At 70.2% G+C, this 57,671-nt stretch carries 40 protein-coding genes (1 of these 40 only partly in view); 25 read left to right on the forward strand and 15 right to left on the reverse strand.

Translation table 11 applies throughout. The features are described 5' to 3' along the window. From ABT340_RS17520 to ABT340_RS17550, 7 genes are all read left to right on the forward strand, one after another. Positions 1–2,017: the 3' end of a hypothetical protein gene (locus ABT340_RS17520; protein ID WP_352011781.1), read on the forward strand. Its footprint begins 4,103 nt before the window's first position; the window shows 2,017 of its 6,120 coding nt (coding positions 4,104–6,120); its start codon lies off the left edge, out of view; the stop codon is at positions 2,015–2,017. Continuing rightward, positions 2,014–4,065 (forward strand): MBL fold metallo-hydrolase, encoded by a 2,052-nt coding sequence (locus ABT340_RS17525; protein ID WP_352011782.1) that lies wholly within the window; start codon positions 2,014–2,016, stop codon positions 4,063–4,065. Before ABT340_RS17520 ends, ABT340_RS17525 begins: the two co-directional genes overlap by 4 nt. 246 nt (positions 4,066–4,311) lie before the next feature. Then, positions 4,312–6,174, forward strand: a complete 1,863-nt coding sequence (locus tag ABT340_RS17530; protein WP_352011783.1) for an HsdM family class I SAM-dependent methyltransferase — start codon at positions 4,312–4,314, stop codon at positions 6,172–6,174. A gap of 129 nt (positions 6,175–6,303) precedes the next feature. Continuing rightward, positions 6,304–8,478 (forward strand): hypothetical protein, encoded by a 2,175-nt coding sequence (locus tag ABT340_RS17535; protein ID WP_352011784.1) that lies wholly within the window; start codon positions 6,304–6,306, stop codon positions 8,476–8,478. 271 nt (positions 8,479–8,749) lie between these two features. Next, entirely contained in the window at positions 8,750–10,768 is a 2,019-nt protein-coding gene (locus ABT340_RS17540) for a type I restriction-modification system subunit M (RefSeq protein WP_352011785.1), read from the forward strand. Further along, positions 10,765–12,060, forward strand: coding sequence for a restriction endonuclease subunit S (locus tag ABT340_RS17545; protein WP_352011786.1), 1,296 nt, complete (start codon positions 10,765–10,767; stop codon positions 12,058–12,060). The genes ABT340_RS17540 and ABT340_RS17545 overlap by 4 nt, the downstream gene beginning before the upstream one ends. A gap of 41 nt (positions 12,061–12,101) precedes the next feature. After that, positions 12,102–14,210, forward strand: a complete 2,109-nt coding sequence (locus tag ABT340_RS17550; protein ID WP_352011787.1) for an AIPR family protein — start codon at positions 12,102–12,104, stop codon at positions 14,208–14,210. 3 nt (positions 14,211–14,213) lie between these two features. Here ABT340_RS17550 and ABT340_RS17555 read toward each other — a convergent pair whose 3' ends face one another. Continuing rightward, positions 14,214–14,675 carry an ATP-binding protein gene (locus ABT340_RS17555; RefSeq protein ID WP_352011788.1) on the reverse strand — a complete coding sequence of 154 codons (462 nt, stop codon included), beginning with the start codon at positions 14,673–14,675 and terminating at the stop codon, positions 14,214–14,216. A gap of 133 nt (positions 14,676–14,808) precedes the next feature. Between ABT340_RS17555 and ABT340_RS17560 the strand changes: the two genes are divergently transcribed. From ABT340_RS17560 to ABT340_RS17580, 5 genes are all read left to right on the forward strand, one after another. Beyond that, complete coding sequence (locus tag ABT340_RS17560; protein ID WP_352011789.1) at positions 14,809–15,588, forward strand: helix-turn-helix domain-containing protein; 780 nt, start codon at positions 14,809–14,811, stop codon at positions 15,586–15,588. Further along, entirely contained in the window at positions 15,579–15,800 is a 222-nt protein-coding gene (locus tag ABT340_RS17565; protein WP_352011790.1) for a DUF397 domain-containing protein, read from the forward strand. The genes ABT340_RS17560 and ABT340_RS17565 overlap by 10 nt, the downstream gene beginning before the upstream one ends. A 254-nt stretch (positions 15,801–16,054) precedes the next feature. Beyond that, on the forward strand, positions 16,055–19,201 hold the full coding sequence (locus tag ABT340_RS17570; protein ID WP_352011791.1) for a type I restriction endonuclease subunit R: 3,147 nt from the start codon (positions 16,055–16,057) through the stop codon (positions 19,199–19,201). A 63-nt stretch (positions 19,202–19,264) separates the two neighbouring features. After that, positions 19,265–20,797 carry a serine/threonine-protein kinase gene (locus ABT340_RS17575; protein ID WP_352011792.1) on the forward strand — a complete coding sequence of 511 codons (1,533 nt, stop codon included), beginning with the start codon at positions 19,265–19,267 and terminating at the stop codon, positions 20,795–20,797. A 343-nt stretch (positions 20,798–21,140) separates the two neighbouring features. Next, a complete protein-coding gene (locus ABT340_RS17580; RefSeq protein ID WP_352011793.1) occupies positions 21,141–25,307 on the forward strand; it encodes an nSTAND1 domain-containing NTPase in 4,167 nt (1,388 codons plus the stop codon). Here ABT340_RS17580 and ABT340_RS17585 read toward each other — a convergent pair. Both ABT340_RS17585 and ABT340_RS17590 read right to left on the reverse strand, forming a co-directional pair. Further along, positions 25,304–25,774: a hypothetical protein gene (locus tag ABT340_RS17585; RefSeq protein ID WP_352011794.1), complete on the reverse strand. Its 471-nt coding sequence runs from the start codon at positions 25,772–25,774 to the stop codon at positions 25,304–25,306. The two genes, ABT340_RS17580 and ABT340_RS17585, sit on opposite strands and share 4 nt — an antisense overlap. A gap of 288 nt (positions 25,775–26,062) precedes the next feature. Further along, positions 26,063–26,497 (reverse strand): MarR family winged helix-turn-helix transcriptional regulator, encoded by a 435-nt coding sequence (locus tag ABT340_RS17590; protein ID WP_352011795.1) that lies wholly within the window; start codon positions 26,495–26,497, stop codon positions 26,063–26,065. Positions 26,498–26,559: 62 nt separating this feature from the next. On the opposite strand from ABT340_RS17590, the gene ABT340_RS17595 reads away from it, so the two are divergent. Next, a complete protein-coding gene (locus tag ABT340_RS17595) occupies positions 26,560–27,684 on the forward strand; it encodes an FAD-dependent oxidoreductase (protein ID WP_352011796.1) in 1,125 nt (374 codons plus the stop codon). A 72-nt stretch (positions 27,685–27,756) separates the two neighbouring features. Here the strand turns inward: ABT340_RS17595 and ABT340_RS17600 are convergent, their stop codons facing one another. Then, complete coding sequence (locus ABT340_RS17600) at positions 27,757–29,649, reverse strand: hypothetical protein (protein WP_352011797.1); 1,893 nt, start codon at positions 29,647–29,649, stop codon at positions 27,757–27,759. Between the two features lie 427 nt (positions 29,650–30,076). Between ABT340_RS17600 and ABT340_RS17605 the strand changes: the two genes are divergently transcribed. The 7 genes from ABT340_RS17605 to ABT340_RS17635 all read left to right on the forward strand — a co-directional run bounded on the left by ABT340_RS17605 (position 30,077) and on the right by ABT340_RS17635 (position 39,831). Next, positions 30,077–31,231: an LLM class flavin-dependent oxidoreductase gene (locus ABT340_RS17605; RefSeq protein WP_352011798.1), complete on the forward strand. Its 1,155-nt coding sequence runs from the start codon at positions 30,077–30,079 to the stop codon at positions 31,229–31,231. Positions 31,232–31,250: 19 nt separating this feature from the next. Continuing rightward, positions 31,251–32,822, forward strand: a complete 1,572-nt coding sequence (locus ABT340_RS17610; protein ID WP_352011799.1) for an ABC transporter substrate-binding protein — start codon at positions 31,251–31,253, stop codon at positions 32,820–32,822. A 1-nt stretch (position 32,823) separates the two neighbouring features. Further along, complete coding sequence (locus tag ABT340_RS17615; RefSeq protein ID WP_352011800.1) at positions 32,824–33,816, forward strand: ABC transporter permease; 993 nt, start codon at positions 32,824–32,826, stop codon at positions 33,814–33,816. After that, positions 33,813–34,700, forward strand: coding sequence for an ABC transporter permease (locus tag ABT340_RS17620; RefSeq protein WP_352011801.1), 888 nt, complete (start codon positions 33,813–33,815; stop codon positions 34,698–34,700). The genes ABT340_RS17615 and ABT340_RS17620 overlap by 4 nt, the downstream gene beginning before the upstream one ends. Continuing rightward, complete coding sequence (locus ABT340_RS17625; RefSeq protein WP_352011802.1) at positions 34,697–36,514, forward strand: dipeptide ABC transporter ATP-binding protein; 1,818 nt, start codon at positions 34,697–34,699, stop codon at positions 36,512–36,514. Before ABT340_RS17620 ends, ABT340_RS17625 begins: the two co-directional genes overlap by 4 nt. 169 nt (positions 36,515–36,683) lie before the next feature. Beyond that, a complete protein-coding gene (locus ABT340_RS17630) occupies positions 36,684–38,054 on the forward strand; it encodes a transaminase (RefSeq protein ID WP_352011803.1) in 1,371 nt (456 codons plus the stop codon). 568 nt (positions 38,055–38,622) lie between these two features. Next, positions 38,623–39,831, forward strand: coding sequence for a cytochrome P450 (locus ABT340_RS17635; RefSeq protein WP_352011804.1), 1,209 nt, complete (start codon positions 38,623–38,625; stop codon positions 39,829–39,831). On the opposite strand, the gene ABT340_RS17640 is transcribed toward ABT340_RS17635, so the two are convergent. Then, positions 39,821–40,852, reverse strand: a complete 1,032-nt coding sequence (locus ABT340_RS17640) for a PP2C family protein-serine/threonine phosphatase (RefSeq protein ID WP_352011805.1) — start codon at positions 40,850–40,852, stop codon at positions 39,821–39,823. The genes ABT340_RS17635 and ABT340_RS17640 overlap by 11 nt on opposite strands. A 387-nt stretch (positions 40,853–41,239) precedes the next feature. Here ABT340_RS17640 and ABT340_RS17645 point away from each other — a divergent pair, with 387 nt between their 5' ends. Together ABT340_RS17645 and ABT340_RS17650 are read left to right on the forward strand one after the other, a co-directional pair. After that, positions 41,240–41,683: a CBS domain-containing protein gene (locus tag ABT340_RS17645; protein ID WP_352011806.1), complete on the forward strand. Its 444-nt coding sequence runs from the start codon at positions 41,240–41,242 to the stop codon at positions 41,681–41,683. Further along, on the forward strand, positions 41,680–42,972 hold the full coding sequence (locus ABT340_RS17650; protein WP_352011807.1) for an ArsB/NhaD family transporter: 1,293 nt from the start codon (positions 41,680–41,682) through the stop codon (positions 42,970–42,972). The genes ABT340_RS17645 and ABT340_RS17650 overlap by 4 nt, the downstream gene beginning before the upstream one ends. On the opposite strand, the gene ABT340_RS17655 is transcribed toward ABT340_RS17650, so the two are convergent. The 6 genes from ABT340_RS17655 to ABT340_RS17680 all read right to left on the reverse strand — a co-directional run bounded on the left by ABT340_RS17655 (position 42,969) and on the right by ABT340_RS17680 (position 51,045). Beyond that, positions 42,969–43,979: a FecCD family ABC transporter permease gene (locus tag ABT340_RS17655; RefSeq protein ID WP_352011808.1), complete on the reverse strand. Its 1,011-nt coding sequence runs from the start codon at positions 43,977–43,979 to the stop codon at positions 42,969–42,971. The two genes, ABT340_RS17650 and ABT340_RS17655, sit on opposite strands and share 4 nt — an antisense overlap. Continuing rightward, on the reverse strand, positions 43,976–45,043 hold the full coding sequence (locus tag ABT340_RS17660; protein WP_352011809.1) for a FecCD family ABC transporter permease: 1,068 nt from the start codon (positions 45,041–45,043) through the stop codon (positions 43,976–43,978). Before ABT340_RS17660 ends, ABT340_RS17655 begins: the two co-directional genes overlap by 4 nt. Before the next feature lie 18 nt (positions 45,044–45,061). Next, positions 45,062–46,132 (reverse strand): iron-siderophore ABC transporter substrate-binding protein, encoded by a 1,071-nt coding sequence (locus ABT340_RS17665; protein ID WP_352011810.1) that lies wholly within the window; start codon positions 46,130–46,132, stop codon positions 45,062–45,064. Between the two features lie 98 nt (positions 46,133–46,230). Continuing rightward, complete coding sequence (locus ABT340_RS17670) at positions 46,231–48,021, reverse strand: ABC transporter ATP-binding protein (RefSeq protein WP_352011811.1); 1,791 nt, start codon at positions 48,019–48,021, stop codon at positions 46,231–46,233. After that, positions 48,018–49,712 (reverse strand): ABC transporter ATP-binding protein, encoded by a 1,695-nt coding sequence (locus tag ABT340_RS17675; RefSeq protein WP_352011812.1) that lies wholly within the window; start codon positions 49,710–49,712, stop codon positions 48,018–48,020. Before ABT340_RS17675 ends, ABT340_RS17670 begins: the two co-directional genes overlap by 4 nt. A gap of 64 nt (positions 49,713–49,776) precedes the next feature. After that, positions 49,777–51,045 (reverse strand): pyridoxal phosphate-dependent aminotransferase, encoded by a 1,269-nt coding sequence (locus tag ABT340_RS17680; RefSeq protein ID WP_352011813.1) that lies wholly within the window; start codon positions 51,043–51,045, stop codon positions 49,777–49,779. 373 nt (positions 51,046–51,418) lie between these two features. On the opposite strand from ABT340_RS17680, the gene ABT340_RS17685 reads away from it, so the two are divergent. Next, on the forward strand, positions 51,419–51,937 hold the full coding sequence (locus ABT340_RS17685; protein WP_352011814.1) for a RidA family protein: 519 nt from the start codon (positions 51,419–51,421) through the stop codon (positions 51,935–51,937). Positions 51,938–52,021: 84 nt separating this feature from the next. Beyond that, positions 52,022–52,933 carry a LysR family transcriptional regulator gene (locus ABT340_RS17690; protein ID WP_352011815.1) on the forward strand — a complete coding sequence of 304 codons (912 nt, stop codon included), beginning with the start codon at positions 52,022–52,024 and terminating at the stop codon, positions 52,931–52,933. A 12-nt stretch (positions 52,934–52,945) separates the two neighbouring features. On the opposite strand, the gene ABT340_RS17695 is transcribed toward ABT340_RS17690, so the two are convergent. The 4 genes from ABT340_RS17695 to ABT340_RS17710 all read right to left on the reverse strand — a co-directional run bounded on the left by ABT340_RS17695 (position 52,946) and on the right by ABT340_RS17710 (position 56,546). Continuing rightward, entirely contained in the window at positions 52,946–53,836 is an 891-nt protein-coding gene (locus ABT340_RS17695) for a D-alanyl-D-alanine carboxypeptidase family protein (protein WP_352011816.1), read from the reverse strand. An 81-nt stretch (positions 53,837–53,917) separates the two neighbouring features. Continuing rightward, the gene (locus ABT340_RS17700; protein ID WP_352011817.1) at positions 53,918–55,150 is read right to left on the reverse strand and encodes a sensor histidine kinase; all 1,233 of its coding nucleotides are present in this window, start codon (positions 55,148–55,150) and stop codon (positions 53,918–53,920) included. Beyond that, on the reverse strand, positions 55,147–55,812 hold the full coding sequence (gene cseB, locus ABT340_RS17705; protein WP_352011818.1) for a two-component system response regulator CseB: 666 nt from the start codon (positions 55,810–55,812) through the stop codon (positions 55,147–55,149). The genes ABT340_RS17700 and cseB overlap by 4 nt, the downstream gene beginning before the upstream one ends. A gap of 29 nt (positions 55,813–55,841) precedes the next feature. Further along, on the reverse strand, positions 55,842–56,546 hold the full coding sequence (locus ABT340_RS17710; RefSeq protein WP_352011819.1) for a DUF2306 domain-containing protein: 705 nt from the start codon (positions 56,544–56,546) through the stop codon (positions 55,842–55,844). A 315-nt stretch (positions 56,547–56,861) separates the two neighbouring features. Between ABT340_RS17710 and ABT340_RS17715 the strand changes: the two genes are divergently transcribed. Then, positions 56,862–57,641, forward strand: coding sequence for a TetR/AcrR family transcriptional regulator (locus ABT340_RS17715; RefSeq protein WP_352011820.1), 780 nt, complete (start codon positions 56,862–56,864; stop codon positions 57,639–57,641). Positions 57,642–57,671: the final 30 nt, after the last annotated feature.

Genomic DNA, 57,671 nt, shown 5'->3' on the forward strand with positions numbered 1-57,671 from the left:
GATCGTGTACGGCGGGCGTCAACTCGGCAAGTCGGCGCTGCTGCGGGAGGCCGAGCGGAGCCTCCGCAGAAGTGACCCCGACCGTGTTGTGATCCTGGAGACCATCCAGGAGATAGGGAAGATCTCTCAGGAGAGCGCGCTGTGGCCACGGCTGGCAGGCAGGCTCGCCGAGGCCGGAGTGCTTCCCCAGTCGGGGGCGGTGATGAAGGACCGGGGAGACATCTGCCAGGCGGTCAGGCGGTGGATCGAGCGCGATCTCACCAGGCAGGTGCTGATCCTGCTCGACGAGGCCGATGCCTTCCTCAACCAGGATGCCGCCAACGCGAAGTTCACCAACGTCGAGGCTCTGCGCGACCTCATGCAGAGTACCAACGGACGGGTCAAGGTGGTCTTCGCCGGACTCCATCAGACCGCCAGGTTCCAGAGCCTGTCCAACCAGCCGCTGCCGCACCTGGGCACGCCGATCCCCATCGGTCCGCTGGACCCGCAGGACGCCTTCGACCTGCTCACCCGACCCCTCATGGCGCTGGGTTTCCGCTTCCCGGACACCCTGGCGGCCCGTGTCATCGCCGAGGCGAACAACGCCCCCGCGCACATCCAGCTTTTCGCCGAGGCCCTGCTGCGGCGGCTGCGCCGGATGCCGGTCCACGGCGGGGGCCTGCCATACGAGATCACCTCCGAGGACGTGACCGCGGTCTGGCGCGACAAGGCGCTCACGGTCGGGTTCAAGGACCGGTTCGAGTGGACGCTGGACCTGGACAAGCGCTACAAGGTGATCGCCTACGCGGTCGCCTTCCACGCGCTGTCGAACGGCATGGACGCGACCATCGGGGTGCAGAAGCTGCAGGAGGACTGCCACACCTGGTGGTCCGAGGGCTTCGAGGGGTGCACGGGTGACGGCTTCCGCGGCCTGCTTGAGGAGTGCGTCAACCTCGGAGTGCTCTCCTCGGACGCCGGAGGGTACCGCCTGCGCACCCCTCACATCCTCACTCTGTTGGGCGGGGCGGAGGAGGTCTACGCCGTGCTTGACAAGGCCGAGGAGTTCGAGCGGCCGGACTCCTTCGACGCGCACTCCTACCGTGCCCCCTACCGCAACGGCCCGGACCGCTCCCCGCTCACCGGGGCCCAGGTGACCCGGCTGCTGAGCCACCGGGACAGTCTCCACCTCATCACCGGCTCCCCGGCACTCCACCTCGAACGTGTCGGCGCGGCGCTGGAGGAGGAGGCCGGACGGCAGCACGTCGCCCAGGTGTGGCGGGCGGGCAGGGAGTACACCTTCGAGGGTGCGGTCCAGCGGGCCAGGGACAGCGGCGGACACGGCGTCGTGGTCGTGGATCTGTCCGGGCGCTCGCGGGAGCAGGCATCCGGGGTCCTCAGGACGGCGGTGAACGCCCTGTCGCAGGGAGGCGGTGGGACGCTGGCGCTGGCGTTGCTGGCATCCCCCGAGCTGATTCCCCTCTGGCTCAGCACGGGTATGGACACGGACGACCTGTCACACCTTGTCTGGATCATGGAGCTACGGCGTTACGGAGAGGCGGACGTACGCCAGTGGATGAACGACGTCGATCTCGGTTATCGCAGTCCGGCCGGTCAGGAGGCGTTGCTGTGGTGTACCGGCGGATGGCCGATCCTGATCAGCAAGGTTATCGAGGGCGGACCTGTCGACCGTGACGACGCGCTCGAACGCTGCCGTGAGTGGACCCGAGCCAACGCCGAGGAGTTTGTCAGTTCGACCGGCGTGCTCAGGGACGCCACACTCGGCTGGGCCTGGCGGCAGGTGATCGACGTAGGACCTGCTCGGCCGGACGAACTGGCCGAGTATTTGGAGGAGATGGCCGGTGGCGAGACGGCGGGTACGGCGCGCCGGGACCGTCTTCGTGCTGACGGATATTCCTCCTGGGCCGCCACGGTCGAGGCGCTTCGCCTGCTTGGCGCACTGGAGCCCAGAGCCGACGGCACCTTCACCTGCGAGCCGGTCCTGGCTGAGGCGACCGGATGGCTGGATACCCGCTCGTGACAACCGATCTGCTCGCTTCGTTGCTGCACGCGGCGGCGGAGGCCGTTCTCAGCCGCCCCACGATGGCCGGGTACACGGGCGGAGCTGAGAGGTTCGCCGCCGACCACAGGGCCGCGCTACTCGACATGCTGGCCCAGTCGGACGATCTGCGGCGGCTCTGCCGTGAGCGACTGCGGATTCCGCGTTCGCGGCAGGCTGAGTGGGATTTCGCCGGACTTCTCCTCCACACCGACCCGGAGGTCCGGGCTGCAGCGGTCAGACTCGCGGAGATGGTGGGCGGTAGACAGGCCGATGCGACCGTCGACCGTAGGCTCCGCCGCCTGCACGACAGGAACAAGCAGCTACAGGAGAAGCTGCGGACGGCCACGGGGAAGCGGGACAACGCCCTGGCCGATGTGAAGGCACATCGGCAGACGGCGCGTGAGGCGGTGGAACGGGCCGAACGGCTCGACGCCGAGCTCTCCGCGACGCGGCGGCGCTTGCGTGACCCCGTGTCCACGGCGTCGGCGCTGCTGGCGCTGCTACAAGAGGAACCACCGGAGCCCGAGGGCGACTCGCAGAGCCGTGATCCGCGCCTGTGGCGGCAGCCGCCTCCGGCTCCCGCCCCCTCCCTGCTGGAGACGACGGCGCGGCTCGCCGGAATCACCCCCGAGTCGTTCGTCCGCGTACTTCGGGCGCTGATCGAACCTCCGAAGCCGCCTCCCACGGCCACGGTCGCCGTCTCCGGGGAACGTGACCTCAGGGTCGTGCCGCTCGGGGGAGGCACGGGCATCGGCGGCTCCTGCCTGCTGGTCGAGGCCGGAGGCACCCGCGTGCTCGTTGACGCCGGTCTCGTCCCAGGAGACCCGCCCAGGCCGCCCGCGGACATCGCACGTGCGCTGGACGGCCCCCTGCACGCCGTCGTGGTGACGCACGCCCACAACGACCACTGTGGATACGTCCCGGCGCTGGCCGACCGGCTGCCGGACCTGCGGATCATCGCCACGCCAGAGACCGTTCAGCTGATGCCCGCCATGTGGCTCGACTCGGTGAAGATCATGGATCAACGGCGGCGGTTGGCCGGCACCTGGGGCGGGGACACCGAGCCTCTCTACCCTCGTGAGGCGATCGACGAGGCGGCGCTGCGCTGTGAGGAGCTGGCCTTCGGCGTGCCGCGGCGGGTCGGGGACCTGACGGTCGAGCTGTTCCCCGCGGGCCACATCCTGGGAGCGGCGGGGGTCGTGGTGCGGGCAGGGGAGTCCCGTGTCGCCGTCACGGGCGACATCTCAGGTTTCCGGCAGAAGAGCGTCGACGGCTACGCCGTCCCCGAGTCGGCCCGCTACGCCGACCTGCTGGTCATGGAGTCCACCTGCTGTACGGAGGACCACCGCGACCGGGACGGCCTGGTCGGTGAGCTCGTCAGGGCCGTTGAGGGAATCTACGCTCAGGGGGGCCGGGTGCTCATCCCGGCGTTCGCGCTCGGCCGGGCGCAGGAGCTGGCCCTCGTCATGCGAAGCCACCTCCCGCATGTGCCGGTCCTGGTCGACGGTATGGCCGCCGACATCAGCAGGTCGTTTGAGGCCGTGACCGCGGACGGTCCCCACCCGCTGTCGATCTTCGGCGGCAACGTCGGCCGCGCCAGGCCCGGCGACATGGACAGGTTCACCCGCGGAGTGGTGATCAGCACCTCGGGAATGCTCTCCGGAGGGCCCGCCGTACGGTGGGCGGCGAAGATCCTCCCTGATCCGAGGAGCGCCCTGTTCCTGTCCGGCTACCAGGACGAGGAGTCGCCGGGCAGGAGACTCCTGGCCTCGGTTCAGAGTGTCTCCCCCCACCTGGTCGTCGACGACATGGGTGAGGAGCGGAGGATCCCGGTCAGGGCGCGGGTGGATCTGATGAGGCTGTCCGCGCACGCGGACAGGCGCGGGCTGCTGGAGATCGCCGACGAGGTGTCGGCACGCGAGGTGATGCTGGTCCACGGGGCGGCCAGGCGCCAGACGGAGTTCCGCGAGGTTCTGCGGCTTCGGCGGCACACTACGACGGCGACGAGAGACTGGAGAGTGAGCTGACGCCTTGTCTCCCGTCAGGCGGTTCGGGTGAGCCCGGCCGTTCCTCCGGAACGGGAGGGCCACTACGGGGCGTCACCGGGACCTGGCTTTCAGGGAGGGATTCCCCCAGGTCAGCGCATTATATGCGTGAATGATGTTCACGTGACGAACGCCGGTGGTCGACGCACAGTCAACGTCTGCGATATCTTGACGTCCACATATGTCCGTCCGAGGGGGCGGAAGGTCCATTCGGGGAGTGCGGGGCCGATGATGGCAGGAGACGAGGCGACCGTCACCGCGGCCGACATCGCGCGGATGGCGGGGGTCGGCCGCGCGGCGGTGAGCAACTGGCGCAAGCGGCACGAGGACTTCCCCGAGCCCGTCGGGGGTACGGCGACCAGCCCGGCGTTCTCCCTCCAGGCCGTTGAGACGTGGTTGCTTGAGCAGGGCAAGGTGGAGGAACTGCCGCTGCGGGAACGCGTCTGGCAACAGATCCGTGCCGTCTCCGACGATCTCCGGCTCGGTGAGAGCGTCGCCGAGGCCACCGAACTGCTGCACCATGGCGGAAAGCCCCACACGCTCCCCGCTTCCGTGTGGAGGCTCGTCCGAAAATACGCGCAGCAGGAGGGAGACGCCGAGGCCGTCCGCTTCCTGCTGGACCGCTATGCCGACGTCCACTCCCGCAGGTTGGCCGAAACCCCCGTCGAGGTCGCCGACCTCATGGCGCGATTGATCGGGCCGGACGTCCGATCGGTCTTCGACCCGGCCTGCGGGCTCGGGGTTCTCCTCGCCGCGGTGCGCGGCGTGGAACACGCCTACGGTCAGGAACAAGAAGACTCCCTCGCAAGGCTGGCCCAGTCACGCCTGACGTTGAGCGTGGTGGACAGCACCGTCAAAACGGGCGACTCTCTGCGTGAGGATGCCTGGCCCGGCCTAACCGTCGACGCGGTCGTGTGTCACCCACCCTTCAACGAGCGCAACTGGGGATACGACGACCTCACGAGTGACCCGCGTTGGGAGTACGGCCTGCCGCCCAAGACGGAGTCCGAGCTGGCCTGGGTCCAGCACGCACTCGCCCACCTGGAACCGGGCGGAATCGCGGTGCTGCTCATGCCCGCGACGGTGGCCAACCGCCGCTCTGGCCGTCGCATCCGCAGCAACCTCCTGCGCAGCGGGACGCTCCAGGCCGTCATCGGCCTCCCCCCGAAGGCGGCTTCGGGCACCGGGCTCCCCGTGCACGTCTGGGTGCTCCGCAAACCGTCGGGTGACGGCCGTACCCCGTCCCGGGTACTGATGGCCGAGACCGATCCCGGCGACGCCGACGCGACCGTCGAGCGCTGGCACGAGTTCCGGGCGGACCCGGAGCTTGACGTCGACCGGCCCGGCGAGAGCCGTACGGTTCCGATCATCGACCTGGTCGACGAGGACGTCGACGTGACCCCGGCCCGTCACCTGGGGACGCGGGCGGTTCCGGCCGACACCTATCCTCTCCTGCGTGAGCGCCTGGCCGGACGGCTCGGACGGCTCTCCACCCTGTTGCCCGAGGCCATGGCGGGGACGGGCAGGGAGTTGCCGACGGTCGGCCTGGCGGAGCTTGAGCGGGTCGGAGCGCTGACCGTCCAGCAGGCCGGGCGGTTCGAGATCGACGGGGTGGGCGACTCCGTGCTGACCGATCGGCACCTGTTCGACGGGGAACCGGCGGACGCCACCCGCACCCAGCCCGAGGGCCGGATCACCGTCAAACCCGGAGACGTGGTCGTCGCCGCCAGGGGGAACAGTCTGGCGACCCTGGTCGTCGAGACTCCGGGCCTGCTGCTCGGCCCCAGGCTCGTCCTGCTTAGGCCGGATCCGGACCGGCTCGACCCGTTCTTCCTCGCGGGGTTCGTCCGGACGCTGTCCTCCGCCGCGACGGTCGGCACACAGTCGGGCGCGACACGCTTCGACCCCCGCCGCGCCCAGGTGCCGCGCCTGTCGCCGGGGGAGCAGAGACGATATGGAGAGGTGTTCCGGCAGATCTTCGCCTTCGAGGCCGAGCTCAGGGAGCTGAGCGCGTCCGGCCGTTCGACGGTGGCCGCGCTGTTTCACGGCCTCACCCATGGAACACTCACCCCACCTGAACCGATCTCCTAGGGAAGAGCCGTCGTTTCCCTGTTCGGTCGCCTGTCACGGCGTTAGGATTCGGCGATCTGTCGCAAACTCCGGAGTTTGCGGAGTTTGCGGTATCACCTTCATCCCCGCACGTGGCTCCTGAGAGGTCCTGTGGCGTTGGACAACCGGAAGGTTCAAACGGCAGTTCTTGGTGACCCGGGATCAGGTCACCCTCTTTCCCTGCCTGAGGATCATCACTACGCCGAGCCGTATCTCAGGAAATACAAGGGGGAGACCTTCTGGTGCGGTGAATGGCTCGGTGGATGCGGCTGGCAACTTTCCGGCAAGATCTACAAGGACAGAGTGTGTCACTTCGCGCATTACCCGGACAAGGACGGCAGGGCTCCCACATGTGAACGCAGACATGTCGGCGTGGACAGCGCCGACCACCTATACATCCACCGGGGGCTGAGCGGTGCGTTCAGCGGCGCTCGGTCACAGCGGTTCCAGGGAAACATGTCCGACGGACAGTGCACGGACCTGACCGTGAGCGAGCCAAAGGGAAGATCTCTGATCCGGGTCCAACTCGCCAACCTGACGCCGGAAAGGTGGATCGAGGCGGATCGGGCGCTTCGCCGGGGTGTCCGTGATGTCGAGTGGATGTTCGGGCCGAGAGCGACCCGCACCGCCAGGAACCTTGTCGACCGGAACGGATACGCCCTCCGGGTCAGATGCGACACGGAAGACGGCGAGCGGATCGTCAAGGTGGGAACCGAGACGCGAGACGGCAACCTCGTCTGGAACGATCTAAGCGAGTGCGAGATCTCCGAACGAGGGATCGTCACCCCCGTTCTCCAGGACGCACGGCGCGTTCAACTCGTCGAACCCCGCAAGCGAACTTCCGGCCCGATGGGTCTGCCCCTGCTGGCCGAGGCGGTGACAATCGTTCCTGAGACGGCGGTCATGAAGCCCGTCGGGGGGCCCGGCATCCCAGCGGGATCCCACTCGGTGGCCGCGAAGGCCGTCTCGGAGCCGACCGGACAGACGATGGCGGCCCGCGTGGTGCTGCCCGACGCCATGGACCTGCTGGTCGGCGGTCTCTATGGGCTGGTCGGTCCGGCGGTGGCCAATGCGGCATGGTACGAAGGCGAATCCAGAATCGTCTGGACCATCTACGCGCAGGGTCTCACCTCGCTCGCCTCTGAGAAGCCCCAAGCGCCGACCGAACCCGCTTCCCCGTCCGCCGACGTGGTGACCACGGTTCGTACCGTCAGCAAGCGCACGATCTCGCGGGACGAAGAATGGGTCCGCGCCAGTCTCATACCGCCGATCAGGCAAATCCGCAAGGCACAGGCGGTCCAGGACGTTGAGGAGGTAGCGCGCTTGCTCAGGGAGGTGAACCGCCTTTTCACCGTGGATGACAGGGCCACGTTGTTGGCATTGCCGGCATTTCGCCTCAGACGGCAGGAACTCAACGAGGTGAAGCGATGGGTCGCCGCCCGGAGGAGCGCACAAGCGAAAGGCCTTCCGCCGGCCGCCAGCCAGATAGAGAGTGCGACCGCACGAACGGCGACACCGCCTCCTGAGAAGCGGGCTGCCGGTTCGCTCCGGCAGGCGCACCGGAACGAGCGAAGTACGATCAACACTCTGCTGAACCGGATGGGGAGAGCCAGAAAGGAAAGAGATTCTGTTGCGATGGCCAACTTGATCTTCGAAGCCAGGAAGACGACGGCTGTGGCTTCGGATCTCGAAGGCGTGCGCAAGCAGATCGAAAAATACGAGGAATGGCTGAAGAGGTTCTCGGCCTGGAACGCTGCCGCCGGCCGGTCCCCGGCAGTCAGCGCTGTGAAGCACGAATCCGACTCACGAAAAACCGACGTGTCTGGTGCCAAGGAACGGCGGACGCCCACACCGAGGTCGGAGGAGAACAGGGCGGTAGAACGTCGGGAAGATCTCCTCAGGCCGGCGAGCACGATTGATCTGGTAAATGGCATGCGGCACTTTCTGATCGGCGTCGCGTGGAAACAGACGACCATCGACTGGGTGCACATCTTGAAGCGGCTGGGCGGCCCTGTCTTCCGGAACCCCATTGACTGGACCGCCGTGCTCGTCGCCGTGGACACACCGGCCGCTGACGTCATCCCGATGTTGTCGGCGCTCATCACGCTGCCTGACGGAAGGGCGGATCCAGTGTTCCGTCAGGTACTGAAGGGGCTTGGCTTCCAGGTTCCACAGACCGAACAGGTGCTTCAGATGGTGTGGGAGAGGGAGGTGGAACGTGCGCACGCCCGCTATGCCAACCCGTCCCGGTCGATGCCTCCGCGTTTGGTGCCACGACAGGTCTGACGTTCGATGGGCGGGTCCAGGCCAAGGTTTGGCATCTGTGAATTGAAGCCACAAAGGAAATGATGGTTGCTGTTGTCTGCGTGCGGGATGCGGTAGTCTTGGGCGTACGGGCTTTCCAGGCGTTCGGCAGAGGCGTTCCCCTGTCCCAATGGGTGGGCGGTGCTGTGACCATATCCACTGTGGCCTGGGAAGTTTCTCTGTCTGTCGCGCCAGCCGGTCGCGGTTGGCGAAGATGGGGAGCGCGAGTTATTGGAAACACGGAGGGACGACGGTGAGCGGTAACCACCAGAAGTACGCGGACTTCATCTGGTCGGTGGCCGACCTGCTGCGCGGTGACTATCGGCAGTCGGAGTACGGCAAGGTCATCCTGCCCTTCACCGTGCTGCGCCGGATCGACTGTGTGTTGGAACCGACCAAGCAGGCCGTGCTCGCCGAGGCGGAGAAGCTCAAGAGCGGGTCTCTGCCGCCCAGGTTGGTCGAGATCAAGCTGAGGAACGCCTCGGAGGCGAGCTTCTACAACACCAGCCTCCTCGATCTGGGGAAGGTGAGCGCCGACTCCGAGAACGTGGCCAAGAACCTGCGCGCCTATATCGGGGGCTTCTCTCCGGGCGCCGTCGAGGTGCTGGACAAATATCGCTTCGACGAGCAGATCACCCGCCTGGACGAGGCCGGACTGCTCTACCTGGTGCTGTCGAAGTTCGCCGCCATCGACCTGCACCCGGATGTAGTCGACAACCACCAGATGGGCTACGTCTTCGAGGAGCTGATCCGGAAGTTCTCCGAGATCTCCAACGAGACGGCCGGTGAGCACTTCACCCCGCGCGAGGTCATCCAGCTGATGGTCAATCTGCTGATGTCTCCCGACGACCAGGACGTGATGACACCCGGCATCGTCCGGACCGTCTACGATCCGGCCTGCGGCACCGGTGGCATCCTCAGCGCGGCAGAGGAGTACATCAAGGGATACAACGCCAAGGCCACGGTCAAGGTCTCGGGCCAGGAGCTCAACCCGGAGTCGTGGGCGATCTGCCGCTCCGACATGATGCTCAAGGGCCAGGACCCTTCGAAGATCGCCTTCGGTAACTCCTTCACCCAGGACGGTCACCCCGATGGCAGGTTCGACTACCTGATGGCCAACCCGCCGTTCGGCGTGGAGTGGAAGAAGGTCCAGACGCAGATCGAGGACGAGCGCGACAACCTGGGCTGGGCGGGCCGGTTCGGCGCGGGCACTCCTCGCATCAACGACGGCTCGTTCCTCTTCCTCCAGCACATGATCTCCAAGATGAAGCCGGTCGAGCAGGGCGGCTCCCGCATCGCGATCGTCTTCAACGGCTCCCCGCTGTTCACCGGCGCGGCCGGATCGGGGGAGTCGGAGATCCGCCGCTGGATCCTGGAGAACGACTGGCTTGAGGCCGTCGTCGCCCTGCCCGACCAGCTCTTCTACAACACCGGCATCTCCACCTACTTCTGGATCCTGTCCAACCGCAAGGCCGCCGCCCTGAAGGACAGGGTGATCCTGCTCGACGCCCGCGCCTCCTGGACCAAGATGCGCAAATCTCTCGGCGACAAGCGCAAGCTCATCCCCGAGGACCAGATCACCGAGCTGACCGCGATCTACAAGAACGCGCTCGCCATCGCGGCGGACTCCGAGCACGAGCACCACGCCAAGGTGAAGGTCTTCCCCCGCCACGCCTTCGGCTACCAGCGCATCACCGTGGAACGCCCGCTCCGCCAGCGCTTCGAGGTCACGGACCTGACCGCCGAGGCGGTGGGGGAGGCCAAGGCGGTTGCCAAGTTCGCCCAGCGTGACGCGCTGCTCGCCGCTCTTGGCTCCCTGGTCGGTACGGCCTGCGGCACGAAGTTGGAGTTCGCCGGCAAGCTGGATGCGGCTTTGGCCGAGCACGGGCTGAGCAAGCTGCCCGCCCCGGTGGAGAAGGCCGTCTGGACGGAGGTCGCGGTCAGCGACCCCGAAGGACAACTCCAGACCGACCGGAAGAACAACCCGCTGCCGGACGCCGACCTTCGGGACAACGAGAACGTGCCGTTGACGTCGATGAACTCCACCCCTGCGGAGCGGGAGGCGGAGATCGAGGAGTACATGAGGCGCGAGGTCCTGCCGCACGTGCCGGACGCCTGGGTGGACCACTCCAAGACCAAACTCGGCTTTGAGATTCCGTTCACGAGGTACTTCTATGTGTACACGCCGCCTCGTCCGCTGGAGGAGATCGACGCTGAGCTCAAGGAGCTTGAGGCCGAGATTCAGAAGCTCCTGGGTGAGGTAACCAGGTGAGCTGGACACGTACTTCTCTCCGAGGGGTGGCCGAAGTCGCTCTGGGACGTCAGCGAGCCCCTCAACACGCTGATGGGCCGCACATGGTCCCTTATTTGAGGGCGGCTAATGTCAAGGATGGTGAGCTGGCGCTCGACGATGTGATGTCAATGAACTTCACTCCGCAGGAGCAGAAAACTTTCTCTCTGATTCCTGGGGACGTACTGGTAACTGAGGGAAGTGGCAGCCTGTCGTCAGTCGGTGCGGCCGCAGTTTGGGCTGGCGAGATAGGCGGAGCGGTCTGCTTTCAGAACACTCTTCTCAGGTTGCGGCCACGTCAAGGAGTGACCGATGGAAGATTCCTCGGATGGTGGGCGCGATCAGCGTTTGGGTCGGGCCTGTTTGCTTCTATTGCAACAGGCGCGAACATTTACCATGTAAGCGCCGAGCGAGTTAGGTCACTTCCTGTCGAATTGCCATCGCTGGAAGAGCAGCGGCGCATTGCTGATTTCCTTGATGACAAGGTAGCGCAGATCGAAAAAATCCAAAAAGTGCGAAGAGAGTCTCGTGCGCTTATTGTCGAGCGCCGCATCGTGCTTGTTGACGCGCTTGTCCGAGGCGCTTTGGATTCCGATAGAGTTAATGCGGATTTTTTTCCGCTTGGGGAGATCTCTAGCCGTTGGCGGCAAGGGCGTTTGCGTAACGTAGAGTGTGAGGTTCAGACCGGCCCATTCGGGAGTCAGCTACATGCTGAAGACTATGTTGACGACGGCTGGCCTGTGATCAATCCGGCAAACATCACGCCGGATGGCCTGATTTCCCTGCCAGGCATGGCGGTGGGAGAAAAAATCAGGATGCGTCTCTCGCGCCATATATTACGAGAGGACGATGTGGTTTTCGGCCGTAGGGGGGAACTTGGGCGAACAGGAATCGTCACATCGCGAGAAGCGGGATGGGTTTGCGGTACGGGATCACTTCGTGTTCGTTTCAAGAATGACGTCTTTGAAGCCGGTTACCTTAGCCGCTACTTGAGTATTCCTGCTATTCGTCATTACTTCGAGCTGCAATCAGTGGGAAGTACCATGGCAAATCTTAATACATCCATCCTGCTTTCCGTTCCCCTTCTGATGCCCGATCTCGATGAACAGCGGGAAATTGTAGAGAGGTGTCGGGCCGTGGAAGATGACTGTCGAAAGCTCGTGCAGGGAATTGAGCGCCAGCTTGAAATTCTTGTCGAACGAAAGCAGGCGCTTATCACGGCTGCAGTTACCGGGAATATTGATGTCACCACGGCGAGGGGAATGCGGGAGTGAGCCGTCCACCTGGTCAGCAGATGCCGAGGCAGGTGGCCCATGTGGCTGCCGCGATCAAGAGGGACTTCGCGGACCTGATCTCCATGGAGGATTTCCTCAAGAAAGACGCGGGAGAGAGGGAGTCGGCCTTTCTCTCTCGGGGACTCGCGGCGCTCTTCGCGCGGGACGTCACCGGCTGTGACAATGCGGCGGCGGCCGCCTGCGTCGTCGACGGCCGGGACGACTACGGTATCGACGCCGTCGCCATCATGGACGGAGCCCCGCAGATCTGGTTGATCCAGGCGAAGTGGAGCAACAAGGGCACTGCGGGCTTCGGTGTTGGAGAGGCGCTGAAGCTGGTCAACGGTCTCAAGCGGATCGACCAGCGGCAGTACGACCGGCTGAACGACCGTTTCTCCGCTCTCGCCGACCGCGTGAACGCCGTATTGGAAAACGCGCGCGCACGCATCACACTCCTCGTCGTGACGATGGGCCCCGGAGAGCTTTCCGCCGAGGCGGTCGAATGCTTCGAGGATGCCAAGAGTGAGTTCAACTCGCTCGGCGCCATGCTGGACTACGAGGTTCGCAACGCGGCGGACGCGTGGCAGATCGTTCGCAACGAACTGACCGACCAGGTCACGCTCCAGGCCAAGATGGCCAGCTGGCTCCGGGTCCAGGCTCCCTTCGAGGCATATCAGGGAAACGTTTCCGCCGATGAGGTCGCGCAGTGGTTCGGCGACCATCATGGAAGGCTGTTCGAGCAGAACATTCGCAAATCGCTGGGGCTCACCAAGGTCAACAACGAGATCGTCAGAACCCTCACGGAAAATCCCGACGCCTTCTGGTACTTCAACAACGGGATCACGGTCCTCTGCGACACGATCGAGGCCACGCCGTTCAGCAGGAGTGACCCTCGCGGGCCGGTGACTCTCAAACTGACCAACGCCAGCGTCGTCAACGGGGCACAGACCGTGGCCGCCGCCTATGAGGCGTCGAGAAAGAACCCCGACGCCTTGCTCGGCGCGCAGGTGAGCGTCAAGGTGATCTCCATCCAGGACTGCCCCGACGGGTTCGCCACGGACATCACGACCGCCACCAACACGCAGAACAGCGTGGAGCGTCGCGACTTCGTCACCTTGAAACCGGCTCAAGGGGAGATCCGGGACGACTTCCTGTTCCACCTACAGAAGACCTATGTTTTCAGGCGTGGTGAGTTGGACCCGCCCCCGGAGGCGGGATGCTCGATTGTGGAAGCCGCTTTCGCCCTCGCCTGCGCGCACAACGATTCCCGTCTGGCGGTCCGGATCAAGGTTGAGCCAGACGAGTTGTGGCAGGAGGGAACGCAGGGCATCTACACCCGGATCTTCCAGAAGCCCCCGCCTGTGCAGCAGATCTGGAGAGCGGTCCTCCTGCACCGGGTTATCAGGGAGGTGCTTCACAAGGCCGTCGCAGAGCGTCAGGGGCGTGCGGCCGGAGTCGCCGAGCACGGCGGCCTCCTCCTGGCGCACCTCGTCTTCCAGCACGTCGGCAAGAACCACTTCGACGACTCGGACGAGGAGTGGGCGGAGTTCGTCGCGGAGGCTCCTGGCATCGCGGTTGACCTCCTGAACCGGATGACTCACTACGTGGACGCGGAGTTCTCCACCACCTCCTTCATCAGAAGTACGTTCATGAACGAGGTCCGTTGTCGGGTCCTGGTCAAACGGGTGCTTGACGACATGGCGTCCAATACGCCGCTGCCAGTGGCTTCGAGGGAATATCTCCGACCGATCCCCAAAAAACCACGCAAGCCGAACGCGGTTTCTCTCCTTGTGGACGCCGCTCGCATCCCCGAAGGTGCCTCTCTCACATTCAAGACCGGCAGCGCCGTCGAGGCGGCCACTATGCAGGATTGGTTCGCGGAGAACCCCAGCCGTAAGCAGGCGACATGGGTCAACGAGAGGTCCAAGCCAATTCTTTGGGCGGCTGACGGCGAACGTTATTCGCCTTCCGGGCTCGTCACGCACATGTGGCGACTCGCGCAATGGGAGAACGCACCGGTTGCCGTTCAGGGCACACTCAGATGGGTGGTTCCAGGACAGGGCACCCTTGTGGAGCTGGCCGACGCCGTATGGAGGGAGCGAGAGGCCGACGATCAAGGAGAGCTGGAGTTGGAGAGCGAACCTCAATGACGTTCAGGGCCATGCGACGAGTTCGAACCAGACGGATTTGCCGTTGGGGTGGGGGAGCCAGCCCCAGTTGTGGGCGAGTTCCCTGACGACTGTGAGGCCCCTGCCGGAGATCTCCATGGGGGCCGCGTTCCTTGTTCGGGGGATCGCGCTTGAGGAGTCGCAGGTCTCGACCATCATCAGCTTTCCCTCCCTCATGACCGTGATGTGAACGGGAGGTGCGGTGGTGGGGCTCGTGGCGCCGTGCACGATGGTGTTGGTGACGATTTCCGAGGTGAGGAGTTCGGCGATTTCCGGAACGGCTTCCGCCGTGTTCCATTCAATGGCGATGCCTTGGACGAAGCGGCGAGCGGACGCCACGTTTCTCGCCTCGTGGGGAATACGCTTCTCGCCCAGCACGCAGAGGGCAGGGTCCACTATGTGGAGGCATCCGGTTTGTGCTGTGTACGCGTTGAGAATCTTTTCCATGGGGTTTCTCTTCCGCTCTCGATTTTGTATGTTCAGGATGCCGAGCGGCGACTACGATTGGTGATGAAACGATTACCAAGGTCGAGCTTTGGGATTCAAGGCGTCGTCGTTGAATTCCGGCAAGGGGGGCATCGTGGTCAACCTCTACACGCCTCAGGCGATATGGGGCAGGGAGTTGCGTCACTACCGGAAGGCGGCGGACCTTACTCAGGGGCAGCTGGCCGAGAAGGTCCACTTCAGCGAGTCCCTGATCAGTGGGGTCGAGACGGGGCAGCTCCCGGCCAGTCCGGAGTTCGCCGAGAAGTGTGACAGCGTCCTCGACACGGGTGGAGCGCTCCACCGCCTCCTCGACTGGAGGAAAGGACGGCAGATCCCTTCCTGGTTCGGGAGGTGGAGGGACAAGGAGCAAGAAGCGATCGCGCTACGTGCCTACGAGCCGCTGGTTTTCCCTGGTCTGCTCCAGACCGAGGGCTATGCCTGGGTGCTGCTCCACGGTAACGAGGCGGCGGTGGAGGCTCGCTTGGAGCGCCAGGCCATCCTCGTTCGTGAGGACCCTCGGCCCCCGGCCCTCCGGTGCGTCATCGACGAGGCGATTCTCTACCGCCTGATAGGGGGTGCCGAGGTGATGAGAAAGCAGCTGGAGCATCTGATCTCGGCGATCACCCCTCGGTTGAGTGTTCAGGTGATTCCGCAGGGGATGCATTCGGGCCTGATGGGAGGGTTCGCGATCGCGACGCTTGACGGAGGAAAGGACGTACTGTATGCCGAGACGGCGGTACGAGGCATCACCACCAGCGACGAGGAAGACGTCGCCGTGGCCGTGGAGCGTTTCGAGGCCATTCGGAGCGAAGCGTTGCCGATAAACATGTCTGTCGATCTCATCCAGAAAGCGGTAAAGGAAAAATGGACCTGAGCGACGCCAGGTGGGTCAAGTCAAGCCTCTCCGGCGACAATGGTGGGAACTGTGTTGAGGTCGCGGAGTTGAAGGGGACTACCGAGGGACGGGCCGACCTGGTCGCCGTGCGTGACTCCAAGGACCCCCAGGGCCCCAAGCTGTTCTTCGCCCCCGCGGAGTGGGACGCCTTCCTCAACAGCGTGAAGGCCGGCGAGTTCGGCGACCGATAATCCCGACGCCACCCCCGCCCCGGCCCTATGGCGAACCCCAGGGTCGGGGCGGCATCGGCTCCGGCTCCACGGGAACCGCAAGGCCCGGCCGGGAGAAGCGCCGGCTCTGACCCCAGCCCTGATCTCGGCCTCGGCCCCATGCTGATCCGACACGTCAGTCCGAACGGCCGTTTCCCCACGGCACGCCGTACCCTCCCGTCGGCTCGTCGCCGTATTTCGTAAGAACATCTCACCGCCCTCCAGGTGAAAGGAACGTGACCGTGGCCCCTGCGCACCACGAGAAGGTCTTCGAGGACGCCATCGTGTCGGCTCTTCGCGATAAGGGGGGATGGGTCCCGGGCTCCAACGACCTCTACGACCACACCCTGGGGCTGAACCCGACCGAGTTGCTGCACTTCGTGCAGGCGACCCAGCCGAAGGAGTGGAACCGGCTGGTCGTCGCGCAGGCCGGGGACGAGGCGGGGGCGGCCCGGCGGCTGGCCGACGTGGTGGCCAAGGCGATCGACGCCGACGGTGCCCTTGAGGTGCTGCGGCACGGGGTGAAGGACCGGGGCATCACGTTCCGGCTGGCCTACTTCCGGCCCGCGCACACCATCGCCGCCGACGCGCTGGAGCCGTACGACAAGAACATCCTCAGCGTGGTCCGTCAGTTCCGCTACTCGGCGAAGACGGCCGACACCCTCGACCTGGCGTTGTTCGTCAACGGCATTCCGGTCGCCACGGCCGAGCTGAAGAACCCGCTCACCGGGCAGACCGTCGAACACGCCAAGCGACAGTACCGCGAGGACCGTGACCCCAAGGAGTTGCTGTTCGCCCGGCGGGCACTGGTGCACTTCGCCGTCGACACGGAGCTCGTGTTCGTGACCACGCGGCTGGCCGGGAAGAAGACCCGGTTCCTGCCGTTCAACATGGGTAGCGGTGGGGCGGGCGAGAAGGGCGGCGCGGGCAACCCGCCGATCCCGCCGGAGGGCACCTACCGGACCGCCTACCTGTGGGAGCGGATCTGGCATCGCGACACCTGGATGGACCTGCTCAGGCGGTTCCTGCACGTCGACGACGAGGACGTCAAGAAGGGCAAGGGGCGCAGGCCGTCCCCGGGCAAGGCCCACCGGCTGCCGCTGATCTTCCCGCGCTACCACCAGTGGCACGCCGTCCAGAAGCTGACGGGCCACGCGAGAAAGCACGGGTCCGGGCACAACTACCTGGTGGAGCACTCGGCGGGCTCGGGCAAGTCGAACACGATCGCCTGGCTGGCGCACGCGCTGTCGAACCTGCACACCTCCGCCGACCTGGGCGACCTCGACGAGACAGCCCTGGCCAAGGGGTACGAACCGAACCAGCCGGTGTTCGACAAGGTCATCGTGATCACCGACCGGGTGGTCCTCGACCGGCAGCTCCAGGAGACGATCTACCAGTTCGAGCACACGCCGGGCGTGGTCCAGCGGATCGACCAGGACTCCGCCCAGCTCGCCGAGGCGCTGCAGGGGGAGACCGCGAAGGTCGTCATCACCACGCTGCAGAAGTTCCCGCACATCCTCCAGCAGGTCGAGGGGCTGCGCGGCCGGCGGTTCGCGGTGATCGTGGACGAGGCGCACTCGTCGCAGACGGGGGAGGGGGCCGCCGCCCTCAAGCGGGTGCTGCGCAGGCTCGGCAGCGACGACGTCGACGAGGACGGCAACCTGCTGACGGCGAGCGCGCTGGCCCGGGGCAGGCACGACAGCCTGTCGTACTTCGCGTTCACCGCCACCCCGAAGAACAAGACGATCACCCTCTTCGGCACCCCCGGCAAGGACGGCGGCAATCCGCGCGCCTTCCACACCTACTCGATGAGGCAGGCGATCGAGGAAGGCTTCATCCTCGACGTGCTGAGGAACTACGTCACCTACAAGACGCTCTGGCGGCTGATGAGCACCGAGCCCGACGACCGCGAGGTCGAAAAGCGCAAGGGGCAGGCGCTGCTCACCCGGTTCGCCCAGCTGCATCCGACGAGCATGGAGCAGCGGGCACAGATCATCGCGGAGCACTTCCGCAGGCACACCGCGCCCCAGATGGGCGGCCGGTCCAAGGCGATGGTGGTCACCCCCTCGCGGGAGCACGCCCTCAGGCTCGGCCAGGCGATCCGCGACTACGTGGCCGTTAACGACTACTCCGACTGCGGCACGTTGATCGCCTTCTCCCAGACGTTGAAGCTCAAGGACGAGCACGGGGTCGAGACGGAGTACACCGAGGCCAAGCTGAACGGCTTCGGGGAGCGGGAGCTACCAGAGCGGTTCGCCTACTGCCGGGCCGACGACACCTCGCCCAACGCCGCCGACAAGGCGGAGTACCGAATCCTGGTCGTCGCCGACAAGTACCAGACCGGGTTCGACCAGCCGCTGCTGACCACGATGTACGTCGACAAGAAGCTGGCGGGGGTGGCCGCGGTGCAGACGCTGTCGCGGCTGAACCGCACGCACCGGCTCAAGTCACAGGGCGACGTCTTCGTCCTCGACTTCGCCAACGAGGCCGAGGACATCCAGGCGGAGTTCCAGCCGTACTTCGAGGGCACCGCCGTCGAGGACGTCGACCCCAACCTGCTCTACACGCGGGCGGCGGCCGTACAGGGGCACGCGCTGCTGGTGGTGTCGGAGATGCAGGCCCTCGCCGAGGCGTACCTCCAGGCCGAGCGGAGCTCGGCGACGCAGCGGGACTGGGAGAAGGCGCACGCGGCGCTCTACCGCTTCACCGAGCCCGCCGTCGCGCGCTTCATCGAACGGCAGCGGGAGGACCTGGAGAACGACGACGACTCCGCCGAGAGCTTCCGCGCCGACCTGCGGTCCTACGTGCGGTTGTACGGGTTCCTGTCGCAGGTCGTGCCCTACACCGACGACGACCTGGAGCGGCTCTACCTGTTCGGCCGGTTCCTGCTGAACAGGCTGCCGCGCAGGGAGGACCCGGCCGTGGACGTCGGTGAGATCGACCTCACCCACCTGAGGATCAGCAAGACCGGCGAGCACGACATCAGCCTCAGCCCCACTCAGACGGGTGAGGTGACGCTTCCGGCCCCGTCCGGCGCCGGCGGCGGCGCGGCGGACGCCGAGATGACGTCGCTGCGCGCCCTGATCGCCTCGGTGAACGACAAGTACGGCCTGGGCCTGTCCGAGACCGACCAGATCTGGGTGGAGCAGCAGTTCGAGGAGGCCGCGCGCAACGACTCGCTCATCGCCGCCGCGCTGGTCAACGACGAGGCCAACTTCGGTGAGGTCTTCGCCGACCACCTGGAGAAGGTCGTGGTCGACCGGCACACCGGCAACACCGGCCTGGTGCAGCGCTTCTTCGACGAGTCACTGTTCCGCAGCCGGATCACCGACCTCGGGCGCAAGCAGGTCTACCGGATGATCCGCGAGGGCACGCTCGACTGATCTGGATCATTTGCCGCGTAACCGGTAGAACTGGGGGCCTCTCCCTACACGGACGGAGCTCCTGTGCAGCGTGGCACGGTTGTCGGCGACCGCTACGAGCTCGTCGAGGAGCGCGGCAGCGGCGGAATGGGCCAGGTCTGGAAGGCGTTCGACCAGACCCTGGACCGGCACGTCGCGGTCAAGTTCATCCGTTGGGCCGTCTTCACCACCGAGGAGCGCCGGGAGGCCGCGATCAAGCGGTTCCGGCGTGAGGCACGCGTCACCGCGCGGCTGCGGCACCCGGGGGTACCCGTCGTCCACGACATGGGCACCCACGCCGGTGAGTTGTTCCTCGTCATGGAGTACGTGGACGGCTGGACGATCGATGACCTTGTCGACTCTCACGGCCCGCTCCCACTGTCCTGGGCGGCGGCCGTGACCGCTCAGATCTGCGCCGTCCTGACGGTCACGCACGCCGAGTCGCTGATCCACCGTGACATCAAGCCGCGCAACCTCATGATCTGCCCGGACGGAAGTGTGAAGGTGCTGGACTTCGGCATCGCGGCGATCCTCGGCGCACCGGAGCTGACGAAGATCACCAAACTGGGCGAGGGGGTCGGTACGCCGTTCTACATGGCGCCGGAGACGGGGATCTCCGGTAAGGCGAGTCCGCAGAGCGACCTGTACGCCGTGGGCTGTGTCCTGCACGAGCTGCTGACCGGCACGCGCGTCTTCGAGTCGAAGATTCCCGCCGCCGAGCTGGGGCGTCACCACACCGAACCTCCGCCGACTCTGCGCTCCCTGCGTCCGGACGTCCCCGAAGGCGTCGAGGAACTCGTTCTGGAACTGCTTGCCAAGAACCCCGTCGACCGTCCCCAGGACGCTGCCGATGTCTACGCGCGGCTGCTGCCCTTCGTCGGGGAACCGTCACCCATCCCCGGCTTCACGGTGCCGGCGCCGTCCCCCGATCCGGCGCGGATGTACGCGAGCGTGGTCGGCCGCATCGCGGAGACCGCGCTCACCGGCCCCCGGCCTCCCGCCCCTTCCCGGGGCGGCCGGGTCTCGGAGCGGGACGTCGCCGCGGCCAAGGAGCGCGCCGAGGAGCTGGCCGAGGACGGCAGGTTCAGCCAGGCGATCGAGGTCATCCAGGACGTGCTCGATCCGGCCGTCGATATCTTGGGGGAGCGCCATCCGCTGGTCTTCGCACTGCGGATGCACCTGGCCAACACCCGTTTCGCGGCTCACGACTACCGGAGGGCCGCGCCGGAGCTGGAACGGGTGATTCCCGGGCTGGCGGAGCTGCTCAGCCCAGACCACGAGGCGGTGCTGGGCTGCCGTTTCAACGCGGCCCTCTGCCACGCTGCCCTGGGCCGTTATGACCGGGCGCTCGGCCTGATGACCGTCCTGCGCCGGGACATGGAGCGGGCATTGGGGGTGACGGCGTCGCTCACGATGGAACTGCGGCGGCAGATCGGCGAGGTCCACATCGCGCGAGGTGACGTCAACGCCGCCGAACGTATTCTGACTGATCTCTTACCGGACCTGCGCGCCGAGTACGGCACTGGCCATCCCGAGGTCCAGGAGCTCGACGATCTGCTTGTCAATCTTGAGCGTTAGACGGTTCGCATCGTAACCATAGAACCCGCCACTGTTCCACGGCCGTTATTTCGCGCGGGGTCAGCCGCTGTGAATGTATGAAGGTGGAATCCTCATACCCTGGCCAAGTTTGGGAGATGGGTATGAGGTCGGTGCTTTCACCAGTCGCGTGAGCGTTGGCGCATCGAGGTTGGTAAGTCATTCGGCATACGTGATTCGCAGGATTGCCAAGGGCAATTGTGGGATTGGTTGTAGGGGCTGATGAATGTGGCTATGCGGGTTCGGATGAGTTGGTGGATCCGTTCTCGACTTTGCCGATATTTCATGGGTGAGACGACGGCGCCGTGGTGCCCCGTAAAAGTAGATGGCTGGTCGATGCCCCGCCGTACATGAGTTAAGGGGGCGCCTAAAAGATCTCTGGGGATGTCCGTACAAGTCGGGACAGTGGAGTGATGGCTCTATACACTCCGGGTACGGCTGGCCTCGGGGTGAGGAGGGCGCTTTGCGGGAGAAGTCCCCGAAAGAGGATGAATCCGGGGTAAAGGGGATCGCGGAGCGGCGGGATTTCGCCCGGGAACTGTCTCTCCTGCGGGAGAGGGCGGGGCACACGGTCAGAGAGGTGGCCCGTGCGACCGGGATTCCGGACAGTACCGTCGGCGGGTATTTCTCCGGGGCGCACCTGCCCTCAAGGAAAACACTCGTCGACGTTCTCGGCGCCTGCGGCGTCCGTGACCCGGACACGCTCGATGAATGGGTTCAGGCGCTGCTGCGGATACGCCGGAGCCCGGGGCGACGACCCTCAAGTGCTCCGGTGCCCTACCGGGGGCTGGCGAGCTTCCAGCCCGAGGACGCCGACTGGTTCCACGGCAGGGACGGGCTCGTCCGGCTGCTGCGGGAACGCGTGGCCATGCTCGCCGGGGACGGCGGTGGCGTGCTCGCGGTGGTCGGGGCCTCGGGGTCGGGCAAGTCGTCACTCCTGAGAGCGGGACTGATCCCGGCACTGACCCGCGACGGGTACGGGCAGGTCACGGCGCTGCCCAACGATGGAGGCGGGCAGGCCACGGCGCCGGCCCGCGACGTGGACGGACAGGCCATAACACTGTCCAACGACGGGCATGGAGTGGACGCGCTGCGGCCCGGTGACGCGGACGGGCCGGTCACGGCGTCGGTCCGCGAGGGGTACGGGCAGGTCGCGCCGCCGACCCGCGACGGGAGCGGGCGGGCCACTCCGGTGACCCGTGACGGGTACGGGCACGTCACGTTGCTGACTCCCGGGGAACGGCCGATGGAGCGATTACCCGGGGAATGGGGGGAGACCGGCGGCCACGTCCTGGTGGTGGACCAGTTCGAGGAGGTCTTCACCGAGTGCCGGGACGAGGAGGAGTGCCGGAGGTTCGTCGCCGCGCTCACCGGCGGCGCCGGGCCGGACGCCCGGCCGCCAGGGGGAGGCGTGGTGGTGTTCGCGCTACGCGCGGACTTCTACCCTCAGGCACTACGGCACCCGGCGCTGGCCCGCGTCCTGCAGGACTCCCAGGTCCTGGTCGGGCCGATGAACCGCGACGAGGTGCGTGAGGCGATCGTCAAGCCCGCGCGGCAGGCCAGGGGCGACGTCGAGGACGGCCTGGTCGAACTGGTCCTGCGCGACCTGTCGCCCGCTGACCCGGGAGCGACGGGCGCCACGGCGCACGACGCGGGGGCGCTCCCGCTGCTGTCGCACGTGCTGCTCACCGCCTGGCGTGACGGCGGACGGCGGAGGCTGACCGTCGCCGGATACCAGGCGAGTGGAGGCATTCACGGGGCCGTCGCGCAGTCGGCGGAGGAGGCCTACGAGGCGCTCGACGAGACCGGTCGCGCGCTGGCCGGACGGCTGTTCCTGCGGCTGGTACGCGTCCCGGGGGAGACGTCAGGGAACGTTCCGGGCACCCGGCGCCCGCTGCCCTGGCGTGACCTGCGGGAACACGAGCACGCCGAGCAGCTGGAGCGGATCGTGGGCGCGTTCGTCGCCCTCAGGCTGCTCACCGCGGGCGCGGAGACCGTCGAGATCACCCATGAGGCGCTGCTGTGGTGCTGGCCCAGGCTACGCGGCTGGATCGACGCCGACCGGGCCTGGCTGCTGACCGCGCAACAGCTGGAGGAGGCCGCCGACCTGTGGGAACGGGAGAACCGGGACCCGGCCGCCCTCTACCGGGGGACGCGACTTTCCGCGGCCAGGGCCTGGCTGGAGAGCGCCTCCCACCACCCGGTCAGTCCGCGCGTGCGCGACTTCGTCTCCGCGAGCGGGCGGCGCGAGCGCGGACGCGTCCGCAGGCTCTACCGGCTCATCGCGTTGCTGAGCGTGCTCGTCCTGGTCACCGCGGGCACCTCCGTCGCGGCGGTGCGCGCCTCCGACACCGTCGGACGCCAGCGTGACGAGGCGCTGTCGGGCAAGGTCGCCAACGAGGCCGACGCGCTGCGCGCCGCGAATCCGGCCCTGGCCGCCCAGCTCGCCCTGGCCGCCTACCGTCTCGCGCCGACCAGGGAGGCACGCGGCAGCCTGCTCAGTTCCTTCGCCAACCCTTACGCGGCCCTCGTGCCCGGCCACACCAACGCCGTCTACGCCGTACGGCTGAGCCCCGGCGGGCACACCCTGGCCAGCGCGAGCATGGACGGCACCGTCCGCCTGTGGGACCTGACCGATCCGCACCGGCCCACCCCGCTTGCCGTACTCACCGGACACACCAAGGGCGTCACCAGCGCCGTCTTCAGCGCCGACGGCCACCTGTTGACCACCGGAAGCGACGACGGCACCGCCCGCCTGTGGGACGTGGCCGACCCGCGCCGTCCCCGTGCCCTCGCCACTCTGACCGGCCACACCGGCGTCGTCAGGGCCCTGGCCCTCAGTCCCGACGGTCGCACCCTGGCCACCGCGAGCTATGACCGTACGGCACGGCTGTGGGACGTCGCCGACCCGGCGCACCCCGCCTCGCTGGCCGTGCTGCGCGGTCCCCGCGATGGGCTGTCCTCGACGGCCTTCAGCCCGGACGGCCGTTTCCTCGTGGTCGCGGGAGCCGAGCCGGTCGTGCGCCTGTGGCGGGTCACGGATCCGCACCACCCCGTACGGTTGCCCGACCTGCGCGGCAACGGAGCCCGCGTGCTGTGCGTCGCCTTCTCTCCGGACGGGCGCCTGCTGATGACCGGGGGATTCGACAACACCGCCTACCTGTGGGACGCCACCGACCTTGAGCACCCCAGGCGCCTTGCCGCCCTTGAGGGGCACACCGGCGGGATCGTCGGCGCTGTGTTCAGCGCGGACGGCCGCACCCTGGTCACCAGCGGCTACGACCGCACGATCCGGATGTGGGAGGTGGGCGATCCGCGCCGGGCCGGTGCTCCCGTCGTGCTGGAGGGCCACTCGGGCACCGTCTACTCGGTCGACCTCGCCGCGGACGGGGCGGTCCTGGTCAGCGGCGGCTTCGACGAGACGATCCGGGTGTGGGACCTTCGCAGGCCGGTCATCGGCGGCCACGAGGGCGAGGTCAGCGCGGTGGCCTTCAGCCCGGACGGCCGCACCCTGGCCACCGGGACCTACCGGTCGGTCCGGCTGTGGGACGTCTCGGATCCGTACGGGGTCCGGCCGCTGGTCATCCTGACCGGCCACACCGACAACGTCGGGGCGCTCTCCTTCAGCCCGGACGGGCGCACCCTGGCCACCGGCGGCCTGGACGGCACGGTCCGCCTGTGGGACGTCGCCGTTCCGGCCACCTTCCGTGCCGCCTCGGACGTTCCCCGCGCGACCCCGGTAGCCCCCCGGGCCGTCCTGACCCCAGGGCTGGGCAACGTCTTCGCCGTCGCCTTCGATCCCGGCGGCGGGCGGCTGGGCGCGGCGGGGGAGAACGGCGCGGTCGTTCTCTGGGACACCGCCGACCTCGGCCGCGCGCCGGTCACGCTGACCGGTCACACCTCCGGCGTCTACGCGCTGGCCTTCGATCCGGCGGGCCGCCTCCTGGCGACCGGGGGCGCCGACCACACCGTGCGGCTGTGGGACCTCACCGGCACACGCCCCCCGGTCACGCTGACCGGCCACACCAACACCGTCAACGCGGTGGCCTTCAGTCCCGACGGGCGTACCCTGGCCACCGCCGGAGCCGACCGCGCCGTGCGCCTGTGGAACACGGGCACGCAGGCCGGGGGTCCGGCGACGGTCCTCGGCGGCCATGGCGACGCGGTGAACGGGGTGGACTTCAGCCCGGACGGGCGAACCCTGGCCACCGCGGGGGCCGACCGCGCCGTCCTGCTGTGGGACCTGACCACCCCCGGCGGCCCGGTGCCGGTCGCCACCCTGACCGGCCATCTCGGCGCGGTCTACGCCCTGGCCTTCGACCGGCGCACCGGCCTGCTGGCCACGGGCGGGCAGGACGCCACGGCCCGGCTGTGGACCGTCGACCCCGCGCCGGCCGCCCGGCGGCTGTGCGCGCTGTCGCCCCCGCCGATCACCCGGGCCGAATGGGAACAGCACCTGCCGGGCATCCCGCCACGAGGACCGTGCCCCTAACCAGGTGGCCGGGAGCCGTAGACCTCCGGGAACCCGCGCACGATCGCCGTCACCGTCTGGCCGGGTGTCATCGCCGTGCTGTCGACGGCGAGATAGCGGTAGCCGTCCTGGTCGGCGGCGATCGTCGTGTCGGCGGCGTCGGCTCGGTCCACCCTGTCGCGCCACTCCTGGGTGGTCCGCTTGGCGCGGGTGAGGCGTCGGCGCAGGCGTTCGTCCGGCTGCACGAGCAACTGGACCATGAACACCTCGTCCACCTCGGGGACGAGTTCGCGGAAGCGCAGGAAGTCGTCGCGCGTGGTGAGGAAACTTCCCGTGATGACGTTCTCGAAGCCGGCGGCCCAGTAGTTGCGGACGAGGGCGGCGACGTTGGCCCGGAGCAGCCGCCAGAACGCGTCGTCGAAGAGGCACGGATTGACCTGGCCCAGGTCTTCGGCGTCGACCCTCGCGCCGCTCGGCGTGTGGGGCAAAAGCGCACGGATGATCGTGGTCTTGCCCGCGCCCTCCTGTCCCGAGACAAGGATCAGGCGGCGGACGATAGGGCGGTCTGGACGTGGGGTTCGACCGGGGCGGGTCACGGTCATCCACCCTGCCACAGGCCGTGAGACCTGCGCCGACCCGGGAAGCCCGGATCCGCGGGTGTTCCGCCGAGGACGCACGGGTGTCGTCCCGGCAGGCCAGTGAAGCGGTGGCCTCCGGTGCCGACCGTACCGGGCGGACTCCGGGGTGCGGGGTGACGGCCGGACGTCCCTGCGGGCCTACGGCGATCGCAGGTTGCCGAGCATGCGTTCCAGCAGTCCGGTGAGCGCCCGGAGTTCCTCGTCCGACACCCCGTCGAGCATCCGCCGGTTGACCTGGCCGAAGACGGGCGCGATCCGGGGTGCGAGCGCCCGGCCCGCCTCGGTCGCCTCGATCACCACGGCGCGCCGGTCGCTGGGATGCCTGCTCCGGCTGATCAGGCCCTTGGCCTCCATCCTGTCCAGGAGCCTGGTCGTCCCCGCGGTGTCGGTGCCGAGCACGACGGCCAGCTGGGCCGGACCGGTCTGCCCCCGCAGCACGTTGAGCAGGAGCGCCGCCTGCTGCGAGGTGATGTCGAAGGGCGCCAGCCGCGCCTCCACGGCGTTGCGCAGCTCCCGGCCGACCTGCTGGACGAGTCCTCCGGCGGCGAGCACGGCGATCAGGGAAGGATCCATGGCGGCAAGAATAGCTGCTCCAGCAGTTGCTGTCGCGGCAGTTAAATCGTAGGGTCGCCACCGTGAGAACCCATGTACTGATCATCGGTGCCGGCGTCGGCGGGCTCTGCCTGGCGCACGGCTTACGGCGGGCGGGCATCGAGGTCAGCGTCTTCGACCGCGACGCCTCGGCCGACTTCCGCGGCCAGGGCTGGCGGCTGACCGTCAAGGAGACCGGCAGCCGGGCACTGCGCGCCTGCCTGCCCCCTCATCTCTTCGACCGCTGCGTCGAGACGTCACTCGAACCCGCCACCCGGCTGGTGGTCGCCGACCACCGCCTCAACCCCAGGTTCGCCAACCCCGTCCCGCCGTACCCCCGGGACCAGGTGTTCGGCGTCAACCGCCTCACGCTCAGGGAGATCCTGCTCAACGATCTCGACGTGCGCTTCGGCAAGACCTTCACCGGTTACCGCACCACCGAGGACGGCGGGATCCGGGCCGTCTTCGCCGACGGGAGCCAGGCGGACGGGGACCTGCTCGTCGGCGCCGACGGTGTCGCCTCCGCCGTACGCGGACAGCTCGTCCCCGACGCGGAGATCGAGGATTTGGGCCGCATGATCTACGGCAGGACGCCGCTCACCGAACGCACCCTCGACTGGCTGCCCGGCGTCTTCACCGACGGCTTCAACATCACCTCCGACCCGGCGGGCACCTCGTTCGGCGCCGTCGCCTGCCGCGCCCGCGGCGGTCACCCCGGCCTCACCCCGGTGCCCGACTACCTCGCCTGGTCCCTGCGCGGCTGGCCGGGGGCGAGCACGATCGCCGCCGACGAGTTCAGGCGATGGGACGGCGAACGGCTGCGCGGCCTGGCCCTGGACACCCTGCGGCGGGCCGGCTGGCACCCCGGAGCCGTCCAGGTCGTCGCCGAGGCGGAGACCGAGGCGACCTTCCCCGTCAACCTCCACTCGGCCCGGCCCGTACGGCCATGGTACGAGCCGGGGGTGACGCTGCTGGGCGACGCGGTCCACGCCATGTCACCCGGGCAGGGCGAGGGCGCCAACACGGCGCTGCGCGACGCCGCCCTCCTCGCCGAACTGCTCGCCACGCTTCCCCCGCTCGAGGCCAAGGCGCGCTACGAGAAGGAGATGCTGGAGTACGGCTTCGCCGCCGTCGCGGCCTCCCGCACCAGACCGCTCTTCACCCGGTGACCGGCCTTCGAGGACTTCGGGCGCGGGCGGCGACGGCGTGACGACCTCCCACGGCCCCGGCCGTGAGAGAGGTCAGTTGGTGTGCGGGTTGGGCAGGTGGTCGCCCACGTGCCCGACCCAGACCTTGCCGGTGAGGCCGCCGGAGTCGTCGTGGAAGTGGATCCTGGGCGCCGGGCAGCCGCCCTTGCGGATCTTGATGTGCGCCTCCATCATCACCTTCCCTGACGGGTGCACCTCGGCGGGCACGGAGAAGGTCCGCCTTGTGCTGTATCTGCCGTTGGTGTTGACGGTCTTCGACTCGCTCATCGCGACCATCCCGGCCGGGATGGTCAGGACGGCCGAGCTCCTGCACCAGTCGAAGAACCCTCCGGAGAACTCGCCCGACGATCTGGCCTGGGCGAAGGCGTCGAGCGCGCGCAGCGCGTCCCAGGTCTTGGAGGCCCAGACCCTGGCGAGTGTGGGGTAGGTGAGGTCGAGTTTCGCGGCCTCGGTGTCGGTGTCGCCGATCTCCACGTGGACCAGCTTCTCCCGCGCCATGTTCAGGGCGTCCATGAGGCTGGTCGGTTCGAAGACGGCGTCGTCGGGGGAGAGCCCGAAGGCGGGACTGCCCGCCCTGGCCAGCCTGCCCTCAAGCCAGCGGACCCGTTCCTGGAGCTTGCGGGCGGACGCGACGGCCTCGGCGTACTCCTGCTGGAGGATCTCGTGCTCGGTGTGCAGGCGGTCCATCTCACCGGCCAGCCTGTCGCTCTCGTCCTCGGCCTCGGCCAGCAGCTGGTCGCCGCTCTGCCGTACGACGACCAGATCGCGCAGGCCCTCGACGTGCGCGCCGAGGGTGCGCATCTGACGCAGGATCTCCCCGTTGCCGGAACCACTGCCGGAACCGCCGCCGGAACCGCCGCCGGAGGCCCCGGATGAGGAGGCCGCCAGGCCGAGAGCGGCGTCCAGCTCGCCCCGCAGCTCCCTGACCACCACGGCGGCGACCAGGCGGGCCAGCTCGTCCACGTCCAGGGAACGCCGCTCCTGCGCGGGCTCCGGCTCGGTGGCCGGGACGGCTGTCGCCGCGGGCTCGGGTTCGGCGGGGGGTTCCGCGCCGCGCGCGGGGACGGGTTCGGCGGGGGCGCTGCGGGGGCCCATCGCCATCATCCAGCGGCGCAGCCCGTCTCCCGGGGAGCCGGTGGGCGCGGGACGCGGGGTCATGGCCTCGGCCAGGTCACCGGCGGTCGCCTTGCCGACCAGGATTCTGGAGACGACCCGGTAGGCCCGTTGCACGTCGTCGGGGAGCGCGCGCCGCGCCGTCTCCCCGATGATGCCGTCCGCGGCCAGGTCGAGGGCCTGCCTGCCCTGCTTGCGGACCATCGCCCCGCCCATCGGGCGGTGCCGGTAGGGGTAGCTCTCCCCGCCCGGGTCGAACGGGGCCACGTAGGTGCGGATCCCCCCGCCGAACACCCCGAGGTCGGAGCCCATGGCCTCGTTGAAGCGCTGCTGGGCGTGCAGGTCGGCGAAGCGTGCGACCATCCCGGCCCCGGCGACCGCGCCCGCCAGGTATTCGGCCCGGGTCCTCGCCGCCCGCGGGTCCTGCGGATCGACCGAGACGACGGCCACCGGGACGCGGCGCCTGCGTTCGGAGAGCACCGAGACCAGCCGGTGGACGGCGTCCTCGTCGACCTCCTCTGCGGCGTCCGGCAGGTGCGTGCCGCCGTCGGTGATCCTGGCGGTGCGCAGGTAGGCCTGGACGAACCCCGGGGCGTGTCCCGCACCGCTCTCACCGTCCCCCTCGACCGTGACGACCACCCAGCCCGCCGGTCCGCCCGTCCGTTCGGCGTAGGCGACCCGGGTGCGCAGCAGGCCCTCCGCCCGGTTCTCCTCGACGAGGTAGCGCCCGCACTCGCCCGAGCGCTCGACGCGGACCCGGACTCCGTCCCGCTCGAACTCCTGCGCCTCCCTGCCCGTCTCCGGGGCCGGCAATCCCCTGGCGGCGAGCCACTCCCCGAAGGTGCGTCGCAGCCGGGGGGATATCGGTGCGGTCCTGTCCCGGAGGACCGCTTGGTACAGGCGACTTACGTTCGGCGACATGGCAGCGACTTCCATACTCACGAGGGGCGGCGCCCGCCGCGGGGGCGGGCACCGCCTGAACGGCCGGGCGGGCGTCCGCGGGCGCGCCGGGGCAGGCGTGCTCGCGGACGGTGTGCAGGGAGCGGGGAAGGTCATCAGATCACGAACGTGAGGGCGACGGCAGGCAATCAGGCGATTGCCCACCGTACGGGGATGTGTCCGCCGTCCGTCACCTCCGGTGCTTCCGGCCTGCCCGGATCGGGTTGGAGGCCGTCCGTAATTGCATTTATTTCCTATCTGTATAGTATGTTTTGCGCCGAATCCCCGGAAAGGAACACCGATGACCGTCCCGCCCGCCCAGCTCCTGTGGTACCTCACCGCCCCCGACGGGCCGTACCCCTGGGAGGAGCGCGGCCGATGGGCCACCGACTTCGACCACCTGCGCCACGTCGCGGAGACGATCGACCGGCTCGGCTACTACGGCGCGCTGCTGGGCACCGGCCGGGACGACGGGCTGACCGTCGCGGCGGCCATGGCCGGGGCCACCCGGAGGATGCGGTTCCTCACCGCCGTCTACCCCGGTCTGACCTCACCCGCCAAACTCGCCCAGATCGCGCACACCATCGACCGCTTCTCCGGCGGGCGGCTGCTGTTCAACGTGGTCAACGGCAACGACGCCACCCTCGCCCAGTACGGCCTGCACCTCGGCCACGACGAGCGCTACGACTTCAGCGCCGAGTACTGGGACGCCTTCCAGCGCGTCTACCTCGGAGAGCCGGAGCCGTACGAGGGCAGGCACGTCCGGCTGGCGGGCCGGGCGGGGCCCGGGGGACCGCTGTCTCCGTGGGGCACGGCCGTACGCCCGACACCGCTGTGGGGCGCGGGCACCTCACCCGCGGGCGTCGCCCACTCGGCGGGCCTGCTCGACGTCTACCTCAGCTTCGCCGACACCCCGCAGCGCCTCGGCGAGAAGTTCCGCCGCGTCGGTGCCGAGGCCGCCAAGCACGGCCGCACCCTGAGGTACGGCACCCGCCTGCAGATCATCGTGCGCGAGACCGAGGAGGAGGCCTGGGAGCACGCCGCCTCGCTGCTGCGCGCGACCTCGGTCGAGACCGCCCTCGAACTCGCCAAGTGGAACCTGCCCGAACCGATCGAGACCTACCGGAGCCAGGACCAGCGGGTCAACCGGCGTCTTGAGGCGCTGCGCTCCGGGCGCCTGCCCGACGTGCGCGACCTGGAGATCCACCCCAACGTCTGGACCGGGCCCAGCCTGTTCGGCTTCGACGTGGTCTCACCGAGCTCGGGCACCTACCTGGTCGGCAGCGCGGAGAACGTCGCCGCCCGCATCCGCGAGTACCAGGAGCACGGCGTCCAGTCCTTCATCCTGTCCGGCTTCCCGCTGATCGCCGAGGCGCACCGGGTCGCCGACCTGCTCTTCCCCCTGCTCGACCTCGACCACGGCTTCGAGATCCCCTCGCTGCGCGCGGACGCGTAACCCCTCAGGAGACACTTCGATGAACGGCCAGATCACCCGGCGTGGCTTCCTCGGCGGAGCCGTACTTCTCGGCGGGGCGGCGCTCGTCGGCTGCGCCCCGGGGCAGGAGGCCGCGCGCCCTGGAACGATCCAGCAGGCCGCGGTCGCCGACGGCGCCCCCAGGCGGGGCGGCAGGCTCAGGCTCGGCGTGGTCGACGGCGACAGGGCGGGCACGCTCGACGCGCACAAGCCGCTCACCATCGGCTCGATCATCAGGGGCTTCGCGGTCTACAGCAAGCTGTGGGAGTGGGACGCCGAGATGAACTGGTCCCCGGCCCTGGCCGAGGAGACCGAGGCGAACGCCGACGCGACGACCTGGACCGTACGGCTCAGGCAGGGGCTCGAGTTCCACAACGGCAAGACCATCACCGCCGACGACGTGATCTTCTCGGCCCGGCGGCTCACCGACCCCGCGCTCGGCTCCCCCTGGGCGGCGCTGCTGTTCACCCTCGACCGGGAGCGGATCGACAAGGTCGACGAACGGACCGTGCGCTTCCACTTCAAGGACGGCAAGGGCTTCGTGCCCTTCCCCGACACCTTCACCAACTTCGGCGCCGTCGTCCCCGTCGACTACGACCCGGCCAGGCCGGTCGGGGCGGGGCCGTACAAGCTCAAGGAGTTCACCCCGGGGCGGCGGTCGCTGTTCACCCGGTTCGAGAACTACTTCAAGGACGGCCGGCCGTACGCCGACGAACTGGAGATCATCGACTTCCAGGACGAGGCGTCCCGGATCGCCGCGCTGCAGGCCGGCCAGATCTCCCTCGCCAACGGCATCGGCGCCGACCAGGTCAGGCTGCTGCAGGGCGACCCGAGGGTCAGGGTGGTCGTCTCCGAGACCAGCAACTGGCAGTCCTTCGACCTCAACCTCAGCAAGGAGCCCTTCCGCGACGAGCGGGTGCGTGAGGCGTTCCGGCTGCTGACCGACCGGCAGGAACTGGTCGATCGCGCCCTGTCCGGCCACGGGCGCCTCGCCAACGACCTCTACTCGCCGCAGGACCCCACCTTCGACCGGAGCATCCCGCAACGTCCCCACGACGTCGAACGGGCCAGGGCGCTGCTGAAGGAGGCGGGCCGGGAGAACCTGCAGATCGAGCTGGTCTCCGGCGAGGGCGGGGACGCCGCCGCGCTGGTCTTCGCCGCCCAGGCGAAGAAGGCCGGGATCACCGTCACGGTGAAGAAGGTCGACGCCGCGACCTTCAACGGCCCGCGGCGCCTCGACTGGACGATGAGCACCGGCGGCCTGCTGACCGAGTCGTTCCTGTCCAGCGCCCTGCACCTGGACGCGCCCGTCTCGGCCGCGAACAAGACCCACTTCTCCGACCCGCGCTTCACCGAGCTGTTCGAACAGGCCGTCACCCAGCCGGACACCGCCAGGCGCGCCGAACTGGTCCACGAGATGCAGCGCATCCAGCACGCGAAGGGCGGAATGGTCATCTGGGGCTTCAACAACGCCCTGGACGCGGTCTCGACCGGCGTCGGCGGCGTCACCCCGGAGCACACCCAGTTCGCGACCTGGCGTTTCGAGAAGCTCTGGGTCAAGGAGACGACCTGATATGACCGGACAGGAACCGGGGCGACCCCGGGCGGGCGGCCGGGGGAGGTGGCTGCTGCGCCGGGTCGCGTACGGCGCGGCGGCGGTCTGGGCCACCAGCGTCGTGGTGTTCGCCGCGACCCAGGCGCTGCCCTCCGACCCGGCCATGGCGATCCTCGGCGGGGACGCGACCCCGGAGAGCCTGGCCCGGCTACGGCTCGACCTCGGACTCGACCGGCCGCTGTGGCAGCGGTACCTCACCTGGCTCGGCGGCGTCATCACCGGTGACCTGGGCCGATCCCTCGACTCCGGCACCGACGTGGCGTCCCTGCTCGGCGGCAGGCTCGTCAACTCCCTGGCCCTGCTGGCCTCGGCGCTGACCGTCGCCGTCGCCCTCGCGCTGGTCCTCGGCCTGTTCGCCGCGCTGCGCAGGGGCGGCCTCGCCGACCGCGTCGTCACCTCGGCGGCGGTCTCCCTGCAGGCCGTACCGGGCTTCGTCGTCGCCGTCGCCCTGATCGTCCTGCTGGCCACGACCGTCTGGCCGGTCCTGCCGGCCGCATCGCTGCTCGAACCCGGGGTGTCGCCGTTCGCCCAGCCCCGCTATCTCGTCCTGCCCGCCCTGACCCTGGTCGCCGCGGAGACGCCCTACCTGCTGCGCCAGGTCCGCTCCTCGGTGGCCGAGGCTTTGGAGTCCGACTACGCGACCGCCGCCCGGCTGCGGGGTGTCCCGGAACGCCGGGTGATCTGGCGCCACGCCCTGCCCAACGGGCTGGTGCCCGCCGTACAGGCGACGGCGCTGACCACCGGGGTGCTGCTCGGCGGCTCGCTGGTCGTCGAGGTCGCCTTCAGCTACCCGGGCCTCGGCGGCGCGCTGAACGCGGCGGTCGGCGCCCGCGACGTCCCGGTGATCCAGGCGGCGGCCCTGCTCGTCGCGGGCGGGGTGGTCGTCGTCAACCTCCTGGCCGACCTGGTCACCGTGCTGCTGACCCCCAGGCTCAGGACGGGGGAGCGGTGAGCGCGACCCGTCTCCCGCGCGACCGGCGGGCGGGCGCGGGCGCGGTCGTGAACGTCCTGGCGGGGGCCGTCCGCCCGCTGCGCGACCGGCAGGTCAGGTTCGGGGCGCTGCTGACCGTCCTCGTCGTGCTGGTCGCGGTGCTCGGACCGGTGGCGGCGCCGTACGCGGCCGACGAACTGGTCGGACCGGCCTACGGCGCGCCCGCCCCCGGGGCGCCGCTCGGCTACGACTACCTGGGCGCCGACGTGCTGTCACGGGTGCTGCTCGGCGGGCGCTCCCTCGTGCTGACGACCGTCTGCGCCGCCGTCCTCGCGCTGCTCGCGGGCGCGGCGATCGGCATGTCGGCCGCCTGGACCGGGCGCCTGGCCGACCGGGCCGTGCTGTGGTGCGCCGACGTGCTGCTGGCCTTCCCGCACCTGGTGCTCGTGCTGCTGGCCGTCTCGATGCTCGGCCGCTCCCGCCCGCTGGTCGTGGCGACCGTCGCCGTCACGCTGCTGCCCGGCACGGTACGGCTCGCCAGGAGCCTGACGCTCGGCGTGATGGGGCAGGAGTACGTGGAGGCGGCCAGGCTCCTGGGCTACCCCCGGCGCCGGATCCTGTTCCGCGAGATCCTGCCCAACGTCACCACGCCGCTGCTGGTCCACCTGGGCGCGATGCTCACCTGGTCGGCCGGGCTGATCGCCGCGATGAGCTTCCTCGGGTACGGCGTGGCGGCCCCGGCGGCCGACTGGGGGCTGATGGTCAACGAGAACCACGGCGGCCTGCGCCTGCAGCCCTGGGCGGTGCTCGCCCCCGTCGTCCTGATCGCCCTGTTCGCGCTGGGCGTCAACACCCTGGCCGAGGGGCTCGGCCGTACCGTCGCGCCGGTCGAGGAGGAACGGTGAACGCCCATCCGCTGCTGCGCGTCGAAGGACTGCGGGTCGCCCTGGACAACGGCCCCGAGATCCTGTCCGGCGTCGGCCTGACCCTCGGCCCCGGCGAGATCGTCGGCCTGGTCGGGGAGTCGGGCTCAGGCAAGACCACGCTGGCCACCGCCCTGCTCGGACACGCCAGGCGGGGGGCCCGGATCACCGGGGGCTCGGTCACGGTCGGCGGCGTCGACGTCCTCGGGCTGTCGCCGCGTGAGCTGCGGCGGGCACGCGGCGGGCTGGTCGGCTACGTCGCCCAGGACCCGGCGACCGCCCTCAACCCGGCGCTGCGGATCGGCACGCAGCTGGCCGAGATGGTGGCCGTGCACCGGCCCGGCCTGCGCGGCCGGGCGGCGGCCGCCGAGGTCGGGGCCGCGCTCGACGCGGCGGGGCTGCCCTCGGAGGAGGCCTTCCTGCGGCGCTACCCGCACCAGCTCTCCGGAGGCCAGCAGCAGCGGGTGCTCATCGCGCTCGCCTTCCTGCCCGGCCCCCGGCTCGTCGTGCTCGACGAGCCGACGACCGCCCTCGACGTCACCACCCAGGCGCGTGTCCTGGCCTCGGTGCGTGAGATGTGCCGGGACCGGGGGGCCGCCGCGGTCTACGTCTCCCACGACCTGGGGGTCGTGCGGGGCCTGGCCGACCGGATCGCGGTCATGTACGCGGGCCGTGTCGTGGAGACCGCCCCCCTCGGCACGTTCTTCCCGACCGGGACGGCCGGGACGCCGGGGGCGTCCGCCGGAGCGCGGCACCCGTACACGCGTGGCCTGCTGGCCGCCTCCCCGGACGTCGCCGTCCGCCGGGCGCCGCGGTCCATCCCCGGGCACGCCCCGTCGCTGACGGCCAGGCCGTCCGGCTGCGCGTTCGCGCCGCGCTGCGCCAGGGCCGACGCGCTCTGCCGGGAGGAGACGCCTTCGCAGACGGGACAGGGGCCGGAGCACCTGGTGGCCTGCCACCACCCGGTCGCCGTCCCGGAGATCACCGTCGCCGACGTCGTCGCGGACCTCCCCGAGGTACGGCCCGGCGCGGACGCGGAGCCGTTGCTGCGGGCCCGCGACGTCTCCTTCTCCTACGGTCGCGCCCACCGGGTGCTGCACGAGGTCTCCCTCGACCTGCGGGAGGGGGCCTTCCACGCGCTGGTCGGGGAGTCGGGGTCGGGCAAGACGACCCTCGCCCGGGTGCTGTCCGGATTCGGCGGCCATGTCACGGGCACCCTGTCCTACGCGGGGGCGCCGCTGGCGGTCGCCGGGACGGACAGGCCCGCCGAGCTGCGGCGCCGGATCCAGTACGTGTTCCAGAACCCCTACCGCGCGCTCAACCCCCGGCACACGGTCGCCGAGATCCTGCGGACCCCGATCAGGCACCTCTTCGGCGTCTCGCAGGACGAGGCGCGGCGGCGGGCACTGGACGCCCTCGACCGGGTGGCGCTCCGCCCGGAGATCGCCAGGAGCCGTCCCGGGGAGCTGTCCGGGGGCGAGCGCCAGCGCGTGGCCGTCGCGCGTTCCCTCGTCTGCGACCCCAGCGTGCTGATCTGCGACGAGATCACCTCCGCGCTCGACGTCTCGGTCCAGGCCGCGGTCCTGGAGCTGCTCACGACGCTGCGCCGTGACGGTCTGACCGTGCTGTTCGTCACCCACGACCTGGGGGTGGTCCGCGCGGTCGCCGACGAGGTCTCGGTCATGCACCGGGGGCGGATCGTCGAGCACGGCCGTACCGGCGACGTCCTGGATGACCCGGCGGACCCCTACACCCGGTCCCTGGTCACCGCCGCGCGGGGAGCCGTCACAGCCTGAGGACGACCGGGCCGGGGAGGCCTGCGGTCCCGGCAAACGTGGTAATCCGGTCCTATTTCCGGACTCATGGTGGAAGGTAGCGTCGATCCGGGGTCCGCGCCGACATGGCCCGTTCGGCCGTCCCACAGGCTCGGCCCCTGCCGGGGGCCCCGCCCGCACAGGAGGAACGATGACGGATGACCGGACGGCCGTCGTGCCGCAGGGGATCGACGAACGAAGCCTCGCCGCGCTGCTGACGCGGGAGCGCGCCGCCTGGATCGAGGGCAGGCCGAGGTCGGCGGCGCTGTACGAGCGCGCCCGCGCCTCGCAGTTGCACGGCACACCGCAGCACTGGATCAGGCAGTTCCCGCCGCCGGTGCCGCTGACGGTCGAGCGGGCCACCGGCGCCCGCCTGCACGACGTCGACGGACACGACTACGCCGACTTCGGCCTGGCGGGCACGGCGGCGCTGTGGGGGCACGACCATCCCGCGATCGTCGCGGCGCTGCGTGACCAGCTCGGCCGGGGCAGCGTGACCCTGTGGCCGAACGAGGACCACGTGTGGGTGGCCGAGGAACTGCGGAACCGTTTCGGCCTGCCGTGCTGGCAGTTCGCCGTCTCGGCCACCGACGCGAACCGGTTCGCGCTGCTGCTGGCCAGGGTGGCCACGGGGCGGGAGCGGATCCTGATGTTCAACCGGGCCTACCACGGCGCGGTCGAGCAGACCTACGCCGTGCTGACCGAGGAGGGCGTCACGCCGCTGCCCGGCGTCGACACGGGCGGCGTGGACGTGCGGCGGACCACGAAGGTGGTCGAGTTCAACGACCTCGACGCGCTGGAACGGGAGCTCGCGCCACGGGACGTCGCCGCGGTGATCGCCGAACCGGTGATGACCAACGGCGGCGCGGTGATCCACCCCGACCCCGGATTCCACGCGGGCCTGCGTGAGATCACCCGCCGTACGGGGACCCTGCTGCTCATCGACGAGACCCAGACGATCCCGGCCGGTCCGGGCGGCTGCGTCCGTGAGTTCGGCCTGGAACCGGACCTCGTCACCATGGGCAAGTGGATCGCCGGGGGCGTCCCCGCAGGCGTGTACGGCATGTCCGAGGAGGTCGCCGCGGCGGCGGCGCGCTACACCCAAGACGGCGACGGCGGTCTCGGCAGCACGCTGGCGAGCGGCCCGCTCGCGGTCAGGGCCATGCGGGCGGTGCTCGAAGAGGTCATGACGGAGCGTACGTACGCGCACATGAACCGTCTCGCCGACCGTTACGGCCGCGGGATCGAGGAGGTCGTCGCGGCGCACCGCCTGCCCTGGCACGTCGGCCGCCTCGGGGGCCGCGTCATGTACGCCTTCACCCCGGAGCCGCCGCGCAACGCCGGGCAGCCCTATCCCCGGAGCGCCTCGCTGCGTGAGGCGCTGTGGCTGTACCTGGCCAACCGGGGGATCGCGCTCGACGGGATGAGCGGCGCGGCGCTGTTCTCGCCACTGTCGGAGGAGTCCGACGTCGACCGGCACAACGAGCTGTTCGCCAAGGTGATCGCCGAGCTCGTGGGGTAATGAGGGCGATGACGGAGCCCGGCGGGTTCACCGAGGCCACCGAGACCATCGGGCCGTCGAGGCCGCTGTGGTCGTCAAGGCCGGGGTGGGCCCGCCGGCGCACGGCCGCCGTCCGGTGACGAACACCGCACGACGGGGACCCGGACGGCACGGGCCCGAAGCCGAAACATTTCCTTAATACGGGTTCTTCGGGGAAGTCGTGCCGGGAAAGGTCTTTGCCTGGTTCGCGGTCGTCGTGTCACATGACCGGGTGCCGGAAGCGCTTTTTGGAACCGTGCTCCCCCGCTTCCTTCCCGCCCCGTCCTGGCCGGTGGGAGAGACTTCTGTGTACCCTTCGGCGCGGTGCGGGACAGAGAAAGCAGAGGCCGGAAACGGCCCGAATTGATGGCTTGAGCGAGCTTTTCTGGCCTTTTGTCCGGCCCAAAAAGTGCTGTATGGAACTTTAACGACACCGCCGTGTCGCCTCGGGACGTTAATGTTTTCCACAAAAACATCCTTGTCGGGAAAACCATTCAGTGAGAGCTTGGGAAAACGGCTCGTCGTCCACTTCGAGAGGTGTTTCCCGGCCATGGTTGATGACGTCAACGACCTCGCGGACTCCGCGGACCTGCCCGCGCTCCCCTTCACGCGGAGTAACCCTCTTGACCTGCCGCAGACCTACCACGCGTTGCTCAACGACGAACCGGTGGCCAGGGTGCGCACCCAGGCGGGCGACGTCGCCTGGCTGGTGACCGGCTACGAGGAGGCCAGGGAGGCCTTCGCCGAGCGACGCCTGGGCCGCTCGACCCCCACCCCGGAGCGGGTGTCCAGGATCTCCAACTCGGTGCTGCTGGGCGGCCCGCGCAGCGACACCATCGAGGTCGAGAAGGTCAAGCACGAGCGGATGCGCCGCCTGTTCGCCCCCGCCTTCTCCGCCCGCAGGATGAGCGCCCTCACGCCGCGCATCAGGGAGTTCGTCGACACGCTCCTCGACGACATGGCCGAGCACGGCCCCCCGGCCGACCTGCGGGAGCGCATCTCCCTCCCGCTTCCCGTGCTGGTGATCTGCGAACTGCTCGGCGTGCCGTACGCCGACCGCGGCTACTTCAGGAAGCTGGCCGAGACGGTGGGCAACCTGAGCGACCCGCGCCGGGCCCAGGACGCGATGGACGCGCTGAGCGAGTACACCAGGAAGATCGTCATCGACAAGCGGGAGAATCCCGGCGAGGACGTCTTCTCCGACCTGGCCAGGGCGGACGTGTCGGACGAGGAGGTCGCCATGCTCTCCGCCGGGCTGCTGTTCGCGGGCCACGAGACGACCATCAACCAGATCGACTACGGCGTGCTCCTGCTGCTGTCCAACCCGGAGCAGCGCGACGCCCTGGTCGCCACCCCGGAGATGATCGACAGGGCGGTCGAGGAGATCCTGCGGATCGCGGCCCCGAGCAACCACGGCCTGCCCCGCTACGCGCACGAGGACGTGACGATCGGCGGTGTGACGATCGAGCGCGGCGACGCGGTGATCATCGCCATGACGGCGGCCAACCGGGACGAGCGGGCCTTCACCGACCCCAACCGCTTCGACATCGGGCGCGCCCCCGGCAGCCAGCACCTCGGGTTCGGCTACGCGATCCACTACTGCATCGGGGCGAGCCTGGCCAGGATCGAGATGCGCGAGATGATCGGCGGCCTGTTCCGCCGCTTTCCCACGCTCGCCCTGACCGTGCCGCCTGAGGAGCTGACCGAGCAGAGCGACTCGCTCACCGGAGGGGTCGACCGCATCCCGGTCACCTGGTGATCCCGGCGCCGTCCCTCGCCGGAGGGCGGGAATGGCGGCGCAGCAGCAGCATCGCCGCGTCGTCCTGCAACGGCCCGCCGACGTGGTCGAGCAGGTCGGCGCGCAGTTCCTCAAGCGCGGCCTGGGGGTCGGAGCCGCCGAGCACCCACGCGCGGTCGAGGAGGGGGTAGAAGGCGCCGGAGGCGTCACGGGCCTCGATGACGCCGTCGGTGTACAGCAGGATCTGGTCGCCGGTCCCGAACGGCACCCGGTAGGGGGCGGGGACGGCGGGCCCGAGGGAGACGAGGCCGAGCGGGGGGATCTCCTCCTCCGGCTCGGCCAGCAGGATCCGGCCGTCGCTGCGCATGATCAGGGGCGGCGGGTGGCCGAAGTTCAGCAGGGAGATCTCCTCCTCGTGCACCTGGGCGAGGATGGCGGTGACGAACCTCTCGCCTCCCAGGTGACGGGCGAGGCTGTTTTCGAGCCGGTCGCCGATGCCCGGCAGGTCGGGTTCGTCGTAGGCCGCCTCGCGGAACGCGCCGAGCGTCCAGGCGGCGGTCTCGACCGCCTGCAGCCCCTTGCCCTGCACGTCGCCGATGAGCAGGCGCACCCCCTGCGGTGTGGTGACGACCTCGTAGAGGTCCCCGCCGATGCGGGCCTCGGCCGCGGCCGAGGTGTAGGACAGCGCGATGCGCAGGTCGCCCGCCCGGCGCGGCACCGGGCGCAACAGCACGTGCTGGGCCGTCTCGGCGACCATCCGCACGTTGGCCAGTTCGCGCTCGCGGCGGATGCGCAGGTGGGCGGCCAGCATGCTGGCGCCGGTCACCGCGGTGATCGTCGCGATCGTGAGGTTGTTCTGCCGGTTGAACAGCACGCCGCTGTAGGCCGAGAGCGGCAGGCAGATGGCCAGCGCCAGCGCGCCGACGAGTACGGTGCGCCGTACGCCGCCGGACACCGAGGCGAAGGTCGGCCCGAGGGTCAGCAGCGGCAGGAAGCCGAGCCTCGGACCGGCGAGCATGTCGGTCAGGCCGACGGCGCCCATCACCGCGAACGGAAGGATCTTGAGTACCGCCTGTGATCTGCGATGGATCTCCGGCGCCGGGGAGTGCAGGGCTGGCCTCCAGGAATCGTGGAACAGAACGCCTGCTGCTCATGGTGCCGAGAGAGCATCACGATCAGCTGGCAAGATTGCTCGATCAGGGTTCGTTCCTGTCCCGTGGGTGAGAACAGGGCACTGATAAAGTCGTCCCCGGTGAGCCGGGAAGCCTGGTCGGCGCTGTCATGCCGTATGGCCTGGAAGGTGCTCGCCGATGTCTCCGTCCCCGCCCGCCGGGCTCCTGACCCGCCCGGGGAACCACCGCCCGCCCGGCGGAGGACCCACGTCACCGGAACCAGTGCCGCGGGTCGCCGCGGCGAGGAGGACTCTCCGATGCGCGCACGCGACCTGCTGACCGCCTTTCCCACGGTCACCCTTGAGACCCCGGTCGCCGAGGCGGCCAGACTGCTGGCCGACCAGGGACTGCCCGGCCTGATCGTCGTCGACGGCGACGGCCTGCCCATCAGCATCCTGCCCGGCACGCAGGTGCTGCGCCTGGCCGTGCCCGGCTACTGCCAGGACGACCCGGCGCTGGCCCGGGTGGTCGACGAGGCGCACGCCGACGGCTTCCTGCGGGCGGTCGCCGGACGGACGGTACGTGAGGCGATGCCCCGCGAACGCAGGGAACTGCCGGTCACCGACCCGGACGCGACGGTGCTTGAGGTCGCCGCCCTCATGGCGCGCACCCACAGCCCGCTGGCCGCGGTCGTCGACGACGGCCGCCTGGTGGGCGCGGTCACCCTGCGGACGCTGCTCGACCGGGTCCTGGCCGCGTGAGCGCCCTCGCCTGGCTTTCGGTCGCGGTCTTCCTCGGCGCCTACGCGCTGATCGCCACCGAACGGGTGCACCGGGTCGCCGCCGCCCTCGGCGGTGCCGGGATCATGCTGCTGATCCACGCGACCGACGCCGAGGCCGCGTTCTTCTCCCAGCACACCGGCGTCGACTGGAACGTCGTCTTCCTGCTGCTGGGCATGATGGTCATCGTCGGCGTGCTCAAGCAGACCGGCGTCTTCGAGTACCTCGCGATCTGGGCCGCCAAACGGGCCAGGGGCAGGCCGTACCGGCTGATGGTGCTGCTGGTCGTCATCACCGCCTTGGCCTCCGCCCTGCTGGACAACGTCACCACCGTGCTGCTCATCGCCCCGGTGACGTTCCTGGTGTGCGAACGGCTGGCCGTACCGGTGGCGCCGTTCCTGATCGCCGAGGCGATGGCCTCGAACATCGGCGGCACCGCCACCCTGGTCGGCGACCCGCCCAACATCATCATCGCCAGCCGGGGCGGCCTGACCTTCAACGACTTCCTGGTCCACCTGGCGCCGCTGATCGTGCTGCTGATGGTGGTCTTCGTGGTGCTGTGCCGGTTCCTGTTCCGCGGGGCGTTCGCGCACGACCCGGCGCGGGCGGCCGACGTGATGGCACTCGACGAACGTGAGGCGATCACCGACCGCAGGCTGCTGTGGCAGAGCCTGGTCGTGCTGGCCCTGGTCCTGGTGGCCTTCGTGCTCCACCCCGTCCTGCACTACGAGCCGTCCGTCGTGGCGATCCTGGGGGCGGGTTTCCTGGTGGCCGCGACCAGGGTCACCGCGGAGGAGGCCATCTCCGAGGTGGAGTGGCCGACCCTGACCTTCTTCGCCGGGCTGTTCGTCATGGTCGGAGCGCTGGTCGAGACCGGTGTCATCGAACAGGTCTCCCGTGCCGCCGTCGAGGCGACCCAGGGGCGGCTCGGGGTGGCCGCCACGGGCCTGCTGTGGGGGTCGGCCGGGATCTCGGCGATCGTCGACAACATCCCGTACGTGGCCACGATGAGCCCCATCGTGGCCGACCTGGTGAACGCGGCCGGAGGCGGTGAGCACGCCAGGGTGCTGTGGTGGGCGCTCGCGCTCGGCGCCGACCTGGGGGGCAACGCCACCGCCGTCGGCGCCGCGGCCAACGTCGTCGTGCTCGGCATCGCCGCCCGCAACGGCACCCCGATCAGCTTCTGGGGTTTCACGAGGTACGGCCTCGTCGTCACGCTCGTCACCGTCGCCGTGGCCACGCCGTACCTGTGGGTGCGATACCTGCTCTAGCGGCGTCTGACCAGCAGCCACAGCAGGTACGGCGCGCCGACGACACCGGTCACGACACCCGCGGGCAGCGGCACGCCGGGCACCGCGAACTGGGCGACCAGGTCGGAGGCGAGCAGCAGCGCGGCCCCGGCCAACGCGGACGGCAGCAGGGCGACGGAGCCCGTCCGGACGACGCGGCGCGCCACCGGGGCGCTGACCAGCGCGACGAACGGCACCGGCCCCACGACGGCGACGGCCGTGGCGGCCAGGGCGGCGGCGAGCCCGAGCACCAGCGTCCGGACGCGCCCGACCCGCTCGCCGAGAGCCGTCGCCGGGTCGTCGCCCAGTTCGAGGACGGGCAGCCCGCGCCCCGCGGCCAGCGCGGCGGGCACCAGCACCACCCCGCAGGCCGCCAGCGTCAGCGAGGTGTCCCAGCCAGCCCTGCCCAGGCTGCCGTTGATCCACACCAGCGCCTCCTGGGTGTCGCGCACGTCGCCGCTGGTGAGCACGTACGAGACGACGGCCGTGCACAGGGCGGAGACGCCGATGCCGACGATGACGAGGCGGTGACCGGCGCGCCGCCAGGACAGCAGGTAGACGGCGGCGGTCGCGACCAGGGCGCCGCCGAGCACGACACCGGTCAACGACAGGCCGCTCAGCCCGAAGGCGATGAGCCCGAGAATCCCGGCCGCACCCGCGCTCTGCGTGACACCGATGACGTCCGGGCTGGCCAGGGGGTTGCGCAGGATCGACTGGAGCAGCGCGCCGGACAGGCCCAGGCACGCCCCGGCCAGCAGCGCGGTGAGCATGCGCGGCATGCGCAGTTCCATGATGACGAACCCGGTCATCGGGTCCGCGCGGCCGAGGACGGCGCCGAGGACCTCCTGCGGGCTGACCGACGCCTTGCCGAGCGCGAGCCCGCACACGGCCAGCGCGGCGATCCCGGCCGCGAGCACGGCGGTGACCCAGGCCTCGCGCAGCCGGGCCCGCCTGCGCAGCCTGCCGGTCGGTGATCCGGTGACGGTCATCGGCGTCCCCTCCCGCGCGGCCGTACCAGGGCGATGAGCAGCGGGGCGCCGACCGCCGCGACCACCACGCCCACCTGGAGCTCGCCGGGGCGCGCGACGATGCGGCCCAGCACGTCGCAGCCGATGAGCAGGATCGGGCCGGAGAGCGCCGCGTACGGGACCATCCAGCGGTGGTCGGGTCCCGCGAGCCCGCGTGAGGTGTGCGCGACGATCAGCCCGGCGAAGGCGACGGGCCCGGCGGCGGCGGTGGCCGAGCCGCACAGCAGCACCACCGTCAGCGTGGCGAGCGCCCGGGTGAGCCCGACCCGCTGGCCCAGGCCACGGGCGGTGTCCTCGCCCAGGGCCAGGCCGTTGAGCGGCCTGCTGACCGCGACGGCGAGGACGAGCCCGGCGGCGACGCCGGGCAGTGTCTGCCACAACACCGGGAACCCCCGGGCGGCCAGCGCGCCGACCTGCCAGAAGCGCATCTGGTCGAGGGCGGAGCGGTCGGTGAGCAGCACCGCGGTGACCAGCGAGGTGAGCGCCGCGGTGACCGCGGCCCCGGCGAGCACCAGGGTGACCGGGCCGGCACCGCCGCGTCCTCCGGCCCCGGCGACGCCGTACACGAAGGCGGTCACCACCGCGGCCCCGGCGAAGGCGAACCAGATCCTGCCGCCGTCCTGGACGCCGAGGACGCTGACGGCGACGACGACGGCCAGGGAGGCGCCGGAACTGACGCCGAGCAGGCCGGGGTCGGCCATCGGGTTGCGGGTCAGCCCCTGGACGACCACCCCGGCCACGGCCAGGCCCAGCCCGGCCACCACCCCGACGAGGGTCCGGGGCAGCCGCTTCTCGACGATCACCAGGTGGTGCGGGTCCGCCGGGTCGTAGTGGGTGAGCGCCTGCCACACCGTGCGCGGCGGCAGGGCGTTGGCGCCGACGGCGAGGCTGAACGCGCACACCGCGACCAGCGCGACGGCGAGCAGGAGCAGACCGGCGACCAGGGGGCCGGTCCGGCGCCGGGACGCGGGACCGGCAGGGACCGAGGGTCCCCGGGCGTCCCGGGGCGCGGACAGGACGGGCACGTACGGATCTCCAGAGGGCTACGCGCCGGCCTTCGCGGCGGCGGCGGCGAGCTGCGGGACGTACCGGTCGAGCATCCACGGGATGGACAGCACCGTCGGTGCGCTGCTGGCCATCACGAACGACTCACCCACGATGGGCGCGAAGCGCTTGTCCCTGACGTTGGGCATGGCCGAGATGACCGGGTCGGCGACGAACCTGTCGGCCTCCTTCTGGGAGCCGAAGTACATCACCAGGACGTCGGCCTCGATCTTGCCGACGTTCTCGTAGCTGACGTTGTAGAAGTAGGAGCCCGCCTTGGGGTCGGCGTCGAGCGCGGCGACGCTGGGGCTCACGGTCATGCCGAGGTCTCCGAGCAGCGCCACCCGGGGGTCGCTGGCCCGGTAGACGTTGAGCTGGTCGGCCTCGTTGGCGGCGCCGTACAGGAAGGACCTGCCCTTCAGGACCGGGTTGGCCGCGGCGAGGGAGGCGACGTAGGCGGCGGTCCTCTCCTTCAGGGCCGTGGCCTCGGCGCTGCGGCCGAGGGCCTTGCCGATGATCTCGACCTGGTCCTGCCAGGGCAGCGCCCAGGGCTTCTCCGGGTAGGCGACGACCGGGGCGATCCTGCTGAGCTTGGCGAACTCCTCCTTGGTGATGCCCGAGTAGGGGGCGAGGATGACGTCGGGGCGGACTTCGACGATCTCCTCGAACGGCACCTCACCGCTGTCGGAGCTGAGCAGGACCGGGGTGGCACCGCCCAGCTCCTTGATCTTGTCCGCGTCCCAGGGAAACACGCCGTCGGCGTCCCCGCCGTAGGTGTTCCTGGGCATCGCGACCGGGACCACGCCGAGGGCGAGCACGGCGTCCTGGCTCGACCAGCCCCAGGTGACCACGCGCTCCGGCCTCTTGGTGATCACGGCGTCGCCGAGCGCGCTGGGGATGGTGACGGGGAAGGCGTCGCCGGAGGGCACGGCGGGGGAGGCGGCCTGGCCCGGAGAGGACTGCGTCCCGGGTTCGGTGGGAGAGGCGGAGCACCCGGCGAGCGCGAGGGCGGTCAGGGCGACCAGCGCGGCCAGTGCGGTCCTGGATCGCGACCGTACGGCGGTGAGCATGCGATCTCCAAGTGACGGAGGGAGATTTAGGTAAGGCTTACCTTATAAGTATCTTCCGTCACTCTGTCACCGGGGGTGGGGGAACGGTGACAGGTGGATCATTCCGCCGTGGCCCGGGTGTCCGACCAGGCCTCCCACAGGGCGGCGTAGCGCCCTCCCGCGGCCAGCAGCTCCTCGTGCGTGCCGCTCTCCGCCACGCGTCCGTCCTCCATGACGACGATCCGGTCCGCCGTCGCGGCCTGGGTCAGCCGGTGCGCGACCACCAGGGCGGTACGGCCCTCGGCGGCGCGGGCGGCGGCCCGTTCGAGCGCGCGGGCGCCCGCGCTGCCCGCCTCGGCCGTCGCCTCGTCGAGCACCGCGACCTCCGGGTCGGCCAGTACCAGCCGGGCCAGCGCGAGCTGCTGCACCTGGGCGGCGGTGAGCCGGTGCCCGGCCTCGCCGACGACCGTGTCAAGCCCGGCGGGCAGTGCGCGCGCCCACTCCAGTGCGCCGACCAGGGCGAGCGCGGAGCACAGCTCCTCCTCGTCCGCCTCCGGCCTGGCCAGCCTCAGATCCTCGGCCAGCGGCCCGGCGAACACGTGCGACTCCTGCGTGACCAGCACCACCGCGCGCCGCGCGCCCGGCCGGGCGGCGGGCAGCCGTACGGTCCCGGACGAGGGGCGCTGGACGCCCGCGACGATCCTGGCGAGCGTCGACTTGCCCGCCCCGCTCGCGCCGACCAGCGCGACCTGCTCACCGGGGCGCAGGACGAGGTCCACCCCGCGCAGCACCGGTCGTCCCGCCTCGTAGGCGTGCCCGGCGTCGGTCACGGTGACCGTCCGCGGCTCCGGGCCCGGTTCCCGCCCGGCCTCCGGCTCCGTCCCGGGTTCCGGGGGAAGCGTGGCGACCCCCGCCAGGCGCGCCAGCCCGGCCAGGGCCGACTGCGCGTCGTCGAGCAGCACGAGCGCGTTGTTGATCGGGCCGAACAGACTGTGGAAGTACAGCGCGGCGGCGGTCGCGGTGCCGATGGACGCCGAGCCATCCTGAACCAGGAGGAACCCGGCGAACAGTACCGCGGCCAGCCCGATGTACTCGGCGATGTGCAGCCGGCTGTAGAAGCCCACCACGAGCCTGACCCCGCGCATCGTCAGCTCGATCGCCGCCCGCGAGGCGTTCGCGACCCGCCCGGCGTGCTCCTCCTCCATCCGGAAGGCCCGTACGGTCTCCGCGCCGCCGATCGTGTCGAGCAGACGCTGCTGTATCGCCCCGGCCGCGACGCGCTGGCGGGCGTAGAGCGGCACCGCGTTGCGCACGTACCAGCGGGCGGTGTGCGCCTGGACCGGCACCGCGAGCAGCGCGGCGACCAGGAAGCGCCAGTCGAGCAGCGCCATGGCGCCGAGCGTCAGCACGATGGCCAGCAGGGAGCGGGCCAGTTCGGGCAGGGCGTTGCGCACCGACTCGGCCACCCGGGACACGTCACCGGTGACCCGGGCCGTCAGGTCGCCGGAGCCCGCCCGTTCGACCCGCTCCTGCGGCAGCAGCAGCGCGCGCTCGACGAACCGCTCCCGCAGCGCGGCCAGCATGGTCTCGCCGAGCCGCGAGACCAGCGTCAGCCCCAGCGCCGTCGCGCCGCCCTGCAGGAGCGCGACGAGCACCAGCAGCACGGCGGGACCGGTCAGCTCCGTGGCGGGACGGCCCTCGGCGACCAGGTCGACGATGTGCCCGAGGAGCGGCTGGGGGAGCAGCCCGAACGCGGTCGCGCCGACCATCACGGAGAACCCGGCGGTGGCGAGCCCGCGGCGCGGCCGCAGCAGCTCCCACACGAGGGCGCGGGTCCGCGCCGGGGAGGCCGTCGGCAGCGCTCCCTCGGGCGGCGCCGTCTCCGGCTCCCTCCCGCGGTCCCGGGTCACGTCAGCACCGCCGAGCGGTAGGTCTCGTTGCGGCGGGCGAGCTCGGTGTGCGGCCCGGTCTCCACGATCCGGCCGCCGTCCAGCAGCACCACCCGGTCGGCGACCGTGAGCAGCGCCGGGCTGGTGGTGACCATGATCGTGGTACGGCCCCGGCGCAGCTCGCGTATCCCGGCGGCGATCCTGGCCTCGGTGACCGTGTCGACCGCCGTCGTCGGGTCGTGGACCACCAGCACCGGCCGGTCGGCGGCCAGCGCCCTGGCCAGGGCGACCCGCTGCCGCTGCCCGCCGGAGAGCGACCGGCCGCGCTCGGCGACCGCCGTCTCCTGCCCGTACGGCAGGGCGCGGGCGACCTCGTCGGCTCCGGCCGCGGCCATCACCCGCCCCAGATCGGCGTCCTGTTCGGCGACGGCTCCGACGTTGCCGAGCAGTGTGCCCTCGAACAGGTCGGCGTCGTGCGCGGCGACCAGGACGGCGGAGCGCAGGTCACCGGGGTCGAGGTCGCGCAGGCTGACCCCGTCGAGCTCGACCGTCCCGGTCTCCGGGTCGGCCCGCCGGTCCAGGCAGCGCAGCAACGCGAGAGCGTCCGCCGGGTCGGTCGCGGCGACACCGAGCAGTTCGCCGGGCGCGACCTCCAGGTCGATCCCGCGCAGCCCGGCGTGCCCGACCGCGCGCAGGCTGAGGCCGCCCCGGAGGTCACGCGGCAGCCGTGCGGCGCCGGGGGTGACGGCGGGCGGCGCGGCCAGCACCTCGGCGATCCTGGTGGCAGAGGCCCTGGCCTGGGCGAAGGCGGTGTTGACCCGGGCCAGCGACTGCAACGGCCCGATCAGGAACAGCGCGAGCCCGACCGCGGAGATCAGGTCGCCCAGGCTGATCCGCCCGCCGGCGGCCAGCCGTCCGCCGGACAGCCCGACGACCGCGATGAGGCAGCCGGTCAACGCCAGGACCACGCCGTTCTGCAGCGCCTCCGCCCTGGCCGCGCGCATCGTCGCCGCCAGGGAGTCGCGGCTGGTCGCGCGGTACCTGTCCAGGGCGGCCCGTTCCGCGCCGATGCCCTTGAGCACCCGCAGCCCGGCGACCAGGTCGGCGGCCACGCCGGAGGCGCGCGCGGCCCGGTCCTGCTCGGTGGCGCTGCGCCGTTCGAGCGGCCTGCTCAGCAGGTGACCGAGCCACAGCAGCGCCGGGGCGCCTGCCAGCACGACCAGGCCGAGCGGGACCGAGATCCACAGCAGCACGGCGGCCCCGGCCAGCAGCCCGGTGAACGTGGCGGCGGCACCGGGGATCGCGTTGGCCAGCGCGCCGACCCGCCTGGCGTCCTCGGTGGCGATTCCGGCGAGCGCGCCGGGAAGCCGCCCGGACTCGGCGCCGCCGCCGGGATGCAGGACCCGGCCGACGACCTCGGCGCGCAGGGTGTGCGCGATCTCCTCCATGGCGCGGTCGGAGGCGCGGGCGCCGAACCGGTAGCTGAAGGACAGCACGAGATAGACGACCGCCAGGACCGCGAGCCAGCGCAGCAGGGCGCCGAGGTCACCCGCGACGACACCCTGGTCCACGGCCAGGCCGATCAGCACCGGAACCGTGGCCTCTCCCGCCTGGTGCCCGGCGCGCAGCACGGACCCGGCCAGGACCAGGCGTCGCCGCCCGCCGAGCGCCCGGCGCAGAACCACCTGTCCCGGCGACCTCGACCGGCTCACCCGCGCCTCCCGACGTCATGATTAGGGAAGGCTAGCCTATTGTGCGGGTAATGTCCGTTTTGAGTCAGCGATGTCGGTCAGGTGTGTCATTCAGCGCCTTCACCATCCGGTCGAGGGCGGCCTCCCACTGAGCCTCGTCCCTGGCGTAGCAGACCCGGAACCGCCCGACCCCCGACGGCCCGAACTGGTAGCCGGGACTCACCACGACCCCCGCCTCCCGCTGCAGGAGACGGGCCACCGCCACGTCGCTGAGGCCGAGCGCCGAGACGTCGGGCCACAGGTAGGCCGTGCCCGCGCCGGGCCGTACGACCAGGCCGTCGACCTGACGCAGCCGCTCGACGGTCAGGTCGCGGATCACGCGCAGCTCCTCGACCCGGCGCCGCACGAACTCCCGGTCGTCGACCAGCCAGCGGGTGAGCAGCTGCTGGGCGTAGGCGGGGGCGCGCAGGCAGGTCATCGCCATCACCTGCTCGATCGCGTCCACGATCTCCGGGGGCGCGACGACGACCCCGATCCGGTAACCGCTGAGCGACTCGGTCTTCGACCCGCCGAGCATGGTCACCGTCCGCTCCGCCATCCCCGGCTGGGCCGCGAGATGGAAGAACGGGACGTCCGGATAGACCAGCCTGCAGTACAGCTCGTCGACGACCACCAGGAAGTCGTGCCGTACGGCCAGGCGCGCCAGGCCGCGGACCGTCTCCTCGGTGTAGACCGAGCCGGTCGGGTTGTTGGGGTTGGACGTCAGCAGCAGCCTGATCCCGTTCCCGGCCACCTCGTCGAGCGCGTCCAGGTCGAGCTGCGGCCCGTCGGGACCGTCCACCATGCCGACCCGCACCACCCTGGCGCCGAGGAAACGCAGCATCCGCTCGACGAACAGGTACTCCGGGTCGGCGAGCGCCACGGTGTCGCCGTCGTCGACCAGCGCGCTGAGCGTCGTGAACAGGCCGCTCTGAGTCCCGGCGGTCAGCACGAGGTGACGGTCGGGATCGACGTCCACGCCCAGCAGTTCCGCGACGGGACGGGCACAGGCCCGCCGTACCCCGTCGCCGCCCCGGTAGGCGGTGTAGGCCAGTTCACCGTCCCCGGCGGCCAGGGCGAAGGTCTCCAGCGCCCAGTCCGGCGGCGGGAAGCGCACGGTGTCGAAATGGGTCGTGTCGAGCAGTCCGTGCCCGGCGCCGTCCAGCCGCAGGCTGAGATCGGCCTCACGCACGGACGAGCCGATGAGCCGCGCCCGTTCCGGCAGGTGGGTCGCCCGCAGGCGCCGTGACTCCAGCCGTGACTCCAGCCGTGACCCCGGCTGTGATCGCGGCTGCGGTTCCGGGTTCTGTTCCATGGAATGCCCCGTCGCTCTCATGTGGTTCGCTCCGTTGAAGTCGCCGACGCGTCCCGTCGTGTCGAGGCGGTGGCCGGTGGGTCGTCTCGGAACCGCCGCGGTCAATCAAGTGAACGGGAACCCCCGGGAAACGGGCAAGCGCGGGAATCTGCACCGTCTCTTTTAGCTTTGCTAACGGGCCCCGGCGCGGTCGCCGCCCGGCCCGCTTTTTTAGCGGACGTTAAAACACCGATTTCGAAAACGTTTCTTGTCCGGTCTCCGGGCTTTTTGGCAGACTCTGCGGTCGGCGACGGGACCTCTTCCCGTGGCCGCCGTCCGCCCCGGCAGGGTTCGGGACGGGGCCGGGGCACGTCGCCCACAGTGAGGAGCCGCCATGGAGCCGAGCGACCAGACGTCCAAGGACGCGATCACCCGGGAGGAACACCGGACCGCCTCGCCGCCGGCGCACGGCACCGTACCCGTCCACACCGAACGGGCGCCCTCCCCGGCCGGGCACTACGCCCAGGCCGTACGGGCGGGCGACTTCGTGTACGTCTCCGGCCAGGTACCACGCGCGCCGGACGGCGGTTACACGCCCGCCGACGTGCGCGCCGAGACACTGCTGACCCTGCGCAACCTGGCCGAGATCTCCCACGCGGCGGGCGGCGGCCTCGGGGACGTGGTGAAGGTCACCGCCTACCTGGCGCGGCCCGAGTACTTCGGCGAGTTCAACGCGGCCTACGCCGAGTGTTTCGGCGGCCACCGCCCGGCCCGCACCACGGTGGTCGCGGGGCTGCGCGAGGTGAAGGTCGAGGTGGACGCGGTCCTCCACCTGCCCGCCCCGCCCGCGGAGGGCGACGCTCGACCCCCCGGAGGCCATCGCTGTAAGCTGCCGGACGAGCACGAGCCGTAGGCCGACGGCGTGTCCTGCCGGTCGCGTCCCGCGGACCACGGCGGGAACCACGGCGGGAACCACGGCGGGAACGAGGTGACATCCGTGACCAACCTGAGCCTCGCCGGCCTTCGCGCCATCGACGCCCTGGCGACCCACGGGTCGGTGACCGCCGCCGCGGGCGCCCTCGGCTACACCCCCTCGGCCATCTCCCAGCAGATCGCCCGGCTCGAACGCGACGTGCGCCAGGTCCTCATCGACCGCCAGGGACGGCGGATGACCCTGACGGTCGCCGGTCGCATCCTCGCCGAGGCCGCCGGTCGCATCGTGATCGAGCTGGAGAGCATGAACGCCGAGCTGCAGGCGCAGACGGAGACGGTCACCGGCCCGTTGCGCGTCGCGGCCTTCCCCACCGCGGCGCGGGGGGTGATCCCGGCGGCGATGCGGGAGCTCGGGCAGACCTGGCCGTCGCTGGAACCGCAGCTCGTCGAGGTCGACTCCCACCGGGCGGTGGAACTCGTGGCCAAGGGCACCGTCGATCTCGCCGTGGCCCACGACTGGGCCGCGATGCCACTCGAACTGCCCGAGGGGCTGCACTCCCGCCACCTGGGCGACGACGTCTCCGACGTGCTCGTCTCCCACACCCACCCGCTGGCCCGCCGGGCCTCGGTCGAGTTCGACGACCTGCGGGAGGAGAGCTGGCTCTACGAGCCGGGGTCCGTGGCCCACGACTTCCTGCTCAACGCCTACCGCGACGCGCCGGGTACGGCCCGCTTCACCCACATGGTCAGCGAGTACGCCAGCCAGATCGAGATGGTCGGCGCGGGACTCGGCGTGGCCCTGGTCCCCAGGATGGGCCGGGGGCCGCTGCCCGCGACCGTCCGCGCGCTGCCCGTCAGCTCGGCCCCGCTGCGCCGCGTCTACGGTGTGTGGCGGACCGCGACCGGGCGGCGGCCGGCCCTCACCGCCGCGCTCGGTGTGCTGGAGACGGTCTGCGCACGGCTCGGGCGGCACTGACCGGCCCGGTTCTCACCGGGCGGGCAGCGGGGAGTCCGGGCCGGTCAGCCATCGCTCGACCGCCTCGCTCATCCGCCCGCCCACGTCGAGCGCCGCGGCCTTGGCGGCCACCGGGTTGGTGCCCGCGGCCTGGGAGAGGATCACCCCGAGCACCAGGCGTCCCCGCACCCGGGAGGCCCAGACCAGGTTGCCTCCTGCGGCGGTGCCCGAGCCGGTCTTGACGCCGATGACGCCGTGCCTGTTCAGCAGCGTGTTCGTGTTGGCCAGCCTGAGCGCGTCCCCGGGGACGACGGTCTCGGCCCGGGAGACCACCTCACGGAAGACCGGGTCACGCATCGCCTGCCTGGCCAGCCTGAGCTGGTCGGAGGCGGTGCTGACGGTGCTGTCCTCGTTGCCGCTGGCGCCGGTGTACGTGGTGGCCTTCATGCCCAGGCGGCGGGCCTCGGCGTTCATCCGCGCGACGAAGCGCTCCTGGGAGCCGGAGTCCCAGCGGGCCAGGAGACGGGCCACGTTGTTGCCCGAGGGCACCAGCATCAGCTCAAGCATGCGGCGCAGCCGTACCCTGCGGCCCTCCCGCAGCGGGACGGTCGACTCCTGCGGCAGGTAGGACTCGTTGGCGGCGGTGTGGTCGACCGTGACCAGCGGGCCGTTCTCGCCGGGCCGCAGCGGGTGGCGGCGCAGGATCACGTAGGCGGTCATCACCTTCGTCACGCTGGCGATGGGCACCGGCCGCCGCCCGCCGCTGAGACCCAGGTTGCCCACCCCCTCGACCTCGACCGTGGCCTGCCCCTCGGCGGGCCACGGCAGCGGCACGCCGGGCACCGTGGCTCCGGAGACGGCCGGTACGGCGCCGCAGCCGCTCAGCAGGACGAACGCCAGGAGATAAGCCAGGACATATCGCATACGTGAAACGGTGCGCCGCTGATATCTCCGGCCCGTCGCCGTCGTGTCTTCGCCGTGGCTTAATCGTGTATCAGCCGTGTATCAGGCAGGGAGCCTGAGGGTGGCGACGGCGCCGCCCTCGGGGGCGTTGGCCAGGGTCAGGCCGGCGCCGATGACGTGTGCCTGGCCGAGCGCGATCGTGAGCCCCAGACCATGGCCCCGGCCGCGTTCTGCGGCACCGGTGCGAAAGCGCTTCGGCCCGTCGGCCAGGAGCTCGGGCGGGAAACCCGGCCCGTGGTCGCGGACCTCGACCACGTTGTCCCCAACGGTGATCTCGACCGGCGGGCCGCCGTGACGGTGGGCGTTGAGGACGAGGTTGGCCAGGATGCGGTCCAGGCGGCGCGGGTCGGTCTCGGCCACCGGATCCCCCAAGACGGTCACCGCCACCTCGACCCCGACGCGGGCCGCCGACCGTCGCGCCAGCTCGGCCAGCGGCACCCGGACCCGCTCGGCCACCTCGGCGCCCGCGTCCAGCCTGGAGACCTCCAGCAGGTCCTCGACCAGCGAGCGCAGCACCCCGACCCGGTCACGCACCAGGTCGGCCGCCTCCCCCTCGTCGAGCAGCCCGGCCACGGTGACCAGACCCATCAGCGGGGTGCGCAGGTCGTGGGCGACGTCGGCGGTGAAGCGCTGCTCGGCCAGCAGCCGGTACTGCAGACTCGCCGCCATGGAGTCGACGGCCACGGAGATGTCGGCGATCTCGTCACGCCCGAGCCCGCGCCCCGGGGCGGAGACACGGGCGTCCAGGTCGCCGTCGGCGATCCTGCGGGCGGTGGCGGCGACCCGTCTCAGCCGCCGGTTGGTCAGCTCGGCCAGGCCGACCGAGACCGGGACCACGACCGCGAGCGCGATCAGCGCGGCCTGGACCATGGCACGGTCCAGGGCGTGCAACCTCACCCTCTCCGAGCCCATCTCCAGCCGGGAGAAGGCCACCAAATCCCCGTCGATCCGCTGCGCGGCCCACATCCACGGCCGCGTCGGCCTGCCGTCGTCATACCAGGCGACGGCCTCGTCGCCGGTCAGCAGAGCCCGCAGGGAGTCGGGCAGCTCGCCGAGCCGCCCGATCCGCCCGATCCAGGCGGCGGGATCCTCGGCGGGAGCGTTCGCACGGTAACCCTCGACGGCCTTGTGGACCGACTCCACCGCCCGCTCCTTGGCCTGCCCCATCGTGCGGTCGAGGGTCGTCCGGTGGACCAGCACCCCGACCACGGCGGTCACCGCGCAGCAGGCCAGCGTGATCAGCGCCGCCACCTTCCAGCGCAGCGAGGGCTTCATGCCTTGCGCAGCTTGTAACCGAACCCGCGCACGGTCTCGATCCGGTCAGCGCCGATCTTCTTGCGCAGCCGCTGCACGCACAGGTCGACGACCCGGCTGTCGCCGTCCCAGCCGTAGTCCCACACGTCGCGCAGCAGGGTGGCGCGTTCGAGCACGATCCCCGGGTTGGCCGCGAACTCCAGCAGCAGCCGCAACTCGGTCGGCGCCAGCGCCACCGGACGCCCGCCGAGCCGTACCTCAAGGGCGGCCGGATCGACGGTCAGCTCGCCGAACCTCAGCACGCCGGGCTGGGAGACCGGGACGGTGGTACGGCGCAGCAGCGATCTGATCCTGGCCACCAGCACCGGGATGTCGACCGGTTTGACCACGTAGTCGTCGGCCCCGGCCTCCAGCCCGGAGACCACGTCGGGGGAGTCGCCGCGCGCCGACATCATCAGGATCGGCACCTGGCTGGTCTCCCTGACCCTGCGGCACAGGCCGATGCCGTCGAGCCCGGGGAGCATCACGTCGAGCACCAGCAGGTCGTGGTCACCGGCCAGGAAGGACTCCAGGCCGCCCAGGCCGTCCGAGGCGGTGGCCATGCGGTAGCCGTACCGCTCAAGGGCCATCGAGACGCCTCTGCGGATCACGTCGTCGTCCTCGACGAGCAGGATGGAGGTCACGATGTACCTTACGCCCCGGACCGCCCTGTTCACCGCCGCAGCGGGTCGCGGTCGGGGAGGCCTGCCGACGCTGCCCGGCGGGCCGGCGACGCCAGTGTGCGCTGGATGATGAAGTACTCGGCCACGACCACGTTGACCAGGATGGACGCCCAGCCACTGGCGTCGTAGATCTCGTCGAACGGCAACGAGACGAACGACTGCTTCAGCTGCAGGCCGACGGCCAGATAGACGCGCAGGGAGACGGCGGCGAAGGTCAGGGCGTAGTTACGGATCATCCAGATCCGATGCAGTTGTACGTCGCCGCGGCGAATGCTCCGGTACGCCTCGGCCAGCGTGTACAGCCAGGCCACGACGAGCAGGTAGAACGCGACCTGGATCGAGAAGCCGCTGAGTGAGAACGTCGCGGCGAACGCCGCCGCGCCGGAGGCGATCAGGACGGAGATCATGTAGACCCGGCCCATCACCCGGTGCAGCCCGGGCCTGCGGACGCGCGGCCAGGTCATGAACTGCAAGGGGCCGATGATCAGAGCAAGACCGCCGGGAACGGCGTGCACGGCGAGGGATAGGTAGTGCAGCGCCACGTTCGGGTCGATCGGCACGTTGCTGTCGGCCGGGTTCCCCGACAGGTAAGGGGGCACCGCGTAGGCGGTGATGCCGATCGCGGACACGGCCATCAGCCCCCACAGTGCCCACCACCGGCGGCGGCTGGTCCTGAGGGCGGGCGAGGCGGTCATAGGGGTACTCCAATACCGGTGGACGAGTGGGCCTGCCGACGGGGTTCGGGTCCGGCCGGACGGATATCGCGTTGAGGACGGCGCCGCCGCCCGGATGCCTCTTCGGCGGAGCGCTCCACCACATGTCCGGCACCGCAGGGGCGGCGGATCCCGGCGTCCCGGGTCGGTGCCGGTCACCACCCCTCCTGTGGGCTGGGCCGTTTCCCGTGGGCGTTCATCACGCTAGTGAGCGGAAAGAGAATTTGGCAGTGTTAGATTTTCCGAACAGGGCGCGGTTTCCTTGGAGCCGTGAAGGGGATGCCGTACGGTCACCGCATGACATCCGACGAAGCGGCTACCGACGTACCGCCACTGCGCCGGCGGCGCCGGGCCGTCGCCGTCCAGGAGATCGTGACCGCCGCCGAGCGCCACCTCACCGAACACGGGCCCGCCGCGATGTCCCTGCGAGCGGTCGCCCGAAGTCTCGGAATGACCGTGCAGGCGCTCTACCACTACTTCCCGAGCCGGGACCACCTCGTCACGACACTCATCGCCAAGGCGTACGACGACCTCGCCGACGCCGTGCAGGGTGCCGTCGACGCCGCCCCGGACAGGACGACGGTGCCGCGTGCGGTGCTGGCCGCCGAGGGCTACCGACGCTGGGCCATGGTCAATCCCGAGCGGTTCCAGCTCATCTACGGAACGCCGCTGCGGCACTACGAGGCGCCTGCCGAGGGGCCGACCACCCAGGCCGTCCGTCGGATGAGCGCCATATTCATGCGTGAACTGTTCGGTGAGTTCTCCACGGAGCAACTGGCCGCGGCCGACACCCCGGAACTCTCACCTTCGTTCAGGGCGCACCTGGAACACCTGCCCCCGGACGGCCTCGGAGCCCTGCCGCCCCCCGCGGTGTCCCTCTTCCTGGACGCGTGGGGGCGCATGCACGGTCTCGTGGCCCTGGAGGTGTTCGGGCACACCACGTTCATCGGCGCCCACCAGGCCGAGGTCTTCCACGTGGCGATGCGGAACATGTGCAGAGACGTTCACCGCCGGATTCCGGCGGACCGGGCCGGTCTTCGAGAAGCGGGAGACGCACGGCAGGCTTCGAGGCCCTGAGCCACTCGTGAAGTGGCGTCGTGGTTGCGA

This window comes from Streptosporangium sp. NPDC000239 (genome assembly GCF_040300765.1).
Taxonomy (GTDB): Bacteria; Actinomycetota; Actinomycetes; order Streptosporangiales; family Streptosporangiaceae; genus Streptosporangium.

What these genes read in the sequence shown, in the direction of transcription:
- ABT340_RS17530 (WP_352011783.1), top strand. Translation starts at nt 4,312, where the DNA reads ATGATGGCAGGAGACGAGGCGACCGTCACCGCGGCCGACATCGCGCGG.
- ABT340_RS17555 (WP_352011788.1), bottom strand. Translation starts at nt 14,675, where the DNA reads ATGGAAAAGATTCTCAACGCGTACACAGCACAAACCGGATGCCTCCAC.
- ABT340_RS17565 (WP_352011790.1), top strand. Translation starts at nt 15,579, where the DNA reads ATGGACCTGAGCGACGCCAGGTGGGTCAAGTCAAGCCTCTCCGGCGAC.
- ABT340_RS17580 (WP_352011793.1), top strand. Translation starts at nt 21,141, where the DNA reads ATGGCTGGTCGATGCCCCGCCGTACATGAGTTAAGGGGGCGCCTAAAA.
- ABT340_RS17590 (WP_352011795.1), bottom strand. Translation starts at nt 26,497, where the DNA reads ATGGATCCTTCCCTGATCGCCGTGCTCGCCGCCGGAGGACTCGTCCAG.
- ABT340_RS17605 (WP_352011798.1), top strand. Translation starts at nt 30,077, where the DNA reads ATGACCGTCCCGCCCGCCCAGCTCCTGTGGTACCTCACCGCCCCCGAC.
- ABT340_RS17610 (WP_352011799.1), top strand. Translation starts at nt 31,251, where the DNA reads ATGAACGGCCAGATCACCCGGCGTGGCTTCCTCGGCGGAGCCGTACTT.
- ABT340_RS17615 (WP_352011800.1), top strand. Translation starts at nt 32,824, where the DNA reads ATGACCGGACAGGAACCGGGGCGACCCCGGGCGGGCGGCCGGGGGAGG.
- ABT340_RS17630 (WP_352011803.1), top strand. Translation starts at nt 36,684, where the DNA reads ATGACGGATGACCGGACGGCCGTCGTGCCGCAGGGGATCGACGAACGA.
- ABT340_RS17635 (WP_352011804.1), top strand. Translation starts at nt 38,623, where the DNA reads ATGGTTGATGACGTCAACGACCTCGCGGACTCCGCGGACCTGCCCGCG.
- ABT340_RS17640 (WP_352011805.1), bottom strand. Translation starts at nt 40,852, where the DNA reads ATGGGCGCCGTCGGCCTGACCGACATGCTCGCCGGTCCGAGGCTCGGC.
- ABT340_RS17645 (WP_352011806.1), top strand. Translation starts at nt 41,240, where the DNA reads ATGCGCGCACGCGACCTGCTGACCGCCTTTCCCACGGTCACCCTTGAG.
- ABT340_RS17655 (WP_352011808.1), bottom strand. Translation starts at nt 43,979, where the DNA reads ATGACCGTCACCGGATCACCGACCGGCAGGCTGCGCAGGCGGGCCCGG.
- ABT340_RS17665 (WP_352011810.1), bottom strand. Translation starts at nt 46,132, where the DNA reads ATGCTCACCGCCGTACGGTCGCGATCCAGGACCGCACTGGCCGCGCTG.
- ABT340_RS17680 (WP_352011813.1), bottom strand. Translation starts at nt 51,045, where the DNA reads ATGGAACAGAACCCGGAACCGCAGCCGCGATCACAGCCGGGGTCACGG.
- ABT340_RS17685 (WP_352011814.1), top strand. Translation starts at nt 51,419, where the DNA reads ATGGAGCCGAGCGACCAGACGTCCAAGGACGCGATCACCCGGGAGGAA.
- ABT340_RS17695 (WP_352011816.1), bottom strand. Translation starts at nt 53,836, where the DNA reads ATGCGATATGTCCTGGCTTATCTCCTGGCGTTCGTCCTGCTGAGCGGC.
- ABT340_RS17700 (WP_352011817.1), bottom strand. Translation starts at nt 55,150, where the DNA reads ATGAAGCCCTCGCTGCGCTGGAAGGTGGCGGCGCTGATCACGCTGGCC.
- ABT340_RS17710 (WP_352011819.1), bottom strand. Translation starts at nt 56,546, where the DNA reads ATGACCGCCTCGCCCGCCCTCAGGACCAGCCGCCGCCGGTGGTGGGCA.
- ABT340_RS17715 (WP_352011820.1), top strand. Translation starts at nt 56,862, where the DNA reads ATGACATCCGACGAAGCGGCTACCGACGTACCGCCACTGCGCCGGCGG.